Below are 57,671 nucleotides of genomic sequence, written 5' to 3' on the forward strand. Positions count from 1 at the left end.
GCCCCGTGAACGTGACGTGATCATGCAGGCGTTGCGGGCCGGCGTGGTTCCCAAGCTGGGACTCCGTCACATCCAGGTCGGCCGGGCGCGCGAAGTCGAGGAGCTGATCAAGGACGTGGATCGGGTGGCCGATGACGGCGCAACGATCCGGTTTGTCATCGGCGACTATGGGGCGGGCAAGACGTTCTTCCTGAACCTCATCCGACTGATTGCCCTCGAGCGAAGGCTGGTCGTGATGAGCGCTGACCTCGCGCCCTCGCGCCGGCTCCACGCCACCGATGGCCAGGCCCGGTCGCTGTTCAATGAGCTCGCCCGAAACACCTCGACCCGGACCAAGCCCGAAGGCGGCGCGCTGACGAGCATTGTCGAGCGGTTCGTGGGCGATACGCTCGTGCAGGCCAAGAAGGAAGGAACGGATATCGAGGATGCCATCCAGCAGAAGCTCTCGCGGCTGCGCGATCTGGTGTCCGGATTCGATTTTGCAACCGTTCTCACGCGTTACACGAAGGCTTACGATGCGGGCGACGAAGAGCAGAAGACGGCCGCCCTGCGCTGGCTGAGGGCCGAATACAGCACCCGCACCGAGGCCCGGGCCGCGCTTGGCGTCCGGGACATCATCGATGACGAGCGCGTCTACGACTACCTGAAGCTCTACGGGGCATTCGTGCGCCTCGCGGGCTATGGCGGCCTTCTCGTCCTGCTCGACGAGATGGTCAATCTCTACAAGCTCACCAGTGCCCAGGCCCGAAACTCGAACTACGAGCAGCTTCTGCGGATCCTAAATGATGTGCTGCAGGGCGGCGCATCAGGGATAGGCTTTCTCATGGGTGGCACCCCTGAGTTCCTCATGGACACAAGGCGCGGCCTCTACAGCTATTCGGCGCTCCAGTCGCGCCTGGCGGAGAACCGCTTTGCGCAAGGCGGCCTCGTGGATCTGTCGGGGCCGGTCCTGCGGCTCCAGAGCCTCACGCCGGAAGATCTCTACATCCTGCTCACCAACATCCGTAACGTCTTCGCCGGCGGCGATCCGGCGCGCCATCTGGTGCCGGACGATGCGCTGATGGCGTTCATGAAGCATTGCTCCCTCAAGATCGGCGATGCCTACTTCCGTACGCCCCGGAACACGGTGACGGCATTCGTCAACCTTCTTTCGGTGCTGGAACAGAACCCCGGTGCTCAATGGCAGACCCTGCTGGATGGCGTCGAGGTCGCAAGTGCGACAGCGGAAGAGGCGGAAGGGCCGGACGTTCCGGCGGCAGGCTCCGCACAGGGGGTAAAGGGTGGCGACGAACTCACCGCCTTCAAGCTCTGAGCAGGCGTCGAGCGGGTTCGACCGCCTCAGTGAGCCGGTCAGGCGCTGGATATGGCAGAAGGACTGGCGGGAGCTGCGCGACATCCAGGAGCAGGCCATACCCGCCATTCTCGACGGCGAGGCGGATGTCATTGTCGCCGCTGCGACGGCGGGCGGAAAAACCGAGGCCGCCTTTCTGCCCATCATCTCGCGCATTGCCGACGCGCCAGGTCGAGGCTTCAAGGCGCTCTATATCAGTCCGCTGAAGGCCCTCATCAACGACCAGTTCAGGCGCCTAGACGAGCTATGCGAGATGGCCGAGTTGCCGGTTCACAAGTGGCATGGCGACGTCTCGGCCTCGATCAAGGCGCGGGCGCGTAGGCAGCCCTCCGGGGTGGTGCTCATCACCCCTGAGTCGCTCGAGGCGCTGTTCGTCCGTCGCGGAGCTGAGGTGCCGGCGCTCTTCGCGACGCTCGAATTCGCCGTCATCGACGAGTTGCACGCCTTCATCGGGCAGGAGCGCGGCAAGCAGCTCCAATCCCTGCTTCATCGGCTCGACGTGGCGACAGGCCGGCTGGTCCGTCGCGTCGGTCTGTCTGCCACCTTAGGCGACATGGCCCTGGCGGCCGAGTTTCTGCGGCCCGGCAAAGGAGAGGATGTCGTCATTCTCGAGAGCGCATCCGGCGGCGCCACTGTGCATTTGCAAGTGCGCGGCTATGAGCGGAAGAACAGGACGGGGCTAGCCAAGGATGGCGACGTCCCTGATGAAGGCGAGCTGCTCTTCATGCGCCAGATTGCCGGCCATATCTTCGAGACGCTACGAGGCAAGAACGGCCTCGTCTTTGCCGGCTCGCGGGCAAATGTCGAGGCCTATGCAGATTTGCTGCGTCTGGCGTCCGAGAAGATTGGCGTACCCGAGGAGTTCTTCGCCCATCATGCCAATCTCAGCCGCGCCCATCGCGAATTCGTCGAAGGGCGGTTGAAGGATGGAAAGCTACCGACCAGCGCGGTATGCACGTCGACGTTGGAACTCGGCATCGATATCGGCGCGGTCGAGAACGTCGCGCAGATCGGCGCCCCTTGGTCCGTCGCGTCGCTCCGCCAACGGCTCGGGCGCTCGGGACGCCGGGACAAGGCGGCGGTCATCCGGCTCTATGTACCTGAGCGAGAGCTTTCCGATGATCTGCATCCGGCGGACCGGCTTCGCTGTCAGTTGGTTCAAGCCATTGCGATGGTGCGGCTTCTCGCGAAACGATGGTGTGAACCGCCACGGATTGGCGCCCTTCATCTCTCGACCCTGGGTCAGCAGATCATGGCCGTTATCTCACAGCATGGGGGCGTAACGGCGGCCCGGGCCTTCGAGCTTCTCGGCAAGCAGGGCGCCTTTTCGACCGTCTCGCCCGACCTCTTCGTGGGGGTGCTGCGCGCGCTTGGCGACAAGGAGAACCGGCTGATCGAGCAGGCGCCGGACGGCGCCTTGCTGCTGGGCGAGATCGGCGAGCGCATCGTTGACCACTATGACTTCTACGCCGTGTTCCAGAGCCCCGATGAGTTCCGTGTTGTCTGCGAAGGAAAGGAGCTGGGAACGCTTCCGGTCCTGACGCTTCTGGTCCCCGGCATGACGATCATCTTCTCGGGACGCCGCTGGGAGGTCATGGAGGTGAGGGATCGCGAAAAGGTCGTCGTGGTGAGCCCGTCGCGCGCGGGCGTACCGCCCATGTTCGGTGGCGAAGGCGGCGATCTGCATGATGTGGTCGCGGCGGAGATGAAGCAGGTCTACCTCGAGACCGACGTGCCGCCATTCCTCGATGAGATTGCCGCGCACCTGTTCTCGGAGGCCAGAAGCGAGTTCCAGCGCCTTGGCCTCGACAAGACGGGCATCATCGAGATCGACGGTGACACATTTCTGTTTCCTTGGGCGGGCTCAGTGGCACTCGGCACGTTGGCGCTTGCGTTGAAGGGCAGTGGCCTCGATGTCTCGACACGCGGCGTCATTTTGGAGGCAAGCCGCATTACGGCGGACAAAATCGTCTCGGCGCTGAAGAGCTTCGAGGGCGCGCCGGCGCCGGATGCAGTGTATCTGGCGATGACCGTCGGCAATCTCATACGCGAGAAGTATGATCCCTACCTTCCGCGCGAGCTGCTCGCGGTCGGCTATGCGTCCGACCGGATGGAGCCCCACGCAGTGCCTGCCCTGGCCAGGCGGCTGCTCCAGCAACCGGAAACTGAACTGTAGGATGGCTACGCCCCGTCGTCGGATGTCGATCAAAGAAGGCCGGAAGACAAGCCTCGGTCCGGCCGGGCGGCGGCAAGCATAGGCGTTGCGACCGCAGGATCAGATCGGGCTCGCCAGTTCAAGATATCGGCAGAACGCGTTCGCAAGCTGCATTTGCCGGGGCGTCCGGCACTCCGGCTCGAACACCGCCGGAGACGCAACGAGAATGCACAGGCACTTCGCCCGCGACGTCGCGACATTCAGTCGATTGGCGCTGTAGAGGAACTCCATGCCACGCGGTGCGTCGGCATGACTGGAGGTGGTCATCGAGTAGATTACGATCGGGCCCTCTTGCCCTTGGAACTTGTCGACCGTTCCGACCCGCGCACCTGGCAAGCGATCCTGCAACTCGAACACCTGGGCGTTGTAGGGGGCCATGATCAGAATGTCATCGAGCGTGAGCGGTTTCTCCGTTCCGTCTCGATCGATCCATGTTGGACTAGAGTTCATGATCTCGTCGACTAGACCTATGATCGCGTCCGCCTCTTCGGGCGAGGAGCTTTGATTGCCCTCGTGCTCGATGGCGAGGTAGCGCAATCCAGAGCCACTGACTGGGCCGGCCGACTTCACGCACTGTCGATCGAGACTCGGGCGAGCTTGCAGGCGACTATCGTAGAACATCTCGGACGTGAACGAGCAGATGCTTGGTTGTAGCCGCCATGTCTCGGAGAGGAAGAGGCCGCGATCGGATGGAATGGTGGCGTGTTCCCGGAGGATATGGTCGAGAGCTGAGACGTTTGTTCCTTCCGGATGACTTCCCTGCATCGGCTGCTCGAGCTGGCGTGGGTCGCCGAGCAACACGATTGCTCTTGCTGCTTGAGACACCGCGAGGACGTTGGCCAACGACATCTGTGCGGCTTCGTCAATGAACAGGACGTCGACCGACTCGAACGCATCTGCGCGAGCCCACAGCCAAGCGGTGCCTCCGGCAACATCGGACGACCCGCGAATGGCGTTCAGGAGATCCGTATTGCTGGTCGTGAACTCCAGCCCCGGCACGTCCTCTTCTTCGCCCGAGACCTTTTGGATACAGCGCGTCACTTGGCCCGTCTGACGAGCATTCTCCAAGACGGCATTCAGGAGATTGCGGATGACCTTGTGGCTGTTGGCAGTGATTCCGACCTTCTTGCCGGCGGTCACAAGGGCGCTGATCATTTGTGCGCCCGTATAGGTCTTACCAGCACCCGGGGGGCCTTGAATTGGCAAGAAGCCGCCAGCGTGCCGAGCCAGCCGCATGGCAGCTTGCACTGGTGTCTCTGTTTCCATCTGCAGCGCCTGGCCGGCAAGGCGAGGAAGGGCATTTGACAGCAGGTCGCGTGCCGCCTCGTAGGGACCATCGCTCTCGATGCCGTTGGCGGCGACATGCTCACCTATGCGGAGCAGCGCCTGCGCCAAGACCTTTGAATCGATCACTTGATGCGCGAACACGGCGGCGGGATGGCCGTCACGCGAATCCTGGCGCTTCTTGATGTCGACAGTGCGGTCCTCAAGAGAGATATCCGCGACCCTGCCAAACTTCTTGCCCTGGCTATGGAGTTCCTCGTCGCCGCGCAGCTCGGTCTCCTGGGGCGGAAAGCGATAGCGATGAATCGGCGCGCGGGCGGTGCCGCCCACGGGCCCGAGGAAGGTCAGCCCGGAAAGGGCGGCTCTTTCGTCAAGCAACTGCTCGTCCGAAAGATCGCAGAGACGGAAATACTCCCACCACACGGCCTTTTCCTCGCGGCGGTGCCAATCGAGGATGTAAGCCAGCAGCCATCGGGCTTGCTGCTCGGTGGTTCGCTCGCCGGGCTCAAGGGAAACGCCTTCGGTAAGGCGCGCGGTGAGGGCGGCAATCTTCTCCTGCCATTCGCTCAGCGCCTCGCTGACCGCAGTGTCGCCGGGGGCGGGCCGCGGAATCTCCGCGCCAGCTGCTATGGCTTGCGAACGGACACCCTCGAGCCAGTCGCGTAAGGCGTGCGCGGAGAGACAGTCATCTTGATTGTAGGCCCGAACAAGCGAGAGGTCTTCGGCTTGGATGCCGTCTGCGTCGCCGAGTTCCAGACAAGCCTGAAGCTTGGCCATCAATCGGCCCACATCTGCCAAAGGGGCCTTGCGCTCGAAAGCATAGAGCGGCTCCAGGCGCTTGATCGAATAACTTTCGACGCTCGCTCGGATGCTACGGCGGACCACCGAGTACAGATCCACAAATGTGCCCGATCTCAGTAGATGGTCGACTTCGTTCTCGCGCGTGGCATACCGGCTCATCAGGCGCTTGAGCGCCGCCGGTTCGTAAGGAGCGTAGTGGTAGATGTGAAGGCCGGGGTACTGGGCGAGACGGGCCATCACAAGATCGATGAGCCGCTCGAAAGCCGCCTTCTCGTCCGCGCGTGTGAGCGCCCAATCCCCTCGATAGGAGAGGTTCCCGGCCTCGTCGCGAAGCACGTAGCCGAAGAGGTATTCGAGGCCACCGCCGCTGACGAAGGGGTCTCCCTCAAAATCGAGGAACACGTCACCGGGTGAAGGCTCGGGTAGCCTGCCAAGGCCGAATCCTGGCTCGTTTGGCAAGGTCTCATAGAGGAGGTGGCCCTTCGTTCGACCCTCGACCTGGAGCCGTGCCTGCTCGCGCACGCGTACATAGCTGGCAGCGACGCCGCGTTCAGGCTTCCATGCCAGCGGCAAGGTAACGCTGGTCAAGGCGTCGGCCGTCGCGATGGACCGCCGACCGAGTTCACCCATCTGGATCTTGGTGATGCCGGCCACTAGTGAAAGGTGGTCATCCGCCCGGCGTTTGCCGTCACACTCCTGCCGCCATCGGCAAATGTCACAATACGGAGTAGGCTCAGGATATAGACAGCCAGCGTCGCCCTTGGTGAGGGCCTCCTCGAGGCGACGGCGTACCCATCGGTAGTAGGCGGCGAATTCTGCGACCCGGAAGGCCTGGGGTTCGTAAGCGGTCTCCGGGGTAACGACATATACCATTTCAGGTGGGGTGCCTTGAACGGTGGCGAGGAGATCCGCATAGAGGCTGAGCTGCAGCAGCGTGCCGCCCTTCGTCTCCTGCGCGAGCTTGGCATCGACGATCTCATAGGACCACGCACCAAGCTTGCTCGGTCGCTCGACACGTAGCAGGACGTCCGCCCGGCCGCTCCATTGGCCTGATCGCAACGCAGCTTGAGCAATTGCGAAGGCACCGTCGTTCATCGCCGCCAGGGTGGCCGACACCGACCCTGCGTCCACGCCAACTCCCTCAATAGCGACTACCTTGCGTCCCTGCGACCGGAGATGGCCGAGACATCCCTGCTCGTGTCGACGACCGCGCTCGATCAGGACCTCGAGTGTGGGATCGTAATAGATAGGCTTGGGCAGCGATCCACGGGCGACCTTCAGATCGAGCTGAGTGAGATACCGGCAATTGATATGGCCGACGAGGTCGGATGCGCTCAATTGAAGGGTTTGGCCGGAAATCTGCATCGTCCAAGTCTACCAATCAACGGGCGGATTGCGAGAGCAGAGTGGCTGGAGGTGGGGTAGTGATGAGGCCAGGTTCGCACGCTATAAGTGTCACCGTGGTCTGGGAGATCGGAATGGCGAAGAAATCCGAACCGAAGGATTGGGCTGAAGAATGTGCCGACAGCGTAGAACTGGAGGTGCCGGAGTCCGTGCGCGTGACGCTGAAGGATCAGTTGAAGGGTGTCATGCAGGAGCGGTCGCTGAAGCCTGCAGAGCTGTCCAAGCTAGCGACCGCCCTGCTGGAGCCGCCGACGGAAGCCGACGCCGAGGAGGAGGCTGCGTGAGGCTCGACTCCATCGAACTGGCCTGGTTCCGCGGCGCCGCCGATCCGGTCAAACTTGATCTCGGCGGCCGGTCGTGCGTCGTGTTCGGCAAGAACGGCGCCGGGAAATCTTCCTTCGTTGATGGCGTCGAGTTTGTCCTCAAGGATGGCAAGCTGCAGCAGCTGGCCCACGAGTACAGCGGTCGCTACCAGGAAAAGGGCCTGCCCAACACGAAGCGGCCCAAGGGCAAGACGACCCAGATCCAGATTGCGTTCAAGAACGGCGAAGTTCTGACGGCTGGCATCAAGACTAACAATCTGCCCGAGATGTCCGGTGCCAACGGCGTCGACATGCCGAGCTGGGACTACGGTCGCACGGTGCTGCGCCAGACCGACGTGACGGCGTTCATCGAAGAAGCGAAAGGCCGGAAGTATTCGGCGCTCCTGCCGCTCCTCGGATTGCACGAGTTCGAGGTCGCGGCCGAGAATCTTCGTCAGCTTCACCGTGAGCTTGAGAAGCAAGCTAAGGTGCAGTTCAAGAGGGGGCAGCTCGCAACGCTGGCTCAAAAGCGAAGGACGGTTTTCGGCGTGGTGGACGACACGTCAATCGCTAGCGAGATCATGGCGACCTACCAGGCTGAGTGCCCCAAGGACACGGCCAAGGAAATCATGAAGCAGTGCGATGAGGTCATCGCGTCGTTCGACGCCAAGCTCGCGAGCCTGTCCGACAGGCACCGCCGCTATAGCGTCTTCAAGAGCATCGCCGAGGCGGGGGTCACCAACGGCGTGTCCGGCATACGCTCAGCCAACGCCAAGCTGGCCGAAAGCTCGGAAACACTGATCGCTGAGCGCCTGGCCGTGCTCGACGCTGCCGCCGACTTTCGTGAGGGTCTGACGACCGAAAAGGAGGTCGATTGCCCGGCTTGCGGTACGAAAGTGCTAACAGCTGACTTTGCACAGCATATCGTCGCGGAGCAGGGGCGGCTCGCCGTTCTGACAGAAGCCTTCGACGAGAGGAAGTCGGCGATGAGCGACCTCTCCTCGTCCATCCGGAGGGTGAAGGAGGGGCTCGGCTCGCCCTTCCTCAAGGCGTGGATCGAGGAGAGCAACAAGGGCGCTCTCAAGCAGCATCTTGAATGGATCGAAAGCTGCAACCCCGACGACTTCCGCGAAAAGGCGGAAGAGGTGAAGCTGCAAGAAGTCGAGGAGAACTGCCAGCCCTTGGTCGAGGCGGCAAAGACTGAATCCGCTCAAGCGCCCGACGAAGTGACCACGCTGAATACGGCCAAGGAGCGTGCGGAAACGGCCAAGCAAGTCTTCGCTTCGACTGCTGTTCTAGCCGAAGTCGCGAATGCGGAGGCCATCATCGGCTACGTGGAGGCACTCGAGGCGTCTGTCCGGGACCAGATCCGCGCGCGCAGCCAGAGTGCGATCGACGGAATCTCGGGTGACATCAAGGCCATCTGGAACGTGCTTCATCCCGCGAAGGCCATCACCGACGTGAAGCTCTATCTCCCCCAAGGCGATAAGGCCATCGATATCGGCCTGACCTTCTACGGCACCGAGCAGGCGTCGCCGCGCCTCACGCTTTCGGAAGGCTACCGGCATTGCCTGGGGCTATGCATCTTCTTCGCATTGGCGAAGAGCGAAGCCAAGGCAGACCGGCCAATCATCCTCGATGATGTGGTCATCAGCCTCGACAAAGAGCACCGAGGCATGGTCTTCAACGTCTTGAAGGACCTGTTTCCTGACCGCCAGATTATCGTGTTCACGCATGACCGCGACTGGTTCACGGACCTCCGTCAGCAACTCGACAGAAGCCTTTGGTCGTTCAAGGCGCTTCTTCCCTATGAAAAGCCCGAGCTTGGAATCCGGTGGGCGACAGAGCTGCCAGGCAGCTTTGAGGAGGCGGAAGCTAAGCTTTCTTCCGATCCGAGGGGCGCTGCCAATTTCGCCAGGTCGATCATGGACGGGAGCATGCCCATGATCGCCGAGAAGCTTCAGGTTCGGATGCCCTACCTTCGCGGTGAGCACAACGACCGCCGTGGAGGCCATGTTCTCCTGTCGCAAGTCGCCGGGAATGGCAAGAAATGCTTCCAAAAGAAGGTGAGTGGGGCGCCGCAGCCCTTCTCCGAGGGCGTGAAGGCTCTAGAAGACGCCGACAAGCTTCTCGTGACCTGGGCGAACCGCGCCTCGCATGACGACATCGAGCCGGCCGAAGCGAAGCAGCTGATTGACACCTGCCGAAAGGCACTCGCGCAGCTGAGGTGCACGACCTGCGGCAAGGACGTATGGTTCAGCGAAGCGACCTCTCCGGAGTGGGTGCAATGCACTTGCGGCAATCTTCGTTGGCGATATGGAAAGAGCTAAAGCGAAACTGGGCCGCGCCGGGTTGACGGCGTCCCTCAAGTAGCTGCTGCATGCACGCCTGTTGCCAACTCGCCCGATCAGTTCAGATGCGCTCCACGGCACAAGAACGGCACATGAAAAGCCGTCTACATTGTTGAAACATAAGGATTTTTTCCTTCGCGACCGCCCTCATAACCTGAAGGTCGTAGTTCAAATCCTGCCCGCGTATTGAACCTAGGCGGCAGCCTGCAGAAGCAAGTTAAGCTGGTTGCGCTCCCCCGCAACCATAGAAACCGACATTCCCACGGCTCCGGCCGCGGGGATGTCGGTTTTTCTATTTCTGCGCGAAGGGTCAGGCGTCGAGGGCCCGGCGGACGCCGTCGAAGACCTGGTGGAACATCTCGGTCGTGAGGCGGCCGGTGTTCGTGTTGTAGCGCGAGCAATGATAGCTGTCGGCGAGCATGAGACCGGTCGGCAGTGTGTGCAGGCGGGCATGGATAAAGGGGTAGGCACCCGCCGGACGCACGGTCAGCGCCCGCAGGATCTGGTCGTGGGCGCCTTTGCCCAGAGCCACCAGGATGCGCAACTTCGGCATGACGGCGAGTTCGGACTGCAGGAACGGTCGGCAGGCGGTAAACTCGAGGGGCAGGGGCTTGTTCTCGGGCGGCAGGCAGCGCACGGCATTTGCGATGCGGCAGTCGACGAGCCGCAGCCCGTCGTTGGGGTCGGCCCGGTAGGTGCCCTGCGCAAAGCCGAACTTCAGCAGCGTCGAATAGAGGAGATCGCCGGCATAGTCGCCGGTGAAGGGCCGTCCGGTGCGGTTGGCGCCCTTCATGCCCGGCGCCAGCCCGACGATCAGTAGCCGGGCCTCGAGCTTGCCGAACGAACGTACCGGCGCATTCTTCCAGTCCGGGAACTTGCCCTGCAGCTCGTGGCGGAAGGCCACCAGCCTCGGGCAGCGCGGGCAGTCGAGCGGTGGCTCTTCGAAGGCCTGGGTAGACACTGACGCGGGCGGCCTCAGGCCGAACGCATAAGCGATTCAGGCGGGGCGTCGTCCGCTTCGGCGTCGGCACCTTCGCGCGGTGCCACGGCCGGGCGGGGCGCACGTTCGGATGGGTTGCGGGCGATCAGCGGCGCCAGTTCGGACAGCTCGATGAACTCGTCGGCCTGACGGCGCAACTCGTCGGCCACCATCGGCGGCGCGGACTTTATGGTGCTCACGACCGAGACCCGGATTCCGCGGCGCTGTACGGCCTCCACCAGCCGCCGGAAGTCGCCGTCGCCGGAGAACAGGATCACATGGTCGAGATGGTCGGCCATTTCGAGCACGTCGATGGCCAGCTCGATGTCCATGTTGCCCTTGATCTTGCGGCGACCCATGGCATCGGTGAACTCCTTGGCCGGCTTGGTGACCATGGTGTAGCCGTTGTAGTCGAGCCAATCGATCAGCGGCCGGATCGGAGAGTATTCCTGATCGTCGACCAGCGCCGTGTAGTAATAGGCGCGGACCAGATGGCCCTTTTCGCGGAAGACCTTCAGCAGGCGGCGGTAGTCGATGTCGAAGCCCAAGGCGCGGGCGGCCGAGTAGAGGTTTGCGCCGTCGATGAACAGGGCGACGCGCTCGGTTTCGTAAAAATGGCCTTTCATGGCGATCAAGCCCTTATGAATAATATGCGCAGGTCGAGCGAAAAATATGTCGGCGGCTGAGGCTGTTATCCGACGCTCTACCGTAAGTATATTAACAGTAGGTATTTCATCCATAGATCACAAGAGGTTGAGGGCGCTTGCTGGTGGACAACGGAAACCGCCGACCGATTTTCATAGGGGCCGGCGCCAATCTGCCCCATCCAGCCTATGCCTCGCCGCGCGAGACGCTGCAGGCTGCCCTGCTCGAACTGGACCGTCGGCAGGCGCGTGTTCTGCGGTACTCGCGCTGGTACCGTACGGCGCCGGTGCCCGCCTCGGACCAGCCCTGGTACGTCAATGTCGTGGCCGAAATCGCCACGTCGCTGGGGCCGGACGAACTGCTGGCGGCCCTGCACGAGATCGAGGACCTGTTCGGTCGGGTCCGGAGCGTGCCCAATGCAGCCCGACTGATCGACCTCGATCTTCTGGATTATCGGGGAGAAACAGCGCCGCCGGGGCCCTCGGGGGCGACCCTGCCGCATCCGCGGATGACCGGTCGGGCCTTCGTGCTGCGTCCCCTGGCCGACCTCGCGCCGGACTGGCGCCATCCGGTTTCGGGCGCCTCGATCCGCGAGCTGCTGGCGGCCCTGCCGCCTGACCAGGCCGCAGAGCCTTTCGAGCCCGCCGGCTTGCCTTTTGGGCCCGAGCGGGTATAACCCGCCGCTTCCACGAAATTTGAGGTTCCCGACATGGCGCGTGTCACCGTCGAAGACTGCATCGTGCAGGTCCCCAACCGTTTCGAGCTGGTCATGTTTGCCGCCCAGCGCGCTCGCGACATTTCGGCCGGCGCCCAGATCACCCTAGACCGCGATCGCGACAAGAACCCGGTCGTGGCGCTGCGCGAGATCGCGGAAGTGAAGCTCGACCAGGCCGTTCTGAAGGACTCGCTGATCTCGGGCATGCAGAAGCATGCCGACGTCGACAAGCCCGAGGAGGTCAACGAGATGGCCGAACTCGAGCAGGAGCTGGCCGCGGCGCTGGCGCAGGGCGGCGCGGAAGCCGCCCAGCCCAAGGCGCTGCCGATGGCCGAGGAAGACGACGTCGCGGAATAGCCGGGCGGCAGGCTGAGCCCTACCAGGGTTCGGCCTGCTCCCCACGCAATCGCCGTGGAGTGAACGCAATCGTCCCCATATAGTGGGCGACTGCCATGATTCGCCAATTCGAACTCGTCGAGCGCGTACAGTCCTACGATCCGGATGCGGACGAGGACGTTCTCAACCGTGCCTATGTCTACGGCCTGAAGAAACACGGTAACCAGCTCCGTGCTTCGGGCGACCCGTATTTCTCGCATCCCGTCGAGGTCGCGGGTCTCCTGGCGGAGATGCGACTCGACACCGATTCGATCGTCACCGGCCTCTTGCACGACACGCTGGAAGACACGGACGCCACGCGCGACGAGATCGCCAGCCTGTTCGGCGAGGACATCGCCCGCCTGGTCGATGGCGTCACCAAGCTCTCCCGCCTCGAGATCCAGTCGGAGAGCACCAAGGAAGCCGAGAACCTGCGCAAGCTGGTGCTGGCGATGTCGTCGGACATCCGCGTGCTGCTGGTGAAGCTCGCCGACCGCCTGCACAACATGCGCACGCTGCATCACATCAAGGAACCGGCACGTCGCCGACGCATCGCGCGCGAGACCATGGACCTCTATGCGCCGCTCGCCTCGCGCATCGGCATGGAGAACGTGAAACGCGAGCTGGAGGAGCTGGCCTTCGCCGAGCTCAATCCCGATGGCCGGGCCTCGGTGCTGGCCCGTCAGGGCTATCTGCGTGAGCGCGGCGACAAGCTGGTGCCGCAGATCGAGGTCGAGCTGGTCAGGACGCTGAGGGAGGGCGGGCTGGAGGCCCAGGTCTCGGGCCGCGAGAAGACGCCCTATTCGATCTGGCGGAAGATGCAGACGAAGAACGTCTCCTTCGAGCAGCTCTCCGACATCATGGCGTTCCGCATCATCGTCGCCGACGTGGCGGAGTGTTACCAGGCGCTCGGCTTGCTGCACGGTCGCTACCAGGTGCTGCCGCAGCGCTTCAAGGACTACATCTCGGTTCCCAAACCCAACGGCTACCGCTCGCTCCATACCGGTGTCATCGGGCCGCTCGGGCAGCGAATCGAAATCCAGATCCGCACCGCAGAGATGCAGGACCAGGCCGAGCGCGGCGTGGCCGCCCACTGGATCTACAAGCAGGGCGGCCCCTCCACCGATGCGCCGCAATATGCCTGGCTGCGCAGCCTCATGGACATCCTCGACAAGGCCCCCAATGCCGAGGAATTCCTCGAGCACACCAAGCTCGAGATGTTCCAGGACCAGGTCTTCTGCTTCACGCCGAAGGGCAAGCTGATCGCCTTGCCGCGCGGCGCGACGCCGATCGACTTCGCCTATGCCGTGCACAGCCAGGTGGGCGATACCTGCGTCGGCGCCAAGATCAACGGCCGCATGCTGCCGCTGCGCACGCAGCTCTCGAACGGCGACCAGGTCGACATCATCACGTCGAAGGCGCAGACCCCGTCGCCAACCTGGGAACGCTTCGTCGTCACCGGCAAGGCAAAGGCCGCGATCCGCCGTTTCATCCGCACGCGCCAGCGCGAGCAGTACATCCAGCTGGGCAAGTCGCTGCTCGACAAGGCCTTTCACGAGGAAGGCTACGAGGTCACCGAGAAGGGGCTCGAGGGCGTGCGGCTCAACTTCAAGCAGGCCTCGACGGACGATCTCATCGCCACGGTTGGCGCCGGGCTGGTCGGTGCCCGTGAAGTCCTGACCGCGGTCTACCCGGGGCTGAAACAGCCGCGCAAGGGCGGCGCCGACGTGGTGCCGATCTCGCGGGGGCGCAGCAACAAGTCGGGCAAGGCCGGCGAGGGCGGGCGAGCGGGCAAACTGGACGGCGAGCAGATCGCGATCCGCGGGCTGATCCCGGGCATGGCGGTGCACTTCGCGCGCTGCTGCCATCCGCTGCCCGGCGACCGGATCGTGGGCATCATCACCACCGGCAAGGGCGTCACCATCCACACGATCGACTGCGCCACGCTGGAGAGCTTCTCCGAGGCACCGGAGCGCTGGATCGACGTGGGCTGGGACTCGGTGAGCGAGGGCGGGGGCGGCGTCTACACCGGCCGCCTCAAGATCACCGTCGCCAATCAGCCCGGCAGCCTGTCGAGCCTGTCCACGGTGATCGCCCGCCACGAGGGCAACATCTCCAACCTGCGCATCGTCAACCGGTCGATGGATTTCTTCGACATGGTGATCGACGTCGAAGTGTCCGACGTGAAGCACCTGGCCGACATCACCGCGGCGCTGCGCGCCACCCCCGCCATCAACGCCGTCGAACGCGCCCGCAATTGACGGCTTCCCCGACCTCTCTCCGCGAAAGTTGCGTATGACTGCGCCCACTCCCCTGCGTCTCGGCATCAACATCGATCACGTTGCCACCGTGCGCAACGCGCGGGGCGGGCACCTGCCTGACCCGCTGCGGGCGGCGCGGCTGGCCGAGGCCGCCGGCGCCGACGGCATCACCGCCCATCTGCGCGAGGACCGGCGCCACATCGTCGACGCCGACATCGACGGGCTGATGCGGGAACTGAAAGTGCCACTGAATTTCGAGATGGCCGCGACCGAGGAAATGGTCGGCATCGCCCTGCGCCATCGCCCGCACGCCGCCTGCATCGTGCCGGAAAAGCGCGAGGAGCGGACCACCGAGGGCGGGCTCGACGCTGCCGGCCAGCACAACCACTTGAGGCCGATGATTGCCCGCCTACGCGACGCCGGCATCCGTGTCTCGCTGTTCGTCGAGGCCGATCCCCGCCAGCTCGAGGCGGCCGTCGCACTGGGGGCGCCGGTCGTTGAACTGCACACCGGGCGCTATTGCGAGATCGAGGGGCCGCCCAAGCAGGCCGAATTGCAGCGCATCGCCGCGGCGGCGGCGCTGTGCGCGAAGCTTGGGCTCGAATGTCATGCCGGGCACGGGCTCAGCTATGCCGACGTGGCGCCGATCGCCGCCATTCCCGAGGTGCGGGAGCTCAACATCGGGCATTTCCTGATCGGCGAGGCGATCTTCGTCGGCCTCGAACCGGCGATCCGCGAGATGCGCCGGATCATGGACGCCGCCCGGGCCGGTGGGGTGTCCGCGTGATCATCGGCCTCGGCAACGACCTCTGCGACATCCGGCGTATCGAGAAGTCGCTGGAAAGGTTCGGTGAGCGATTCATCCAGCGTGTCTTCACGGAGGTCGAGCAGAAGCGCTCGGAAGGCCGCGCGGCCCGGGCGGCCAGCTATGCCAAACGGTTCGCCGCCAAGGAAGCCTGCGCCAAGGCGCTGGGTACCGGCCTGCGGGCCGGGGTCTTCTGGCGTGACATGGGCGTGATCAATCAGAAGAGCGGGAAGCCGACCATGGCCTTGACCGGCGGCGCGCAGGCGCGGCTGCAGAAGATCACGCCGGATGGCATGACCGCCCAGATAGACTTGAGCATCACGGATGAATACCCGCTGGCTCAAGCAGTCGTAATCATCTCGGCGGTGCCCAATCCATGATGCGCAGGACATTTTCGATGGACGGCGAGGCTCCCATGCCGCGGCCGGAGCGGGAGACAGGGGCGCCGGGCCCTGCTATAGCCGCGGCTCGTTCAAACTGGTACGGCGATGACGGACGTGGCTGAGCGTCGGAAGAGAGCACTGGAAAAGACCGGCGGATGGGGAGAAACCGTCCGGACGGTCGTCTATGCCGTGCTGATTGCACTGGTCGTCCGGACCTTTGCCATCGAACCCTTCAATATTCCCAGCGGCTCGATGATCCCGACCCTGCTGGTCGGCGACTATCTGTTCGTTTCGAAATATTCGTACGGATACAGCAAGCACTCCTTCCCTTTTTCGCTCGGAGTCTTTTCGGGCCGGATCTTCGGTTCGCCGCCGGAGCGTGGTGACGTCGCCGTGTTCAAGTATCCCGGCGACCAGGGCCAGGGCGTGAACCGCACCGACTACATCAAGCGCATCGTCGGCATGCCGGGGGATCGCATCCAGGTGACGAACGGTCTGCTGCACATCAACGGCGTGGCGGTGGATCGCCTGAAGATCGGCGACTACGTGAAGGGCAACAACGGCCACTATCAGAAGGGTACGCTGTACAGCGAAACCCTGCCGAATGGCCGCCGCTACACGGTGCTCGAGTATCGCGACGACGGCATGGCCGACAACACGCCGGAATTCCTGGTGCCGGCCGGCAGCTACTTCGTCATGGGCGACAATCGCGACGATTCGCTCGACAGTCGAACGCGGCTGATGCTGCGCGACTTCTCCGGCTCGACACGCGATCGCGACCAGCTCGGCTGGTACGTGCCCGCCGAGAACCTCGTCGGACGCGCGGAGTTCATCTTCTTCTCGCACGATCCATCGGCCGCCGGCTGGCTGGAACCGTGGAAATGGCCCGAGGCGATACGCTGGAACCGCTTCTTCATGGCAATCCACTGAATTCGACAGACGTCGATTTCGCGGCGTTGTCGAAGGGGGTGGGTCATGTTTTCGTGCATCCCGAATTGGCTTCGGAAGCGCTGACCCATCGCAGCGCGCTCGATCGCAGGCCCGAACTCAAGGCCGCCTTCCCGAACGGCAACGAACGGCTGGAATTCCTCGGCGATCGCGTCCTGTCGCTCGCCATGGCCGATCTGCTGCTGCGCCGCTTCCCGAACGAGCGCGAAGGCGAGCTGGCGCGCCGCCATGCGGCCCTCGTGCGGGCCGAAACGCTGGTGGAGATCGCCACCGAGATCGGCCTCGGCGACCATCTGAGCCTCGGTGATTCGGAGCGCACCCCGGGCACCAATGTGCGGCCCAACATCCTGGCCGATGCGCTGGAAGCGCTGCTCGGAGCCATCTTCCTGGATGCCGGTCTCGAGGCTGCAGCGGCCAGCGTAGCCGTGCTGTGGGGCGCCCGTCTCAGCAGCCGGGTGGCGGTGCCGCGCGATCCCAAGACGGCGCTGCAGGAATGGGCGCAGGCACGGCGTCTGCCGCTGCCGGTCTATCTCGAGGTCGATCGCGAGGGGCCGCCGCACGCGCCGGTCTTCGTGGTCGATGCGATCCTCAAGGGCCACGACCCGGCGCGCGGCCGTGGCGGCAGCAAGCGCGAGGCCGAACGGCTCGCTGCCATGACATTGCTGGAAAGGTTGAACGGGGCATGAGCACAGCTGCAACGCGGGCCGGCTTCGTCGCCGTCGTCGGCGCACCGAACGCGGGCAAATCGACTTTGGTGAACGGCCTGGTCGGCTCCAAGGTCAGCATCGTGTCGCCCAAGGTGCAGACCACGCGCATGCGCGTGATCGGCATCGCGATGACCGACCTTCCCGACTCCGGCGAGGGCCCGTCGCGGGCGCAGGTCGTGCTGGTCGATACGCCCGGTATCTTCCGGGTCGCCAAGCGGCGCCTCGAACGCGCCATGGTGGCGGCCGCCTGGCAGGGCGCCGACGATGCCGACCTGGTGGCGCTGGTCGTCGATGCCGAGCGCGGTATCGGCCAGGAGACCAAGGCCATCGCCGAGCGGCTGAAGGATTCGAAGACGCCGCGCTTCCTGGTCCTGAACAAGATCGACCTGGTGGCGCGCGAGACGCTGCTGGCCCTTACGGCCGAGCTGAACGCCATCGTGCCGTTCGAGCGCACTTTCATGGTGAGCGCGCTCAAGGCCGATGGCGTCGGCGATCTGCTGACGGCCTTCGCACAGGCCGTGCCGCCGGGGCCGTTCCTCTATCCCGAGGATCAGGCCGCCGATCTGCCGCTGCGCCTGCTGGCGGCCGAGGTGACCCGCGAGCAGGTGTTCCTGCAGCTTCACCAGGAGCTGCCCTACGAGGCGGCGGTCGAGACCGAGAAGTGGGAGGATCGCCCCGACGGTAGCGTCCGGGTCGAGCAGATCATTTACGTCCAGCGCGAGGGCCAGCGCGCGATCTTCCTCGGCAAGGGGGGCGCCCGCATCAAGCAGATCGGCGCGCGCGCGCGCCACGAGCTCTCGCAGATGCTGGAGCGCCCGGTGCATCTCTTCCTGCACGTGAAGGTGAGCGAACGCTGGGCCGAGGATCCTTCGCACTACCGCACGATCGGGTTGGATTATCAGTCTTAGGACGAAGCGAACTAATTTTCTCCGTCATCTCGACCGAAGCCGCGCTTAGCGCGGCGTAGTTGAGAGATCTTCTATCCACGATTTGCCGGCTTATGGTGGAGAAAAGGTCTGTCCGCCCCGCACCTTCGGTGCTCCGGTCGAGACGACGGGATCACGTTAGGACGGTACTAAATCGAGCGAGTGAATGACCTTGCCGCCGGCGTCGCGATGGCTGACCGTCATCACAGCCGACTGTCCGTCGATCTTCACGTGGCCGAAGTGGCAGGAGCCTTCGAGCGGCGATAGATCGAAGCGGCCGGCCGGCGGCACCTTCTGAAACACGACCTGCGGGCCGAACGTGCCGTCGAGCGCGTTGGGCCCGAAGCCGCCGGCGCAGAGCGGGCCTGATACGAACTCGTAGAACGGCGTGAAGTCCTGGAAGGCGGCCCGGGTGGGATCGTAGCGGTGTGTGGCCGGATAGTGAACGTCGGCGGTGACCCAGTGCACGTTGCGGATGGCCTCGCGTTTGATGAAGGCGAGCAAGCCGGCGATCTCCAGCTCGCGCCCGAGCGGCGCTCCGTCATCGGCATTGGCCACGGCTTCGAAGCCGGACTTGCGGCGCCAGTCGTCGTACACGACGAGGCCGAGGGGCATGTCGGCCGCGATGATCTTCCAGGTCGCGGTTGAGCCCTTGAGCGCCTGTTTCAGCCAGGCGATCTGTTGGTGGCCGAGAAAGGTGGTTTGCGGGTCGGCCGCTTCCTGCCGGTTCGAGCCGTTGGGCGCGCGGAAGCTGCGCATGTCGAGGCGGAAGAGGTCGAGGCGCGGCCCGAACGAGAACTTGCGGTAGAGGCGCATCGGCCCGTCGAGCCCGTCGGCCAAGGGCACGAACTCGCGGAAGGCGCGCTCGGCATGGCGTGCCAGCACCCCGACCTCCTTCTCCCGATAGCGCGGATCGGCGTCGAGGCGCTTCTCCCGGTACCAGTTGTCGACGACGTCGTGATCGTCCCACAGGGCGATCATAGGGACCTCGGCGTTGAAGCGGCAGAGATTGGCGTCGAGGAAATTGTAGAGATGATTGCCGCGGAACTCGTCGAGCGTCTCGGCGACCTTCGACTTCGCCTCTGTCGTGAGGTTTCTCCAGAGACGGCCGTCCGGCAGTCTCTTCTCGGAGGACAGAGGGTCGTCGGCGTAGATCGTGTCGCCGCAGTGGACGAAGAAGTCGGGTGCCAGCGACCGCATCGTCTCGTAGATCGTCATCCCGCCGATGTCGGGATTGATGCCCCAGCCTTGGCCGACCGTGTCGGCCGACCAGACGAAGCTCACGTCGGCGGCGGCCGAGGAGGGGGTGCGGAAGCGGCCCTGCACCCACTCGCTGGCGACGCCGGCGACGGCAGGATCGGCATAGGCAATGCGATAGAAGATCGTCTGCCCCGGCGGCAGGGCGCCGAGCCTCAGACGCGACGTGAACCCGGTCTCTTCCAGAGCAAGGGGCCCCTCGATGCGGCGCGCGCCCGCGAAGCTCTCGGTCGTGGCATGCTCGACGATCATGCGGGCCGGCCGGTCCGAACGGCTCCACAGCGTGGCGCCGTCGCTCCCGACATCGCCCGACTGAACGCCCTGCATCATGCGGGGGCGTGCGGCAGCGGCGGTCTGCGCGAACACACGGGCGGGCAGGGTGGTGAGCGCGCCCGCGCCCAGCAACGCCCGTCGCCCCAGTGTCGTCCGCGGTCGATTCGCCATGGCGCAGCCTAGCGCGATTTCCGCCGGCGGGGCATACACGGGCATGGACTGGAACGACGAAGGCATCGTGCTGGCGGCGCGTTCTCACGGAGAGACGGGCCTCGTCGTAACGCTGCTGACGCGCGACCACGGTCGCCATTCCGGGTTCGTCCCCGGCGGCATCTCGCGGCGGGCGCGGCCCATCTGGCAGTCCGGCAACCTGGTCGAGGTCGCCTGGCGCGGGAGGCTTCCCGAGCAACTCGGCAACTATTCGGGCGAATTGCGTGAGCCGCACGCGGCGCGCGCCATGGACGATGCCTCGGAGCTGGCCGGGCTGGCGGCGGCCTGCGCCATCATCGACGCCGCCCTGCCCGAGCGCGAACCGCATCCGGCAATGTTCGACGGGTTCCGCGCCTTCCTGGGCTCGCTCGGACATCCGGGCTGGCCCACCGTCTATGTCAGGCTCGAACTGGGCCTGCTGCAGGAGCTGGGATTCGGCCTCGATCTGGAGACGTGCGCGGCGACGGGCTCGACCGAGGACCTGGCCTATGTCTCGCCCCGGACGGGCCGCGCCGTCTCCCGGGCGGCCGCCGGACCCTACAAGGAGAAGCTGCTGCCGTTGCCGGGCTTTCTATCCACCGGTGGGGTGTCGTCGGACGAGGAGGCGCTGCTCCAGGGCCTGGATTTGACGGGATTCTTTCTGGAGCGGCACGTTTTTTGGCCGCACAACAAGCCCTTGCCTCCCGCACGGTCGAGATTTATGGAAACGCTCCAACGCTAGAATAATCACGGCCGTGGCTGGAACTGCGGTCCTTCCCCTCGTCACGCTGGTCCATGGCAAAGCGCAACAACGTCGTCCAACTGGCCGAAGTGAAGCCGGTGCAATTCGGAGATGCGCTCCGCGAGCGCTATCTGTCGTATGCGCTGTCGACGATCATGTCGCGGTCGCTGCCGGACGTGCGCGACGGGCTGAAGCCCGTGCATCGCCGGCTGATGTACGCCATGCGCCAGCTGCGGCTCGATCCGAACAGCGCCTTCAAGAAGAGCGCCCGCGTCGTCGGCGACGTCATCGGCCAGTATCACCCGCACGGCGACCAGTCGATCTACGACGCTCTGGTGCGCCTCGCCCAGGAATTCTCCGCCCGCTATCCGCTGATCGAGGGGCAGGGCAACTTCGGCAACATCGACGGCGATAACCCCGCCGCGATGCGCTACACCGAGGCGCGCCTCACCGAGGTGGCCGAAGCTCTGCTGGGCGGCATCGACGAGAACGCCGTCGACTTCCGGCCGAACTACGACGGGTCGACGGAAGAGCCGATCGTCCTGCCGGGCGGCTTCCCCAACCTGCTGGCCAACGGCGCCGCCGGCATCGCCGTCGGCATGGCGACCTCGATCCCGCCGCACAATGTCGGCGAGCTCTGCGACGCGCTGCTGCATCTCATCAAGACGCCCAACTCGCGCATCGAGACCCTGGTCGACCTGGTGAAGGGGCCGGACTTTCCGACCGGTGGCATCCTGGTCGAGCCGCGCGAGGCCATCGTCGAGGCCTACAGGACCGGACGTGGCGCCTTCCGCCTGCGCGCGAAGTGGGAGGTCGAACAGCTCCCGCGCGGCCAGTACCGCATCGTCGTCACGCAGATTCCCTATCAGGTGCAGAAGGGAAAGCTGATCGAGCGGATCGCCGAGATCATCAACGCGAAGAAGCTGCCGATTCTCGAGGACGTGCGTGACGAGTCGGCCGACGACGTGCGCATCGTGCTGGAGCCGAAGACCGGCAACGTGCCGGCCGAGCTGCTGATGGAACAGCTCTTCAAGCTCAGCGACCTCGAAACGCGCTTTCCCCTGAACCTCAATGTCCTCGACAAGGACAACACGCCGCGCGTCATGGACCTGCGCGAGGCGCTGCAGGCCTTCCTCGACCACCGGCGCGAGGTGCTGGTGCGGCGGTCGACCTTCCGGCTGGCCGCGATCGAGCGACGGCTGGAGATCCTCGACGGCTACCTGATCGCCTATCTGAACCTCGATGAGCTGATCAAGATCATCCGCGAGGAAGACGAACCGAAGCCGAAGATGATGAAGGCGTTCGGGCTGACCGACATGCAGGCCGAGGCGATCCTGAACATGCGCCTGCGCGCCCTGCGCCGGCTCGAGGAGTTCGAGATCCGCGGCGAGCACAAGAAGCTCAGTGCCGAGCGCAAGGATCTCAAGGCCCTGCTCAAGGACGAAGGCCTTCAGTGGGAGGCCATCGCCGACGAGGTGCGTGAGACCAAGAAGAAGTTCGGTGGCAAGACCGAGCTCGGTCGCCGTCGCACCGAGCTTGCCGATGCGCCGGCCGAGCTTGAGCACACGATCGAGGACTTCGTCGAACGCGAACCCGTGACCGTCATCCTCTCCGAGAAGGGCTGGATCCGCGCCGCCAAGGGCCATCTCGACGACAAGGCCGCGGGCGAACTCAAGTACAAGGAAGGCGACACGGCACGCTTCGCCATCCATGCCCAGTCGACCGACAAGATCCTGCTCTTCGGCAGCAACGGCCGCTTCTACACGGTGGGATGTGATCGCCTGCCGAGCGCACGCGGGCACGGCGAGCCGATCCGGCTCATGATCGAACTGGGCAACGATCAGGACATCGTCCAGCTCGACGTGTTCAAGGGCGGCCGCAAGTTCCTGGTCGCATCGGATGCCGGCCGCGGATTCATCGTGCCCGAAGACGATGTCGTGGCGCAGACCAAGAACGGCAAGCAGGTCCTGAACCTGGCCGACAAGGAGAAGGCGCAGGTGCTGGGCGTCGTCCCCGAGGGCGCGAACCAGATCGCCGTGCTGAGCGAGGGGCGCAAGTTGCTGATCTTCCCGCTCGACCAGGTCCCTGAGATGGGCCGGGGCAGGGGCGTGCTGCTGCAGAAGTCGAAGGGCGACCATCTGTCGGATGCGCAGGCTTTCCTCCTCTCGCAAGGCCTGGCCTGGGCCAATCGCGTCATCCCGGCGGCCGAATTGAAGTTCTGGCGGGGCGAACGTGCGCAGGCTGGGCGCATGCCGGAGAAGGGCTGGCCGCGGGCCAAACGCTTCAAGGATTGAGCATGGACCTGACGCTGATCTGGAAGGCGCTGCTGATCGGCGTTGTCGAAGGTCTCACCGAGTTCCTTCCCGTCTCATCGACGGGTCACATCATCCTCGCCGAGGAACTGCTCGATTTCCAGGGACCGCCGGGCAAGGTCTTCGAGATCGTGATCCAACTCGGCGCGATCCTCGCCGTCTGCCTTCTCTATCGCGCGAAGATCTGGGCGACCGCGATGGGCGTTCTAGAGCGGGACAAGCAGGCGACACGGTTCGCGCTGGTCATCCTCGTGGCCTTCCTGCCGGCAGCGGTCATCGGCGTGGCGGCGCATAAATACATCAAGTCGGTGTTGTTCAACCCCTGGGTCGTCGCCATTGCCCTCATCGTCGGCGGGATCGCCATTCTGGTGATCGAGCGGTTCGCGCAGCGGCCGCGCGTCAAGAGCCTCGACGAGATCGATCTGAAGACCGCCCTTTACATCGGCTTCTGTCAGTGCGTGGCGATGATCCCGGGCGTATCTCGCTCGGGCGCCACGATCATGGGCGCGCGAATTTTTCGCGTGGATCGTGCGACTGCGGCCGAGTTCTCGTTCTTCCTTGCGATGCCCACCATGCTCGGCGCGACCGTCTACGACCTCTACAAGAACTGGTCGACGCTGAGCTGGGAGCATGGCGGCGTGATCGTCCTGGGCTTCCTCGCCGCCTTCTTTGCGGCGCTGCTGGTCGTCCGGGCATTCGTGGCATTCATCAGCCGCCACGGCTTTACCGCTTTTGCCTGGTACCGCATTGCAGTGGGCGCATTGGCGCTCACCTTATTGCTCATGCATTGAGCCTTTCATCCGATGCAGCGCACGTGTCATAAGCCGCGCAAATCAGGCGGCATCCGTGTCGTCCTGCAACACGAGCCGGGAGTCCTAGTTTCATGCAACGTCGCAAGTTCATCCGTACGGCCGGTGTCGGCACCGCCGCCGTCGCCGCCAGCAGCGCTCTGGCCGCTCCGGCCATCGCGCAATCCGCGCCCGAGCTGAAGTGGCGCATGGCATCGAGCTTCCCGAAGGCGCTCGACACGATCTTCGGTTCCGGCGAGCTCTTCACCAAGTACGTGTCTGAAGCCACCGACGGCAAGTTCCAGATCCGCCTGTTCGCCGCCGGTGAAATCGTCCCGGGCCTTCAGGTCGCCGACGCCGTCCAGAACGGCACGGTCGAGATGGGCCATACCGCGTCCTACTACTACGTCGGCAAGGACCTGACCTTCGCGCTCGATTGCGCGGTGCCGTTCGGCCTCAACGCGCGCCAGCAGGATGCCTGGTGGAACTGGGGCGGCGGGCGTCAGGCGATGAACGAGTTCTTCAAGGACTACAACATCCATTCGATCCCGTGCGGCAACACCGGCGCCCAGATGGGCGGCTGGTTCCGCAAGGAGATCAAGACCGTCGACGACCTCAAGGGCCTGAAGTTCCGTGTCAGCGGCTTCGCCGGTGAGGTCCTGACAAAGCTCGGCGTGGTGCCCCAGCAGATCGCCGGTGGCGACATCTACCCGGCCTTGGAGAAGGGTACGATCGATGCCGCCGAATGGGTCGGCCCCTATGACGACCAGAAGCTCGGGTTCAACAAGGTCGCGCCTTACTACTACTATCCCGGCTGGTGGGAAGCCGGCCCGCAGCTCTCGGCCTATGTGAACCTGGCCAAGTGGGCGGAACTGCCGAAGTCCTACCAGGCAATCATCGAGGCTGCCGCCGCCAAGGCCCACACCTCGATGCTCTCCAAGTATGACGCCCAGAACCCGAAGGCGGTTCGCGAACTCGTTGCGGCCGGCACCAAGCTGCTGCCGTTCTCGCCGCAGGTCCTCGAGGCCTGCTTCAACGCGACCAACGATCTCTTCGCCCAGCTCAACGAAAAGAACCCGAAGTGGAAGAAGATCTTCGAGACGTGGAAGCCTTTCCGCGCCGAGGAGGTCCTGTGGTTCCGCGTCGCCGAGAACACGATGGACAACTTCATGGCGCGCCAGTCCGCGGCCAACAAGCTCTAGGGCCAGGTCCCTGTGCCACCTGGGAAACCCCGCTTCGGCGGGGTTTTTCTTTGCCTGCAGGCATCGGGCGACTGCTTTTCATCGCCGTTGCGCTGTGCGATAACCGCGCCAACAAAGTTTGTTCGCATGGCAGAAGTCGCGCGTTCGGCAAGCAAAAGACTTAGGGAGATAATCGAGATGCAACGTCGCAAATTCTTGCGCACGGCCGGTGTCGGCGGTGCGACCGTGGCTGCAGCTGGCGCCCTCGCGGCTCCGGCCGTCGCCCAGTCCATGCCCGAGGTGAAGTGGCGCATGGCATCGAGTTTCCCGAAGTCGCTCGACACGATCTATGGCGCTGGTGAGTACTTCGCCAAGCGCGTCGCCGCTCTCACCGACAACAAGTTCCAGATTCGTGTTTTCGCGGCCGGCGAAATCGTCCCCGGCCTGCAGGTCGTGGACGCCGTCCAGAACGAGACCGTCGAGTGCGGCCATACCGCAGCCTATTACTATGTCGGCAAGGACCCGACCTTCGCCTTCGACACGGCGCTGCCGTTCGGTCTCAACACCCGACAGCACAATGCGTGGGTCTACTTCGGTGGCGGCCTCGAGCTGATGCGGGAGTTCTACAAGGAGTACAAGATGGTCTCCTTCCTGATGAGCCATACCGGCGCCCAGATGGGCGGATGGTGGCGCAAGGAGATCAAGACGCCCGAGGACATGAAGGGCGTGAAGATGCGCATCGGCGGTTTCGCCGGCCAGGTCATGGCGAAACTGGGCGTGGTGCCGCAGCAGATCGCGGGTGGCGACATCTACCCGGCGCTGGAGAAGGGCACGATCGACGCCGCCGAATGGGTCGGCCCCTATGACGACCAGAAGCTCGGCTTCAACAAGGTCGCTCCCTATTACTACTATCCCGGCTGGTGGGAAGGCTGCGCGGCTCTCTCGCTCTACTGCGGCGACAAGGCCTTCGCGTCCCTGCCGCCGATGTACAAGGAAGCGATCACGGTCGCGTCGGGCGACACAGTCAGCTGGTCGGTCGCCAAGTACGACGCCCAGAATCCTCGCGCACTGCGCGAACTCGTGGCAGCCGGAACGAAATTCCTGCCCTTCCCACAGGCTGTGATGGAGGCGTGCTTCGGCGCCGCGAACGAACTCTATGCCGAGACCATCTCCAAGAATCCGAAATTCAAGAAGGTCTATGATTCCTGGAAGCCGTTCCGGAACGAAGAAGTTCTCTGGTTCCGTGTGGCCGAGAACACCTTCGACAACTTCATGGCGCGTCAGTCCGCCGCCAATAAGCTCTAGGACCTCCGGCTCATCCGGTCGAAAGCCCCGCCGAAGCGGGGCTTTTTATTGCGCAATCTATCCTTCCCCCCGTTCAGACATTGCAGAGATTTAAGGAAATTCCGGTAGTCGGACGCTTTTCAAATTCAATTCTGCATGCCAGTGTTGCAGTCGCTGAAGGGGGCCATCAAGGCAACCACGGGAGGAAACGAAAAATGCAGCGCAGGAAATTCATCAGGACCGCGGGCATTGGTGCCGCAGGAGTTGCAGCAGCGACCACGGTCGCCGCACCGGCCATTGCCCAGAGCATGCCGGAAGTGAAATGGCGTCTGACCTCGAGCTTCCCCAAGTCGCTCGACACGCTCTACGGCGGATCCGAGGTGTTCGCGAAGATCGTCGGTGAAATGTCGGATGGAAAGTTCCAGATCCGCCCCTTCGCCGCCGGTGAAATCGTACCCGGCCTGCAGGTGGCCGACGCAGTGCAGAACGGCACCGTCGAGGCCGGCCAGACCGCTGCCTACTACTATTTCGGCAAGCATCCGAACTTCGTGTTCGAGACCGGCCTGCCGTTCTCGATGAACCAGCGGCAGTATTATGCCTGGCTTGAGTTCGGCGGCGGCCACGAGCTGATCAACGATTTCTACAAGGAGTACAATTTCCGCTCCTTCACCTTCGGCGGCACGGGCTGCCAGATGGGCGGCTGGTTCCGCAAGGAAATCAAGTCGATGGACGACATGAAGGGCCTGAAGTTCCGCGTCGGCGGCTTCGCCGGCCTGATCCTCACGCGCCTCGGCGTCGTGCCCCAGCAGATCGCGGGCGGCGACATCTATCCGGCGCTCGAGAAGGGCACGATCGACGCCTGCGAATGGGTCGGTCCCTACGACGACGAGAAGCTCGGCTTCAACAAGGTCGCCAAGTACTACTACTATCCGGGCTGGTGGGAAGGCGCCTCGGTCGGCTCGCTCTACATCAACAACGAAGCCTGGGCGAAGCTGCCGAAGCCTTACCAGGCGATGGTCGAGGCTGCGGCTGGCCGCGTCACCTCCTGGATGGTCCCGAAGTATGATGCGGGTAATCCGCCGGCGCTGCGTCGTCTCGTTGCGGCCGGTACCGAACTGCGCCCGTTCCCGCGCGCCGTCCTCGAGCCGTGCTTCCTCGAAGCCTACAAGTTCTACGACGAACTGGCTGCCAAGGACCCGAAGTTCAAGAAGATCTACGACAGCCTGAAGACCTTCCGGTCGGACGAGAACCTGTGGTTCCGCGTGGCCGAGAACACCTTCGACAACTTCAATTTCGCGATGTCGGCACAGGGCCGCTGAGCGACCCGTACCAAGCGAAAGCCCCGCCGGTTGGCGGGGCTTTTTGCGTCTTCGACCTACTACTTGAAGACGGGTGGGGCCGAGTCTTCGACCGGCGGCGGCGGGAGTTCGATCGTGATCGTGCTGGGATCGATGCCGGACGGCTTGTCGAGGAAGTAGGTCACCGACTCCGGCGCCGCGATCACGATCGCCACCATGATGAGCTGCAGCAGCACCCACGGGATCGATCCCCAGTAAATGTCAGAGCTCTTCACTTCCTTGGGCGCCACGCTGCGCAGGTAGAACAGCGCGAATCCGAAGGGCGGGTGCATGAAGGAGGTCTGCATGTTGACGCAGAGCATGACGCCGAACCAGATGAGGGCGGCTTCGGGCCCCACGACCGGCGCCAGAAGCTTCTGCGCGACCGGCGCCAGCATCGGGATGATGATGAAGGCGATCTCGAAGAAGTCGAGGAAGAAGGCCAGGAAGAAGACGAACAGGTTGACGACTATCAGGAAGCCCCAGACGCCGCCGGGCAGGTTCGACATCAGGTGCTCGACCCACTGGTTGCCGTCGACCCCCTGGAAGGTGATCGAAAAGCAGGTCGCGCCGACCAGGATGAAGGCGACCATCGCCGTGATGCGCATCGTCGCCTGGAAGGCCTGCACGATCAGGTTGCGCAGATCCTTCACCTGCCAGGCCCGCCAGCACAGCCAGATGACCGCGGCGAACATGATCGTGAAGGCGATCTGGAAGGCGAGCGACTTGAAGGCGACGGTGCCGATCAGGGCGCCGATGATCGCGGCGGCGCAGCCGCCGAAGAACATGATCCGGTCGAACTTCGTGAGCGGTGCGTTGCGCACCACGGCCAGGACGATCGCGCCGATCGTGCCCATCGCGCCCGCTTCGGTGGGCGTCGCCAGGCCCATCATGATGGTGCCCAGCACCAGGAAGATCAGCACGGCGGCCGGAATGATGCCCCAGGCGCATTTGACCAGCAGCGCCTTGCCGAACAGCGTCCGCGGCACCGGCGGCAGGGCCTCCGGTTTCACCAAGGTCAAGTAGAAGGTGTAGCCGGCAAACAGCGCGATCTGCAGCAGCGATGGGCCCCAGGCGCCGAGGTACATGTCGCCGACGGACTTGCCGAGCTGGTCGGCCAGGACAATCAGCACCAGCGAGGGCGGCACGAGCTGCGTGATCGTACCCGACGCGGCCAGCACGCCGGTCGCGTAGCGCATGTCGTACTTGTAGCGCATCATCACGGGCAGGGTGATCAGCGCCATGGCGATCACCTGCGCGGCCACGGTGCCGGTGATGGCGCCGAGGATGAAGCCCACGATGATGGTCGAGTAGCCCAGCCCGCCCTTGATGGGACCGAAGAGCTGGCCCATCGATTCGAGCATGTCCTCGGCCAGCCCGCATTTCTCCAGGATGGCGCCCATGAAGGTGAAGAAGGGAATGGCGAGCAGCAGCTCGTTTGACAGGATCGAGCCGAAGACGCGGCCCGGAATGGCCTGCATGAAGGCCATCGTGAAGTAGCCCATCTCGATCGACAGAAACCCGAAGAAGAAGCCTACCGCGCAGAGCGAGAAGGCGACCGGGTAACCGATGATCATGAAGACGACGAGGCCGGCGAACATCACCGGCGGCATGTACTCGAGAGGGATCATTGCGTGGGCCTCTCGTAGTGAGCCTCGAGGCTGTCCACGGCATATCCGTTGAGGAAGGCGACCCGCTTGATGAGTTCCGAGAGGCCCTGGAGGGCCACCAGAGCGAAGCCCACGGGGAGCACGAGCTTGATCGGCCAGCGCACCAGGCCGCCGGCATTCGAGGAGTGCTCGTAGACGTTGAACGACTGCATGAAGAACGGCCAGCTCAGCCAGGCCAGGATGGTGCAGGTCGGCAGGAGAAAGACCAGCGTGCCCAGAATGTCGACCCAGAGCTGCCCGCGGCGGCCGAGGTTCATGTAGAGCAGGTCGACGCGGACGTGCTCGTTGCGCTTCATCGTGTAGGAAGCGCCGAACATCACGATCACGGCGAACATGTACCACTGAATCTCGAGCCAGGCGTTCGAACTCGTATCGTAGGCGTACCGTACCATGGCATTCCCGGCGCTGACGACGCAGGCCAGGAGCACGAGCCAGTTGCAGACGGTTCCTATTTTTTCGTTCAACGCGTCGATGAGCGTGCTGAATGACAGCAGTAGGCGCATCCCACTCCCCCTGTTCGCGAGTTCTTTTTGTCGAGATCCGTTCTCGCTGACGGATGCGCCCTCTTAGCGGGCTTTGCTGTGCGGTGCCAGAGCCCGCACAGCGGGCGGGGTGCTATCTCTGCCTATGTAGCAGGCAGCTCGGTCCAGCCCTCGGGGCCGAAGAATTCCAGTGGGCGGAACAGGCGCTTGTAGGCCATCTTGCTCGAATCGGCGATCCAGTAGCCGAGATAGACATAGGGCAGGCCGCGTTTGGCGGCGGCCGCCGCCAGCCACAGGATCATGTGCGTCCCGAGCCCCCGCCGCGGGTCCTGCGGATCGAAGAAGCTGTAGACGGCCGATACGCCGCTCGAAAGCCAGTCGACGAGGCAGGCACCGACCAGCCTTCCATCGGCCGAATCGTCCCGGAACTCGATGATCGCCGTCTCGACCGGGCTCTCTTCGACCATGGCGCGATAGTCGTCGAAGTCCATGTCTGCCATGTCGCCGTCGCGATGGCGCGTCAGCACATAGCGTGAAAACAGCGAAAACTGTTCGCCGGTCGCCAGGGCCTGCGTCTCGATCGCATGGACATGTTCGTTGCGGCGCTGGATACGGCGCTGGGCGCGACTGGGCTCGAAGTCCCGGACGCGAATGCGCACCGGTACGCAGGCTCTGCAACCGTCGCACAGCGGCTTGTAGACGAAGTGGTGTGAGCGCCGGAAACCGGCATCGGTCAGCGTGTCGTGCTGGGAAATCGCGTCCGGCCCGCTCAGTTCGGTGACGAGCTTGGTCTCCAGGCGATGCGGCAGATACGGGCAGCGCATCGCCGGCGTCGTGCGGAAGAACCGAAGGGACTGGATGTTCTGGCGGATGAACATGTGCTTGCCGTTGTGAGTGTACGCCTCGGGCCGACGAAGGAAAGCCTCAGTTGTTCCGCCAAAGGTCGAGGAGGGGGATGGCGATCATGGCCCCTGCCGACCCCGAGCCAGTCGGCGAAACGGCACAAGGGCCAACCGCACGAGTTTGGGCAGAAGCCATATCAGCATCACCACGAAAACCGCCAGCAGGCACAGAAATGTGATCGGATGCGCGATCGCGAGCGCCAGCCCGCCAAGGACCGTGACGTCCTCTCCAAGGGACGCGAACACGTTGGTGAACGGCTCTGGCGAGGTATTGATCAGCGCGCGCGATCCAGTCTTGGCGATGTGGGTCCCAGCCGCGAGCGTCCCGCCCAGCAGGCCGGCGATGATCGAGATTTCCGGGCTGAGGCCGGTTGCGGCTCCGTAGGCGAGGAGCACGCCCGCAGGGATGCGCACGAACGTCTGGAGCACGTCGTTGATGCTGTCGACGTAGGGGATCTTGTCGGTCAGGAAGTTGAGCGCGAACAGGATGGCGGCGACGCCCAGCACCCAGGGCGATTCAAGGACCTGCAGGTCGTGTGGCAGGGCAACCAGGCCGAGCCGCTGAGCCACCCCCAGCACCAGCACGGCCGCGTAGGCGTTCAGTCCGCTGGCCCAGCCGGCCCCCAGGGCGACGGCGATGGCGGCGAGGGTTTCGGCGCTCATGGGACGACGCTACAGGGCGCGGCGCGCCTTGAAGGCGGTCGCGAGCGTGCCGTCGTCGAGCCAGTCGAGTTCGCCGCCCACCGGCACGCCGTGCGCCAGCCGCGTCAGCGGCACGTCGTGCTCGGACAGACGCTCGGCGAGGTAGTGCGCCGTCGTCTGCCCGTCGACGGTTGCATTAGTCGCCATGATCACCTCGCGGATGCCGCCGGCGGAAACGCGCTTCACCAGGCTGCCGATGTTGAGCTCCTCCGGACCGATCCCGTCCAGTGCCGACAGCGACCCGCCCAGCACGTGATAGCGACCCGAGAAGATGCGGCCGCGCTCCATCGCCCACAGGTCGCCGACATCCTCGACGACGCAGATCAGGCCAGGATCGCGGCGGTGATCGGAACAGATGGAGCAGGGGTCGATCGTATCGAGGTTGCCGCAGATGCTGCAGGCCCGGATGGCGCGCGCCGCATCGGCCAGCGCTGTGCTCAGCGGCTGCATCAGCGTCTCGCGCTTCTTCAGGAGATGCAGCGCCACGCGGCGGGCCGAGCGCGGCCCCAGGCCCGGCAGGCGGCCGAGAAGCTGGATGAGCCGCTCGATCTCCGGGCCGTTCATCGGCGCCTTTTCATCTAGAGCTTGAAGCCTGGCGGCAGCGGCAGGCCGCCGGTGATGCCGCGCATCTGCTCCTGCACGGTCTGCTCGACCTTGGCGCGCGCGTCGTTGGCGGCCGCCACGATCAGGTCCTCCACGACGCCCTTGTCCTCGGGCTTGAACAGCGAGGCGTCGATGTCGATCTTGCGGGTCTCGTTCTTGCCGTTGACCGTGACCTTGACCAGTCCGGCGCCCGAGGTGCCTACGATCTCCAGGCGCTCCAGCGCTGCCTGCAGGTCCTGCATCTTCTGCTGCATCTGCTGGGCCTGCTGCATCAGGCCGCCCAGGTCCTTGAGTTTGTCGAACATTCAGAACTCGCTTTCCGGGATGTCGTCGTCTGCCGGGTATTCCTCGGCGGGAGGCGGCTCGTCGCTGACGAACTCGCCCAGCATGGAAGTCTGCTCGCCCTTGCGTTTCACCGCCTCGAGCTTCGCGCCGGGGAATGTCTTGAGTATGGCCATCACCAGTTCGTTGTTCTCGGCCGAACTGCGCAGGTCGTCGGCCTTGGCCGCCTTCTGCTGGATCAGGGTGGGCTTGCCCTCGGCGTTAGAGACCGAGGCGATCCAGCGGCGACCGGTCCATTGGCTCAACAACTCGCTGAGGCGCGGGGCAAGGTCGGGTGGCGCCTTGGGCTCCGGGCGGAACTCGATCAGGCCGGGCTCGCAGCGCACCTCGTGCACGTGATGCATCAGGCTGTGGACCAGCCGCGCCTCGCGACGGCTCTCGAACAAGGCCACGACCTCGGCGAAGGTGCGCGGTGCCGGCATGGCCGGCGCCGGCTGGGGCGCAACCGCCGTGACAGGCTGGGTCGCGAGGCGTGCCACCGCGCCGCCGCCGCCGCCATTGCCTCTCGGCATCGCCGGAGCGGCTGCACCGGGCACGGCAACGCCGCCGCCATTCTGCAGCATCTTGATCGCATCGCCGGGCGAGGGAAGGTCGGCGACGTAGCAGAGCCGGATCAGCGCCATCTCGGCGGCGCGCAGCGGAGAGGGCGCGGCCAGCGTCTCCTGGAGGCCCTTCAACAACAGCGTCCAGGCCCGCGTGAGCGAGGCCATGGAGAGCTTGCCGGCCATCGCCAGTCCCTGGACGCTCTCGCTGTCCGCCGTCGCGGCGGCGGCGTCCGGCGCCACCTTGAGGCGTGTGACCCAGTGGGTGAGTTCAAGCAGGTCCTGCAGCACGACCACGGGATCGGCGCCGGAATCGTGCATCTCGCCGAGCGCCGCGACCATGCCCGGCGCGTCGCCGCGCATCGTCTTTTCGAAGAGGTCGAGGACGCGGCTGCGGTCGGCCAGACCCAGCATGTCGCGGACCTGCCCTGCATCGACCACCCCGCCGCCATGGGCGATCGCCTGGTCGAGCATCGACAGACCGTCGCGTACCGATCCGTCGGCGGCACGTGCGAGCAGGGACAGAGCCTCGGGCGAGATCTCGACCTTCTCGGTCTGGGCGATCCTGCCGAAATGCTCGACCAGCGTTTCCTGCGGCACGCGCTTCAGGTCGAAGCGCTGGCAGCGCGACAGCACCGTCACCGGCACCTTGCGGATCTCGGTGGTGGCGAACAGGAACTTCACGTGTGGCGGCGGCTCTTCGAGTGTCTTCAACAACGCGTTGAAGGCCTTCTCCGACAACATGTGCACTTCGTCGATGATATAGACCTTGTAGCGCGCCGAGACCGGGCGGTAGCGCACGCCCTCGATCAACTCGCGCACGTCGTCGATGCCGGTGCGCGAGGCCGCGTCCATCTCGATCACGTCGACATGGCGGTCCTCGGTAATGGCCTTGCAGTTGTCGCACACGCCGCAGGGATCGACCGTCGGGCCGCCGGTGCCATCGGGCCCGACGCAGTTCAGGGCGCGGGCGATGATGCGGGCCGTCGTGGTCTTGCCGACCCCGCGGACGCCGGTGAGCATGAAGGCATGGGCGATGCGGCCGGTGGCGATAGCATTGCGCAGGGTGCGCACCATCGCTTCCTGGCCGACCAGGGTCGTGAAATCGACCGGACGGTATTTGCGGGCGAGGACGCGATAGGGTGTTGCCGGGTCCGAGCCCGGGTTGGCCTCAGCCATGGCGATCACCCGTCATTCTGCGCCGTGGCCCCTCTTAAAGCCCGGCGGTCGTCGCGCCCGGGCCGCCCGCCCTCCGCGGCGGCGCGCGCAGGGGAACGGGTGAGAGACCGGCATGACCCGAAGCGAATTCGTTACGGCTGCTTCCTTCCGGATCTGACCGGGTTGGCGACTGCTCCGCCCACACCGGCCCCTCGAGGGGGTTATATCAGGAGTCGGGGCGCCCGGCGCAAGGGCCGAGTGAGGTGCTTGTGAACGACTTTGGAAGCGAGCCGCAACTTGTTGTTTTTCAACAATTATCGGGAGGGTCGCTGATCGGACGGCCGCGCCAGGCCGAGATGATCGCGCAGGGTCGTGCCGGTGTAGTCGGCGCGGAACAGGCCACGCTCCTGCAGGATCGGCACCACGCCTTGAGCAAAGGCGTCGAACTGGCCGGGAAAGAAGGGCGGCATCACGTTGAAGCCGTCGGCGCCACCCTGCCTGAACCAGCGCTCCAGCACGTCGGCGATCTGCACGGGCGTCCCGATCGGGAGAAGGTGTCCGCGCGCCGCCGCGACGCGATGAAAGAGCTGACGCAGGGTGAGGTTCTCGCGCCGTGCCATCTGGAGCAGCAGGGCCGCCCGGCTCTTGAGATGCTCGGTTTCGGGCACGTCGGGCACCGGGCCGTCGAGCGGATGGATCGACATGTCGGCGCCCAGCCGCTCCGACAGGACGGTGAAGGCCTGCGCGGTGTCGATGTTGCGGTTGAGTTCGGCGAAGATCTCCCGGGCTTCGCCTTCGGTCCGGCCCACCACGGGCATCACGCCCGGCATGACCAGCACGGCGCCAGCAGGCCGGCCGTTGGCCACCACCTGGGCTTTGACGGCGCGGTAGAAGTCCTGCGCCTCGGCAAGTTCGTTCTGCGCCGTGAAGACCACGTCGGCGATGCGGGCCGCCAGCGCCTGGCCGGGGCCGGAGGAACCGGCCTGGATCAGGACGGGATGGCCCTGCGGCGGGCGCGGCACGTTGAGGGCGCCCTGGATCGAAAGGTACTTCCCCTCGAAGGCCGGCACGTGGAGGCTGCCCGGCCGCACGAAGCGGCCGGCCTGCTTGTCGGCGATGAAGGCGTCGTCGTCCCAACTGTCCCAGAGCAAACGACAGGCCTCGACGAACTCTTCCGCCATGGCATAGCGCTCGGCATGCGGTGGATGCGGACGGCCGAACACGGCGCTCGACTTGGCGTAGGCCGTCGTGACCACGTTCCAGCCCGCGCGCCCGCCCGACAGGTGATCGAGCGAGGCGAAGCCGCGGGCGACATGATAGGGCTCGGCATAAGTGGTCGAGGCGGTCGCCGCCAATCCCAGTCTCCGCGTGCCCATGGCCAGCGCGGAGAGCAGGCCCAGCGGCTCGAACTTGCCGATCGTGGAGGGATGCTCGTCGTAGCCCGTGGCAAATCCGTCGCCCAGGAAGAACATGTCGAACCGGGCCGCCTCCGCGGTTGCCGCGATGTGCTGCATCAGCGCGAGGTTGGGCGTCCGCGCGTCTGCCTCAGGGTGGCGCCAGCCGCCGACATGATGGCCGGGCGTCTGCACGAAGACGCCGAGGCGCATCTGGCGGTCCGACGGCTCCACTACGAGGAGCGGAGGGTGACGTGTCCTACGGCGCCGGGTTCTTCCACAGCAAAGTCCACGGTGACGCTGCCGGCTTTTTCGAAGACCAGCGTGACCGGCACTTTGCTGCCAGCCAACAGTGGCGAGGCGAGGTCGCGCATCAGCAGGTGATAGCCACGCGGCTTGAGGATCTGCTGGTTGGCCGGCGGAATGACGAGCCCTGCGTCCTGTTTCCGCATTTCCAGAGCCGGGCCCTTGACCCGGATGGCGTGGATTTCGACCGACCCGGCGGCAGAACAGCTGGCCGAAACGAGGCGATCCGATTCGCCGTCGTTGACCACGGTCATGTAGCCGCCGCCGACATCCGGCTCGGAGGCGGACGATCGGGCCCAGGGTTTGACGATCTGCAGCGGACCGAGCGTGGCAGCCGGCACTTCCTTCGGTTCAGAACGACGAAGCCACTTCAGCAAAATCCATCCTCCGCCGCGCCGTCAGTGCGCGAAATAGTGCATGCCGCCGTCCACCGGGATGACCGCGCCGGTAATGTAGCGCGCCGCCGGAGAGGCCAGGAAGGCGACGAGATGTGCCACATCCTCTGGCTCGCCGAAATACCCGATGGGGATGTTTCGCTCTATGAAGTTGCGGCGGGCTTCCTCCGTAGGATGCAGTTTTTCGAGGATCTGCTCGCTGTTTATGCGCCCCGGCTGAATCGTATTCACCGTCACGTCATCGGCCGCCACGTCGCACGACAGGCCCTTAGCCCATAGATGCAAGGCGCCTTTGGCGGCGATGGCGGCGTTCAGGCCGCGCGGCTCCATGGAGCCGCTGATATTGACGATCCGGCCCCATTTGCGCGCCCGCATGGCCGGCAGCAGCGCCTTGGCCAGCAGCCGCGCCGCCGTGAAGTTGAGCGCGAAGGCCTCCTCCCAGACATCCTCGCCGGCATCCGGCCCGGTTGGCCGCGAGCCGCCGGCACAGTTCACCAGAACGTCGATCGGTCCCAGGAGCCTCTCGGCCTCGGCGGCGATCCGGGCGAGATCGGCGGGAGCCGTGACGTCGCCCGCGACTGCTGTCACACCGTCGAGCCGCTCGATCTTCTCGGCCCGCCGCGCCGTGGCGACGATCCGCGCCCCTTGTTGGGCGAAGAGCCTGACGACACCCGCGCCGATCCCGGAACTGGCGCCGGATACGAGGCAGGTCCGGCCCTTGAGCTGATAGTCCATCGCCCCTTGATGGCGTAGAACGCTGGGCCTGCCAAGGGACGTGGCGCCCGCGCGAGTGGCTTCAGCCGTTGCGCGCCTTGCGCGTCGCCCCGGCGTCGACGACGCCCTTGGCCGAGACCACGACGCCATAGTCCCTGAGCGCGGTTTCGACCGAGATCACCTCGTCGAGAACGTCGTCCGCGACGTCTGCCGGATCGCGCTCCAGCGGGTTGCCGTAGCCGCCGCCGGCCGGACCGTAGCAGACGAAGCGGCCGTCCTTGCCGACATGCATGTGCGGGACCTTGGAGGGAAGCGCACGGTCGGCCTGGCCGGGGATCATGAGGTCGAGCTTGGCCGGCATGCCCTCGCTTCCACCCAGGAAGCCCCAGGGCCGGTAGCGATGGCCTTCGCCCTCGACCGAGGCGCCGCCATCGCCGAGGAAGGTAAACTCACGGACGGAGCCCAGGCCGCCGCGCCACTTGCCGGCGCCCGCCACGTCCTCGCGCAGCTCGTAGCGCAGCACCCTCAGCGGCAGATGGGTCTCGATGTCCTCGATCGGGTTGTTGCGCGTGTTGGCATAGAGCGTGTCGACGGCGTCCATGCCGTCCTTGCCGAGGCGTCCGCCGTAGGAGCCCTCGAATATCTCCATGTGCACCCAGTGCGTCTCGTCCTTGAGGCCGGAGAAGGCGATGACCTTGAGGTTGCCGATGCCGGCCGAGACGTTGCCCGGCATCGCCTGCGACAGCGCCTTCATCACCGTGTCGGCGAGCTGGTTGCCGGGGCAGAAGCGCGCGATCGTCGGCGCCGGGAAGGTCGGGTTGGCGAGGCAGCCCTTGGGCGCCACGATGGTGATCGGGCGGATCAGGCCGGCATTCACCGGGATATGGCCGTGGACCTCGGTGTCGAGCAGCACCGAGCGGATGGTGAGCCAGATCGCAATGTCGGCCGTTCCCTCGAGCGGCATGTTGATGGGCCGGTCGGGCACCTGCGGCGCCGTACCGGTGAGATCGACCACCAGAGCGTCGTCCTTCTTGGTGATGGTGACGACGATCGGCAGTTCCTTCTTGCTGGGATCGTCGCTGTCGAGATAGCCGTCGATCGCCGTCTCCGCGCGATAGACGCCGTCCGGCAGTTTCGAGATCGCCTGGCGCATCAACCGCTCCGCATGGTCCATCAGCGCCTCGCAGGCCCGCTCGAAGGTTTCGAGCCCGTAGCGTTCGACCAGTTCGACCATGCGCTCCGCGCCGATGCGGGCCGCTGCCACCTGGGCATCCATGTCGCCGACCACGAGGTCGGAGGCCCGGATGTTGTCGCGCACGATCTGCCAGACCGCGTCGTTGCGGACGCCGCGGTCGTAGACCTTGATCGCCTTGAACTGCAGGCCCTCGGCATAGGCGTCGATCGCCTCGACGATGCCGCAGGAGCCGGGCGACAGCGCGCCGATGTCGAGATGATGCGCGGTCGTGGCGGCGAAGGCGATCAGGCGGCCCTGCACGAAGACCGGCACGATGAAGGCCACGTCCGGTCCATGGCTGGCGCCCGAATAGGCATCGTTGTGCATGATGACGTCGCCTGGCCGGATCGTATCGCCGCGGGCGGCCAGGATGCGCTGGATGCCGCGCACATAGCCCGGGATGGGGCCCGACTGCAGCGGCGTCGACTGTGCCGATTCGGCGAGGCCGCGGCCTGCGGCGTCGACGAGTGCCGCCCCGAAATCCTCCGATTCGCGGATGATCGAGGAGTAGCTCATGCGCATCAGCTTGTAGCCCATCTCGACGGCGATGTTCTCCAGCGCCCCCTGGATCACGCTGCTGGTGATCGGGTCGATGCGGTCGGGCTTGGTCGCGGGTTGGCGGGCGGTGGCTGTGCTCATTGCTTGGCCTCCTTGCGGATCACGAGGTTGCCGGCGGCATCGGCCTCGAAGCTGAAGTGCGGCGGCACGACAGTGGTGGTGTCCATCTGCAGGACGATGGCGGGACCGGGGATGCGCTTGCCGATCGGCAGCAGGTCGCGGCGGTAGAAGGTGGTCGGGTAGTCGGCGAGCTTGCCGTCGACCCGGAAGGTGCCATTGCCGGAGCGCACCGTCGCGGCGTCGAGCGAGCGGGCGCCGTCCGGCGCGGGCTTCGCGATGGTGGCGGCGCTGGCCGCGCCCACCAGGCGCAGGTTCACGATCTCGATCGCGGACTGGGCGAAGTGATGGCCGTACTCGCGTTTGTGAACCTCGTGGAATGCCTCGAAGGCCTTGGCGAGGGCAGCCTCGTCGAGAAGGCCGTCGGGGAAGGTGACCCGGAGCTCGTATCCCTGGCCGACATAACGAAGGTCGCCGCGCCGTTCGAAGGTCACCTGGGCGAGATCGATGCCGTCGGCCTCGAAGCGTCCAGCCAGCTCCTTCGCCATGGCGTCGAAGTCGGCATTGATGCGCGCGAGGTCGGCGGCGCCCGAGACCTGGAATGAGGTGCGGATGGCGTCGTAGCGCAGGTCACTGATCAGCAGGCCGACCGCCGAGGTGATGCCGGGATGCGGCGGCACGATGACCTCCGTGACGCCCAGCATGTCGGCCACTTCGGCGCCGTGCAGCGGGCCGGCGCCGCCGAAGGCCACCAGCGCATAGTTGCGGGGATCAATGCCCTTCTGGACGGTGCGCGAGCGGATGGCGTTGGCCATGTTGGCGTTGATGAGCGTGATCACGCCCTCGGCCGCCTCGCGGTCGGAGAGGCCGAGTTCACGCGCCAGCTCGCCGACCACGCGCCGGGCTGCCACCTCGTCGAGCGCCATGCCGCCGCCCAGGAAGTTGCCGCCGTCGAGCCGCCCCAGCACGACGTTGGCGTCGGTCACGGTCGCGCGGGTGCCGCCACGGCCGTAGGCGGCGGGGCCGGGCACGGCGCCGGCCGAGCGCGGCCCGACCTTGAAGGCACCGGCCTGGTCGACATAGGCGATCGAGCCGCCGCCGGCGCCGATCGTGTGCACGTCGATCATCGGCACCAGCACGGGGAAGCCCGCGATCCAGGTGTCGCGGGCCGTGGCCTCGCCGAAGCCACCCTCGGTGACGATGCCGATGTCGGCCGAAGTGCCACCGACGTCGAAGGTGATGAGGTTGCGCTTGTCCGAGAGTGCGCCCGCCCAGTCGCCGCCGATCACGCCGGCGGCTGGCCCGGAGAGCAGGGTGAGCACCGGCCGCTCGGCCACCATGCCGGGAGTCGCGACGCCGCCGTTGGAGGCCATGATACGCAGGTCGGCCTTGAAGCCCGAGGCCTCGATCTCCGATTCGAGGCGGGTCACGTAGTTGCGCACCTTCGGTCCGACGAAGGCGTTCATGGCCGTGGTCGTGAAGCGCTCGAACTCACGGAACTGCGGCGACACAGACGAGGAGGTCGTGGCGAAGCACTCCGGATAATCCTCGCGCACGATTTCCAGCGCACGGGCCTCATGCGACGCGTCGAGATAAGAGAAAAGGAAGCAGATCGCGATGGCCTGCACGCCGGCGTCCTTCAGTTCGCGCACGGCCTGGCGCACGCCGTCCTCGTCGAGCGGCTGCAGTACCTCACCGCGCGGCGGCACCAGCCGCTCCGTCACGGTCTTGCGGTGCCGCCGCTTCACCAGCGGCCGATCCTGCCAGGGAATGTCCTGCATGATCGAGTAGTGCTGCGGCCGCTGGTGGCGGCCGATGTGCAGGATGTCGCGATAGCCGCCGGTGGTGATCATGCCCGTGACGGCGCCGTCGTGCTCGAGGATCGCGTTGGTCGCGATGGTCGTGCCGTGGAACACCGTGTCGATCGTCTCGCGCGGGATCGAATACTTGTCGCAGAGCGCCATCAGCCCCTGCACGACGCCACGGGACGGATCGTCGGGCGTGGTCGAGACCTTGTGCACGGCCGTACGGCCGGCTTCGGTGTCAGCAAAGACCAAGTCCGTGAAAGTGCCGCCCACGTCCACGCCGATCAACCGCATCCTCGCCTCCCTGAGCGTCGCATTGACCCGAAGCGAGCAAGGACCGCGCCAATGGGTTCCCGGTTGAACTTCCGTCCCCAGGCAATTTTACAGTGCTGGCATACGGCTTGCTTCCCCCGTGGCATGGCCAAGCAGCCGGATATCGAACTCGTTTCCCTGACCAAGCGCTACGGCGAGACCGTTGCAGTCGATTCGATCGGCCTGCGCATTCCCGCCGGCTCCTATTGCTGCCTCCTGGGCCCCAGCGGCTGCGGCAAGACCACCACCCTCCGCATGATTGCCGGCCACGAGGAAGCGTCCGAGGGTGACATCATCCTGGGCAACGAGAACATCACAGACCTGCCGCCGGCGGCGCGCGGCACGGCGATGATGTTCCAGAGCTATGCGCTCTTTCCCCATCTCGATTGCACCGACAATGTCGCTTTCAGCCTGAAGATGCGAGGCATCGACAAGGAGACCCGCCGGGCGCGCGCCCTCGATATGCTGAAGCGGGTGCACATGGAGGCCTATGCCGGCCGCCTGCCGGCGCAGCTCTCCGGTGGCCAGCAGCAGCGGGTGGCGCTGGCCCGCGCGCTCATCACCGATCCGCAGGTCCTGCTGCTCGACGAGCCGCTGTCGGCGCTCGACCCGTTCCTGCGCATCCGCATGCGCGAGGAGCTGAAGAGCCTGCAGACGCGGCTGGGCATCAGCTTCATCCATGTAACGCACAGCCAGGACGAGGCGATGGCGCTGGCCGACCTCGTCGTGGTGATGAACGGCGGCCGGATCGAGCAGGCCGCGCCGCCGCGCGAGGTCTTCAACCGGCCCGCCTCTGCCTTCGTCGCGAAGTTCATCGGCGGACACAACGTGCTGCCGGCAGCCGTCGCCCGTGCCGCGACAGGCGAGGGGCCGTTCGTGGCCATTCGTGCCGATCGTATGTCGGTAAAGCCCGGCACGGCGGGCGGGGCCGGCGTCACGGCTCTCCAGGGCGTTGCGCGCTCTGTCGAGTATCTCGGATCGACGGTGCAGGTCGGCATCGACGTGGTCGGCCTCGAGACCTTGTCGGCGACTCTCTCGGAAGAACGCTTCGACGCCGCGCCGGTCCGGCCCGGCGAGCCCGTCACGCTGTCGTGGAAGCCCGAGGACGTACACGTGCTGGGGCGCTGAAGGGACGTTTTAGGGAGGCGGCCCCGCGCCGTCGCTGTTGCAGGAGGGAAGACGAGATGGCTCGGAAATCGAATGGCGGCATCGGCCGTCGCAGGATGCTCAAGGGCGCGGCCGGCATTGCCGGCGCAGCGGTCGGCAGCGGCGCCATCACCGGCTTCCCGGTGATCTGGGCCCAGAACAACAAGAACATCGTGCTGCGCCAGTGCGGCACCGGCGTGTCGGCGATCAACGAAATCGCCGAGAAGTGCAAGGCCGATCTCGGCATCACGCTGCAGATGACGGCGCTGGATTCCGACGCGGTCGTGCAGCGTGTCGTGACGCAGCCCAATTCCTTCGACATCGGCGACATCGAATACTGGATGATCAAGAAGGTCTTCCCGGCGAACACGCTGCAGGCGATGGACGTCAAGAAGATCAAGCTGTTCGACAAGATCGTGCCAATCTTCACCACCGGCAAGCTGAAGGCCGACAGCGTCATCGCCCAGGGCACGGCGCCCAGCACCGTGAGCTTCGTCGAGGGCGCGGGCTCGACCAAGTTCGCCAAGGGCCAGACCCAGTGGTTCACGGCGGTGCCCACGATCTACAACGCCGACACGCTCGGCATCCGGCCCGACCTGGTCGGCCGCAAGATCGATTCGTGGAAGGACATCCTCGACCCTAAGTTCAAGGGCAAGACATCCATCCTGAACATCCCGTCGATCGGTATCATGGACGCCGCGATGATCTGCGAGGCGGCGGGTATCGTGAAGTACGGCGACAAGGGCAACATGACCAAGGCGGAGATCGACAAGACCATCGATTTCCTGATCAAGACCAAGAAGGAGGGCCAGTTCCGTGCCTTCTGGAAGACCTTCGACGAGTCGGTGAACCTCATGACCTCGGGCGAGGTGGTGATCCAGTCGATGTGGTCGCCGGCGGTTTCGGCGGTGCGCGGCAAGGGCGTGCCCTGCACGTACCAGCCGCTCAAGGAAGGCTATCGTGCCTGGGGTGGCGGTCTCGCGCTCGCCAAGCACCTGAAGGGTGCACAGCTCGACGCGGCCTACGACTACATCAACTGGTACCTGTCCGGCTGGGTCGGCGCCTTCCTCAACCGCCAGGGCTACTACTCGGCGGTGCTGGAGACGGCCAAGGCCAACATGACGCCCGACGAATGGGGCTTCTGGATGGAAGGCAAGCCGGCGCAGGGCGACATCAAGAACCCGCAGGGCCAGATCGTCGAGAAGGCGGGCGCGGTGCGCGACGGCGGCTCGTTCTATGACCGCATGGGTGCCGTCGCCTGCTGGAATGCGGTGATGGATGAGGACCGCTACATGGTCCAGAAATGGAACCAGTTCATCGCGGCCTGATCGATTCAGGTGAAGTGCGTAACCCCCTCACCCAGCCTCTCCCCTTAGCGGGGGAGAGGGGCATGGAAAGATGAACCGCGTAAAGTTCTGGGTCACCTACCTGCAGGTCGCGCCGCTCGCGCTGGTGTTCCTGCTGTTCCTCATCGTCCCGATCGCCACGATCGTGGTGGTGAGCTTCTTCGACTACAACACGACCCAGATCATTCCGGCCTTCCTGCTACAGAACTACGAGGAGTTGCTGCTCTCGCCGGTGACGTGGCGGACCTACCAGCAGACGATCCAGTTCGCGTTGATCACCTGGGCGCTCACCCTGGGCATCGGTTTCACGGTTGCCTACTTCGTGGCCTTCCACGTGCGCTCGCCGACGGTGCAGACGGTGCTGTTCCTGCTCTGCACCATTCCGTTCTGGACCTCCAACGTGATCCGCATGATCTCGTGGATCCCGTTCCTTGGGCGCCATGGGCTGGCCAACACGACGCTGATGAACCTCGGCCTCATCAGGGAGCCGCTGGAATTCCTGCTCTATTCCGACTTCTCGGTCGTGCTGGCCTACGTCCACCTCTACACGCTCTTCATGGTGGTGCCGATCTTCAACTCGATGATGCGCATCGACCGCGCCCTGCTCGAAGCGGCGCGCGACGCCGGCGCGACCGGCTGGCAGACCCTCGTCAATGTCATCCTGCCGCTGTGCAAGCCCGGCATCGCCATCGGCTCGATCTTCGTCGTCACCATCGTGATGGGCGACTTCGTCACCGTGCGCATGATGAGCGGTGGCCTCAGCGCCTCGGTCGGCCTGATGATGGCGAACGCCATGTCGCTGCTGCAGTACCCCGCCGCCGCGGCCAATGCCGTGATTCTGCTTCTGCTGGTCCTCTTCATCGTCGCGGCCATGATGCGCCTGGTCGACATCCGCAAGGAGCTGTGACGTGCAGCACGGCAAGCGCGGCCCCGCCTTCTGGCTCCTCGGCGCCTTCTTCTGCCTGTTCGTGCTGTTCCTCTACGGTCCGACCCTGACGATCCTCATCCTGTCGTTCCAGGGGCCGGGGGGAGGGCTCACCTTCCCGATGAACGGCGTCTCTTTGCACTGGTTCGGGAATCTGTTCGAGAAGCAGATGGTCGGCGACTTCGCGGGGTCGCTGCAACGTTCGCTGATCCTGGGCGCCGCGGTCATGCTGGTGACGGTCGTCGCCTCCTTCTCGGCGGGGCTCGCCTTCCGCTCGCGCTTCCGCGGCTCCGGCGTCCTTTTCTATCTCGCCATCGCCAGCCTGATCGTGCCGTCGATCCTGATCAGCCTCGGCATCGGTCTGCTCTATCGCGTGATGGGCTGGGATCCCGCCTGGTACAGCTCCGCCTTCGGCGCGCACCTGACCTGGACCCTGCCGTTCGGCCTGCTGATCATGTTCGCGGTCTTCAATCGTTTCGACCGCCGCTACGAGGAGGCCGCGCGGGATCTCGGCGCGACCTCGTGGCAGACGATCCGGCATGTCGTCGTGCCGATCCTGTTGCCGAGCCTGATTGGCGTCGGCCTGTTCGGCTTCACGCTGTCCTACGACGAGTTCGCCCGCAGCCTCTACACCGCCGGCACCTTCAACACCCTGCCGCTCGAGATCTATGGCATGACGACCAACGTGACGACGCCGGTCCTCTACGCGCTGGGTACCGTCACGACGGGCGTGTCCTTCCTCGTGATCGCGCTGTCGCTGCTGTCGGTCACCTGGCTGCGCCGCCGGCGGGCGCGGCATGGCAGCGATGCCGGAAAGGCCGCCTGAGATGACGCGTCGTGCAAAAGTGCTGCGCCTGCCGACGGCAAGCCCGCAGGATACGGCGCCGCTGGCCGCCGCCATCGCGGCGGGCGAACTCGACCCCGCGACCATCGTGGCCATCGTCGGCAAGACCGAGGGCAATGGCTGCGTGAACGACTTCACCCGCGGCTATGCCACATTGGCCTTGAAGCTGGTGCTGGCAGGTGCGCTTGGCTGTCCGCTGGGGGAGATAGAGAAGCGGGTCGCCATCGTGATGTCCGGTGGCACGGAAGGCGGGCTGTCGCCGCACCTGCTCGTCTTCTGTCGCGAAGCCGCGCCGCCGCCGGCCTCTTCGGGGCCGCGGCTGGCCATCGGGGTCGGCCTGACGCGGACGTTCAAGCCCGAGGAGATCGGCCGGGCGGCGCAGATCGAGGAGACGGCGGCGGCTGTGACGGCGGCCATGAAGGATGCTGGCATCGCCACGCCGCACGACGTCCATTTCGTGCAGATCAAATGCCCGCTGCTGACCAAGGAGCGCATCGAGGAGGCGGCACAGCGCGGTGCCGCGACGGCCACCGGCGACACCTACCATTCGATGGCCCTGTCGCGCGGCGCTTCGGCACTGGGTGTCGCGCTGGCGCTCGGCGAGGTCAGGGACGCGCCGGAAGAGGCGGTCTGTCGCGACTGGTCGCTCTACTCGCGCGTGGCCAGCACTTCGGCAGGTGTCGAACTGCTGCGCAACGAGATCGTGGTGCTGGGCAATGCGCATGGCTGGTCCGGCGACCTGTTGATTGATCACGATGTGATGCGCGACGCGATCGATGCCGGGGCGGCACACCGCATCCTGGGGCGGCTCGGCGTGGCCGGTGAGGACGTCGCGGCGGTGCTCGCCAAGGCGGAAGCCGCGCCGTCGGGCGCGATTCGCGGGCGACGCCACACGATGCTGGACGACAGCGACATCCATTCGACCCGCCACGCCCGTGCGCTGGTGGGCGGCGTGCTGGCCGGCGTTGTCGGCGACACGATGCTCTATGTCTCCGGCGGTGCCGAGCACCAGGGTCCGGCCGGCGGTGGTCCGATCGCGATCATTGGGCGGGTCTGAACGGCCGGGCTAAGCTCGCCGCATGACCGAAACCAACCCTTACGCTCTCCTCGGCGTACGACGCCGCATCAATGCCGCGGGCGCGCTGACCCGGCTCGGAGGCGCGGTGATGGCGCCCGAGGTCGTGGCCGCCATGGCCGCTGCCTCGCGCGCCTCTGTCGACATTGGCGAACTGCAGGACGCCGCCAGCGGCCGGATCGCCGCTGCAACCGGGGCGGAGGCGGGGCTGGTCACGACGGGCGCGGCAGCGGCCCTCACGCTCGCGGCCGCCGCCGCCATCGCGCGTTGGGACATCGCGAAGATGGCGGCGCTGCCGCATGCCGCCGGCTTTCCGCACGACATCCTGATTCCGCGGACCCAGCGCACGGGATATGCCCATGCGCTGGCGGCCTCGGGCGCACGACTGGTCGACATCGGCCACAACGATCGCGGAACGGGCGCGGGCGTGCGCGGGCTCGAAGCCTGGGAGATCGAGTCGGCTCTTTCACCTTCGGTGGTGGCAATGGCCTTCTCGGTCAACGCGACGAGCATCGTCGACCTGCCGACGGCCATCGGGGCCTGTCGCGCCAACGGCATTCCGCTGATCGTGGACGCGGCGGCACAACTTCCCCCCAAGGAGAACCTGCGGCGCTTCATCGAGATGGGCGTCGACCTGGTGGCTTTCTCGGGTGGCAAGGCGCTGGGCGGTCCGCAGGCGTCCGGTATCCTCGCCGGCCGGCGAGACCTCGTGGCCTCGGCGCTGCTGCAGCAGCTCGACATGGACGTGGCCCCCGACACCTGGACGCCGCCGCGTCTCGTCGATCGGGCCAACCTGCGCGGTGTCCCGCATCACGGGATCGGCCGCGGCTTCAAGGCCGGCAAGGAGGAGATCGTGGGTCTGCTCGTAGCGCTGGAGCGCTTCATGGCGGCCGACGATGCGGCGACGAATGCCGCTCTACAGGCGCGTCTCGCAGCGATCGCCACGTCGCTGGAGGGCTTCGACGTGAAGCTCGTGCCGGCGGCGCAGACGGGCCGCGTTCCCGTGCTGGAGATCGCGGTGCCGGACGCGCTCGCCGTCAGCGCCAAGCTGCAGAAAGGCGATCCGCCTGTCCATCTGTCCGAGCGGCACGCCGCGCGCGGCGTGCTCACGCTCGATCCGCAGGTCCTGTTGCCTGAACATGACGCGCCGCTCGCGACGGCGCTTCATGCGGCGCTTCACTCCACCGCTGCCTGACCCTCGTCGCGATAGGCCCAGCAGGTGTCCGGCGGCAGGGTGAGGGCGACCTCGCCCGGCTGATGCCTGGCGGCAGTGCCGAGCTCCAGCACCTCGAGCGTCTGGCCTCCGAACTCGACGTCGTAGACCGTCTGCATGCCCTGGTAGCGGCGGTCGACGACCTTGCCGGTGAAGGCGTTGACCGGGCCGCTTTCGCCGAGGCGGATGTTCTCTGCGCGGAGGGCCACCCGGGCGGTATCCCCGGCGGCCAGCGGCTGCGGCGTCCACGCCTCGATCCGGCCGGGCGCGCCGAGATCGATGATCGCGGTCTCGCCCTTGCGCTCCAGTACCTTGCCCAGCAGGAAGTTGGAGGCACCGGTGAAGTTGGCGACAAACGAATCGGCCGGCCTGTTGTAGATCTCGCCGGGCGGCGCCATCTGCAGCAGCTTGCCGTTGCGCATGACGCCGATCCGGTCGCCCAGCACGACGGCTTCCGCCTGGTCATGCGTGACGTAGAGGCCGGTCATGCCGGTTGCCTTCAGGATGCGGCGCAGCTCGTCGCGCAGCCGGATGCGCAGCTTGGCATCGAGGTTCGAGAGCGGCTCGTCGAGCAGCAGGAGCTGCGGGCGGTAGACGAGGCTGCGGGCCAGCGCCACGCGCTGCATCTGGCCGCCCGACAGCAACGTCGCCGAACGGTCGGCATATTCGCCGAGGCCGACGAGCTCCAGCGTCTCGCGCACCTTGGCATCGATGTCGCCGCCGCCGCTGCGGCGGTGCTTCAGCGGATAGGCCACATTCTGGCGGACCGTCATGTGCGGCCACACCGCGTAGGACTGGAACACCATGCCGATGTCCCGCTCGCGCGGGCTCACCAGCACGCCGCGCTGCGGTTCGGACACGACCCGGCCGCCGATCGAGATGCGGCCGCCGGTCGGATGCTCCAGGCCGGCGACGCAACGCAGCGTCGTCGTCTTGCCGCATCCCGACGGGCCGAGGAGAACGACGATCTCCCCGGCCGGCACCTCGAAATTGACGTCGTCGACGGCGGGCTTGCCCGTGCCGAACTGCTTGACGAGGTGTTCGATGAGTAGGGCAGCGCTCACTGGCGGTAGCCGTAAGTCTTGTTCCACTCCTCGATCCAGGTCGCGCGCAGCTTGTCGAACTGTTCGAAGTTCGGCACCCAGACCTTGATCGTCTTCGGGTCCCAGCCCTTCGGATAGGCCGGCGGTTCCTTCAGAGAGGTGATATTGCCCAGCTTGTTGATCATGAAGGTCTGGCCCTCCTTGGACAGGCGCCAGTTCATGAACAGCTTGGCAGCGTTCGGGCTCTTCGAAGTCTTGGTGACGCCGTCGGCATAGGGAACGATCGGCACACCCTCGGGCGCGAAGATCGCCTCCGCCGGCGCACCCTCGACGATCTTGGTGTAGATGATGTTGTAGAGTAGCGGGGCGATCGAAACCTCGCCGCGCACCAGCGCGTCGGAGCAGGGCGCGCCGGAGGGGAAGAGCGAAATGCCGAGTGCCGCCTGCTTCTTCCAGTAATCCTCGCCGAGCACCTGGCGCTCGAACATGATGCGGGTCCAGGTCGTGCCGCCCGACGGTCCGATCACCTGGCCGATCTGCTTGTCCTTGTATTCCGGCTTCAGCAGATCCATCCAGGTCTTGGGCGGATTCTTCACCAGCTGCGTATTGTAGGCGATCGCCCAGCCGAGCGTCGCTCCAGGCCACAGCTTCGGCGAGACGAGTGCGTCGGGCCGGTAGTCGGCGGCATTCGGCGGCGCATAGTCCTGGAACAGGTCGGCCATTTGCAGCATGAGGCCGCGGTCGGAGTGATTGACCACGTCGGCCGCGAGCTTGCCGGCCGCCGCCTCGGTCTTGATGCGCTGGATGAGCTGGCCGCCCGGGGCGCGAACCATCGCGACCTTGATCTTCGGGAAGCGCTTGTTGAACTCCTTGATGACCTCCTGCTGGGTCTCGGCGAAGTCGGCCGTGTAGAAGGTCATCGAACCTTCCTTCTCGGCTGCTGCGATCAGCTCCTTCGAGCCGAACGGGTCCTGCTGCGCCTGCGACGGCGCGGCCAAGCCCGCGGCGGCGGTGCCGGCGATGCCGGCCAGTACGGTTCTGCGCTTCATGGTCATTTCCTCCGTTTTCCCCAATTTTCCCCGATTTCATCCATCCGGCGTCAGCCGGCGCGGGCGCTGCCCTGGGCCGCGCCGCGCGACAGCCAGTTCGTGATGCCGAGCAGGACCCCGAGGATCACGGTCTGCACCAGGCTGAAGGCTGCGGTCTTGCCGACATTGCCGCCTTCGTAATAGTCGAGCAGCAGCACTGCCATGACGGTGGTATTGCTGGTGTAGAGAAACAGCGACGAGCCGAGCTCACGCACTGCCAGCACGAAGAGCAATGTCATCGAGGCGACGACGCCCGGCTTGGCGAGCGGCAGCATGATGCTCCGGATCGTGCCGAGCAGGCCGCGGCCGCAGATCCACGACGCTTCCTCCAGCTCCTTGTGGATCTGCATGAAGGAGGTCGAGAGCGCCTTCACCGTGTCCGGGATGAAGCGCGCGACGAAGGCCAGCGCGAGAATCGTCAGCGTGCCGTAGAGGCCTCCCGGCAGGCCGATCCACGCCCACAGATAGGCCACGCCGACGACGAGGCCAGGGATCGCGACCGGGATGGTGGACAGTAGGTCGATCAGGCGCCGTCCCGGCACGTGCGTGCGGTTGATCGTGTAGCCGATCGCGAAGGCCAGGGTGCCGCCCACCACCGCCGTGATGACGCCGACCTTCAGCGTGTTCCAGATCGACAGCATGGTGAGCGGATTGTCGAATACCGAGGCGTAGTGCGACCAGCCATAGGCGTTCATGTCGAACACGGCCGCGAAGTCCTTGAAGAACAGGAACTTGCGGGTGGAGGCGATGATCAGCGCGACGGTCGGCAGGATGACGACGATGAAGAGATAGACGAGCGCGAGCCCGAAGGTGAACCAGCGCCACGGTCCGAGATTGAGGCTGCGCGGCCGGAACGCCTTGCCCGCCACGGTGGCGAAGCTCTTGCCTGACAGCACGCGCTGCTGCGCCCATACGAGGATGGCGGTCACGAGCATCAGCAGGATCGCGACCGCGGCCGCGGTATTGTAGAGCGGCGGGCTCCAGGCGGTCAGCTTGAAGATGTAGGTCGTCAGAACGTTGATGTTGGCCGGCGTGCCGAGCGCGGCCGGGATGCCGTAGATGCCCAGCATGACGACGAAGGAAAGCAGGGACCCTGCCAGGATGGCCGGCGCGATCAGCGGGAAGGTGACGGTGAAGAGCGTCGTGAAAGCGCTGGCGCCGGATACCTCCGACGCTTCTTCCAGGCTCGGGTCCATATTGCGCAGCGCCGAGGCGGTGAACATGTACACGTAGGGCGCATAGTAGAAGCCGAACACCAGGATCAGGCCCGACATCGAATAGAAATCGAAGCGGAAATCGATCCCCATCCATTTCAAGGACGTGTTCAAGAGGCCGGTCTTCGGCGAGCCGAGGATGCTCCAGGCGACGCCCGCGACGAGGGGCGGCACGAACAGCGGGATCATGCTGGCGCCGGCAATGAAGCCGCGGAAGGGCGTGTTGGTGCGCACCACGATCCACGAGAAGGCGAGCCCGATCACCACCGCGAGTGCCGCGCCGCCGCCGCAGGCGAGGAGCGCGTTCAAGAAGGCAAGATGCACGTTCTCGTTGGCGAGGACGGTGACGAAATGCTCAAGCGAGGGATTGAACTTGCCGAACCCGTCGATCACCGGATTGGAATCGCTCACCGCGCCCAAGAAAAGCATGAGCAGCGGATAGACCACCAGGAAGGCCAGGATGATCAGCAGCGCGCCGACCCAGAGTGGCGCGCCCCATCGGCGCGGGGCGCGTGCGGCGTCCGTGGTCGCAGGCAAAGCGGCAGCACTCGTCGCCGTCAACGCGTTCTTCCTCCCGGTTCGTCCGCAGCCTCGAGGATGCGGCTTCTTCATTAAGGCTGCGACCGTAGCCCATCCCGTCTGCCGACGCTACGCCTTGGTGATGCGCGGAGTCGTCGCCCGCCGGTGTGCAGTTCCGCTACTGGTCGCCGTTCACGCCGGTGAGGAAACGCTCCGAGTAGGAGTTCATGATCTGCTGCCAGCTCGTCCGCGTGCCGCGGGCCGACCAGTCGAAGATCGGCTTCAGCGTCTTCGTCGTGAAGTCCGTCATCGAACCGAAAGAGCCCGTGATCCCGTTGGTGATGATGTTGGTGTTCCGCCTGCCTTCCGGATCGGCGGGCGAGGCCTTGGCCGCGAAATAGGAGAGATTGTAGTAGCTGTAGCTCGAGCAGCCGAAGAATGCGTAGATCTGATACTGCTCCTTGTTCATCCGGATGGGCGTACCGATCTGCTCGCCCATGTAGGTGAGATCCAGCAGGCCGACACGGGAATGTCCGGCGTAGAGGAAAACGGAACCGCGTTCCGCGGCCTCCTTCGCCATGCAGAAGAAGGCGATGCTATCCTCGCCGATGTTGGTGACGCCCCAGAACAGACGGACCACAAGCCTGCGGCCGCCGTCGGAGCGCACATATTCCTCGACATGGCCGGGGGAGGCCGCCAGCGACTTCGTGTTCCCGCAATCACGCTCGCGCTCGGCTACGGGAACGGTATGTCCCTTGAATCCCTGATTCACCAGGAATTTGCGGATGTCGCGGTAATTGCCAGCGTTGTAGTCGCTGTTCTTGTCAGGCGAAACATTGCCGTTCCTGTCCTCGTCGGCGCCGAAGGTCAGGACGACGCGGATCTCGCCGCTGGCATTGGCCAGCCGCTCGTAGGCCGGCGCGGTGTTGGCTGTGTTTGTCTGCTTGGAGAGGATGGTGGCGTTCGACGTTGTGTAGTCGACGCCATCCACCAGCGGGCATCCCTTGCTCAGCGGTGCCCAGAAGTAGGCCATGCGGTACTTCTCGCCCCAGCTGAAGCACTTGTCGGTCGATCGCTCCCACACCTCGTCGAGGTTGAGCGGGAGGCGGACCTTGACGATGTCCTGGAGCCCGTTGTCGAGAACGAAGGTGCCGGTGTAGCGGTAGCGCACATAGTGCTTGCCGGTCTTGCCGTCGCGTTCCCGGCCCAGAATGTCGACGTTCGCATCGTTCTTGGCCGCGGCCTTCTTCGGCGCGGCCTGCAGCGGGCCGGCAAGATAGAGGAGCTGCCGGTTGATGTAGGAGGGGAGGAGAATGTAGTCGGGCGTATCCTCGGCGATCTCGACCCTGCTCTCGAAGCTGACCTCGGCTTCGTACGAGTCCTTCGAATAGTAGGCGTAGGCCGGGGAGCCGGCGAGCATAAGCAGGCAGCCGGAAACGGCCGCCGACATCAGGCGATTGAACATGGTTCGACCGTAGCCCTTCGTGGCTTGCGACGTTACTTTGTCGGGATGGAACTGAGAACGCATGACCGGTACGACTACGTCCCCCTGCGGGGCCGCGCCGACTACACTTGGCCGGCTGGGCGACGTCTCGCCGTCTATTTCGCCCTCAATCTCGAGCATTTTTCCTACGGCGAGGGGCTGGGGGCCGAGTTGGCGCCGGGTGGTCCACATCCCGACATTCTCAACTATGCATGGCGCGATTATGGCAACCGCGTCGGCGCCTGGTACATGCTCGATGCCTTCGATGCCCTGCGTCTGCCGATGGCGGCCCTCGTCAACAGTGCGATGTACGACTATGCGCCGGAGCTGGTGGCGGCCTGCCGGGCCCGCGGCGACGAGATCGTGGGTCACGGTCGCACCAATGCGGAACGCCAAGGCGTGCTGGGCGAAGCCGACGAGCGCGCACTGATCGCCGAAGCGACGTCGCGCCTCGCGGGTGGGGAGCATCGCGCGCCGGAAGGCTGGCTGGGACCGTGGATTTCCCACAGCCATGTCACGCCCGATCTGCTCGCCGAAGCCGGCTACCGCTACCTGTTGGACTGGTGCATGGACGACCAGCCCGTCTGGTTCCGCTGTCGCGGCGACAAGCGCATCCTGGCCGTGCCCTATCCGCAGGAAGTGAACGATATTCCGCAGATCGCGGGCCGCAAGATTGGCGGCGACGCTTTCGCCGACATCATCGTCGACCAGTTCGACGAGATGCTGGAGCTGTCGCAGGAGCGACCGCTGGTGATGGGCGTGGCCTTGCACGCCTATCTCGTAGGCCAGCCACACCGGCTGCGGCATCTGAAGCGCGCCCTGCGTCACATCGCGAAGCATCGCGACCGCATCTGGCTCACCACGCCGGGCGCCATCGCGCGGCATTGCCAATCCCTCCCCGCCGGCATCGTCCCCTAGGAGTTTCATGCGTCTGTTCACGGCCACGTTGGCGACCGAGACCAACACTTTTTCTCCCCTGCCGACCAGCCTGGAGAACTATCGCGAGTCGGTGTTCTTCGGCCCCGGCCAGCATCCGGCCGATGCGCCGCGCATGTGCACTGCACCGCTGTTCGTCGCGCGTTCGCGCGCCGAGGCGGAAGGCTTCGAGCTGATCGAGGGCAGCTGCTTCGCGGCCAGCCCCGCCGGCACGACCAACCGCGCCGACTACGAGACGATGCGGGACGAGATCCTGGGCCAGCTCGAAGCGGCGCTGCCGGTCGACGGCCTGCTGCTCGGCCTGCACGGCGCGATGGTCGCGCATGGCTACGACGACGTCGAAGGCGACATCGTCGAGCGGTGCCGGGCCCTGGTGGGCCCCAAATGCGTGATCGGCGTCGAACTCGACCCGCACTGCCATCTCACGATGAAGCGCGTCTCCAATGCCGACATCATCGTTCTCTACAAGGAGTTTCCCCACACCGACGTCGTCGAGCGGGCAGGGGACATGCTCGATCTCGTCCTGGCGACCTTGCGGGGGAAGGTGAAACCCGTGACGTCGGTCTATGACTGCCGGCAGATCCAGAGCTATCCGACGACGATCCAGCCGATGCGCGGGCTCGTCGACCGCATCATGGCGATGGAGGGCAAGGACGGGATTCTGTCGGTCTCCATTGCGCACTGCTTCCCCTACGGCGACGTCCCCGAGATCGGCACGCGCGTGCTGGTAATCGCCGACGGCGACAAGAAGAAGGCCGACGCGCTGGCGACGCAACTGGGCGAGGAGCTGGTGGGATTGCGCGGCAAGACGGCACCGCAGGCCCTGGGCGTTGCGGCCGGAATCAGTGAGGGCATCGCCTTCAACGACCTGCCGGTCGTGATCGCCGATCCGTCGGACAATGCCGGCGGCGGTGCGCCATCGGACAATACCGACATCCTGAAGCACCTGATCGAAAAGAACGTCGAAAGCGCCTGCCTCGGCCCGATCTGGGATCCGATCGCGGTCCGCATCTGTTTCGATGCCGGCCTCGGCGCCCGGATCGGTCTGCGGTTCGGCGGCAAGATCGCGCCCAGCTCAGGCCAGCCGGTCGATGCCGAGGTCGAGATCATCGGCCTGAAGCGCGATGCCTGGCAGAAATTCGGGCCGACGCAGGTGCCGGTGGGCGATTGCGCGGCGATCCGCATCGGCGGAGTCGAGGCCGTCCTGATCTCCAAGCGGACGCAGGCGACCGGACTTGAACTGTTCACCAACGTCGGCATCGATCCGACCCAGCGGAAGATCGTGGTCGTCAAGTCGACCAACCACTTCATGGCGGCCTACGGGCCGATCGCCAAGAAGGTGATCTATGTCGAATCGGGCGGCCCGCTGCCGCGCGATCATCGCAAGGTCCCGTACAAAAAGGTCGAGCGCCCGATCTGGCCGCTCGACGAGGATGCCAAGCCGCGAGGCCTGATCTACTAGCCGGGAAGCTGGACAAAGCGGAGCGCTGCTTTGCATACTCTCTGAGGGGAGTAAGGGAGTTCAAAGAATGTTCAAACGCATCTTGGCGGGGGCGCTCGCGTTGGCCGTCCCCTTCGCCGCGGGCCAGGCGATGGCGCAGGAGAAAGTCCTCAAGGCCGTGATGCACGCCGACGTGCGTGTCATCGATCCGGTCTGGACGACCCAGACGATCGCCAACATCCACGGCATGCTGGTGTACGACACCCTGTTCGGCAACGACGCGCAGATGCGTCCGCAGCCTCAGATGGTCGGCAAGTACGAAATCAGCCCGGACAAGCTCACCTACACCTTCACGCTGCGCGACAACCTGAAATTCGGCGACGGCTCCCCCGTCACGACCAAGGACGTCATTGCCTCGCTCAAGCGCTGGGGCGCCAAGGACGGCGTCGGCCAGCGGCTGATGAGCTACGTCGACAAGATGGAAGCGGTCGACGACAAGACCTTCCGCATGGTGCTCACGAAACCCTACGGGATGGTCCTGGAGTCGCTCGGCAAGACGAACTCGTCGGTCGCCGTGATCATGCGCGAGCAGGAGGCCAAGACCGATCCGCAGACGCAGGTGAAGGAAGCCGTCGGTTCCGGCCCGTTCAACTTCGCCAAGGACCAGTGGGTGCCGGGCAGCAAGGCGGTGTACGTCAAGAATCCCCATTACGTGCCACGGCCGGGCAACGAGCCGGCCTCGTCCTTCGCCGGTAGCAAGTATGCCGGTGTCGACCGCATCGAACTGGTCTGGATCTCGGACTCGCAGACCGCCATGTCGGCGCTGATCAACGGCGAGATCGACTTCGTCGAGGCGCCACAGATCGACTTCCTGCCGATGCTCGAAAAGGCGCGCGGCGTGAAGCTGATGAAGACCGGCAACCTCGACAGCACGGTCGGCATGATCCGCCTCAACCATCTCCACCCGCCCTTCAACAATCCCAAGGCGCGGCAGGCACTCTACCATCTGATCAACCAGGAAGATTTCCTGCGCGCCATCGTGGGCAATCCAGAATACTACAAGGTCTGCCACGGCCTGCTGACCTGCGGCTCGCCGCTGGCGAATGATGGCGGCAGCGCCATGCTGAAGGACTACAATCCGAAGAAGGCGCTGCAGCTGCTCAAGGAGGCCGGTTACAACGGCGAGCCGATCGTCGTTCTGCAGGCCACCGACCATAATACCATCACACCGGCGACGCAGGTGCTCGTGCAGGCGATGCGCGAGGCCGGTATCAACGTTGATGCCCAGGCAATGGACTGGGGCACGGTGGTGACCCGGCGTGCCAAGAAGGATCCGCCGGCCCAGGGTGGCTGGAACATCTTCGTGACGACCACGGGCGGTGTCGGTTCTTCCAACCCGGTTCTGCACACCTGGCTCGGCGCGGCGTGCGACAAGGGCCTGTTCGGCTGGCCATGCGACGCCAAGATCGAGGAACTGCGCAACGCCTATGCCTTCGCGCAGACCGACGAAGAAAAGAAGAAGATCGCGACGGAACTGCAGACACGTGCCCTCGAGCAGGTCGTCTACATCCCGTTCGGCCAGTGGACGGTGCCGCTCGCCTACCGGGCCGATCGCCTCGAGGGGATCGTCCCCAACACCGGCCTTGCCGTGCTCTGGAACATCAAGAAAAAATAGATGACCAACCGCGCAACGGGCGACGCGCCGACCGCATGACCGCGTACATCGTGCGTCGCCTGTTCGCCACTCTGCCGGTCATGGCGGTGGTGGCGATCTTCGTATTCTTCCTGATCCGATTCGCACCGGGCGACCCCGCGGCGATCATCGCGGGCGAGGACGCGACGGCCGAGGCCATCGCGCAGGTCAGGATGAAGCTCGGTCTCGACCGGCCGGTGCTGGAGCAGTTCGCGATCTGGAGCCTGCAGCTGCTGCAGGGGGATCTTGGCATCTCGATCTTCTCCAACCTGCCGGTGACGCGGCTGATCGCCCAGCGGCTGGAACCGACGGCCGCGCTCACGCTCTCGACCCTGTTCGTGGCGGTGGCGCTGGCCATTCCCATCGGCGTGGTGGCTGCCTGGAAGGCGCGCAAGCTCGTCGACCGGCTGGTCATGGGCTTTGCGGTGCTGGGTTTCGCCATGCCGGTCTTCGTGCTGGCTTACATCCTGATCTATTTCTTCGCCGTGCAGTGGCGGCTCCTGCCGGTGCAGGGCTACGCCCCGATCCGCGAGGGGGTCTGGCCCTTCGTCGAGAGCCTGATCCTGCCGTCGGTGGCGCTCGGGGTCACCTACATGGCGCTGATCGCCCGCATCACGCGTGCCTCAATGCTTGAGGTGCTGGCACAGGATTACATCAGGACCGCCAATTCCAAGGGGCTCGCGACCGACCGCGTGCTGCTGCTGCATGCGCTGA

The 57,671-nt window shown here is 65.3% G+C and carries 49 protein-coding genes and 1 other RNA gene (3 of these 50 running past the window's edge); 29 read left to right on the forward strand and 21 right to left on the reverse strand.

What is annotated here, in order from left to right:
* Positions 1-9 carry the final stretch of a TerB N-terminal domain-containing protein gene (locus tag ACT6UX_RS18220; RefSeq protein ID WP_444776564.1) on the forward strand. 2,844 nt of this gene lie to the left of the window's left edge, so only the last 9 of its 2,853 coding nucleotides appear in the window; its start codon lies beyond the left edge, outside the window; its stop codon occupies positions 7-9.
* Positions 1-1,312, forward strand: partial view of an ATP-binding protein gene (locus ACT6UX_RS18225; protein ID WP_444776565.1) — the 3' portion only. 23 nt of this gene lie to the left of the window's left edge; only the last 1,312 of its 1,335 coding nucleotides appear in the window; its start codon lies beyond the left edge, outside the window; the stop codon is at positions 1,310-1,312. The genes ACT6UX_RS18220 and ACT6UX_RS18225 overlap by 32 nt, the downstream gene beginning before the upstream one ends.
* Positions 1,281-3,527, forward strand: coding sequence for a DEAD/DEAH box helicase (locus ACT6UX_RS18230; protein ID WP_444776566.1), 2,247 nt, complete (start codon positions 1,281-1,283; stop codon positions 3,525-3,527). Before ACT6UX_RS18225 ends, ACT6UX_RS18230 begins: the two co-directional genes overlap by 32 nt.
* Before the next feature lie 99 nt (positions 3,528-3,626).
* On the opposite strand, the gene ACT6UX_RS18235 is transcribed toward ACT6UX_RS18230, so the two are convergent.
* Entirely contained in the window at positions 3,627-7,016 is a 3,390-nt protein-coding gene (locus ACT6UX_RS18235) for a TM0106 family RecB-like putative nuclease (RefSeq protein WP_444776567.1), read from the reverse strand.
* Between the two features lie 113 nt (positions 7,017-7,129).
* On the opposite strand from ACT6UX_RS18235, the gene ACT6UX_RS18240 reads away from it, so the two are divergent.
* Positions 7,130-7,339, forward strand: a complete 210-nt coding sequence (locus ACT6UX_RS18240) for a hypothetical protein (protein ID WP_444776568.1) — start codon at positions 7,130-7,132, stop codon at positions 7,337-7,339.
* Positions 7,336-9,687, forward strand: coding sequence for a hypothetical protein (locus tag ACT6UX_RS18245; protein ID WP_444776569.1), 2,352 nt, complete (start codon positions 7,336-7,338; stop codon positions 9,685-9,687). Before ACT6UX_RS18240 ends, ACT6UX_RS18245 begins: the two co-directional genes overlap by 4 nt.
* 331 nt (positions 9,688-10,018) lie before the next feature.
* Here ACT6UX_RS18245 and ACT6UX_RS18250 read toward each other — a convergent pair whose 3' ends face one another.
* Entirely contained in the window at positions 10,019-10,687 is a 669-nt protein-coding gene (locus ACT6UX_RS18250; RefSeq protein WP_444776639.1) for a uracil-DNA glycosylase, read from the reverse strand.
* Complete coding sequence (locus ACT6UX_RS18255; protein WP_444776570.1) at positions 10,684-11,313, reverse strand: LabA-like NYN domain-containing protein; 630 nt, start codon at positions 11,311-11,313, stop codon at positions 10,684-10,686. Before ACT6UX_RS18255 ends, ACT6UX_RS18250 begins: the two co-directional genes overlap by 4 nt.
* Before the next feature lie 143 nt (positions 11,314-11,456).
* Between ACT6UX_RS18255 and folK the strand changes: the two genes are divergently transcribed.
* The 8 genes from folK to era all read left to right on the forward strand — a co-directional run bounded on the left by folK (position 11,457) and on the right by era (position 18,434).
* Complete coding sequence (gene folK, locus ACT6UX_RS18260; RefSeq protein WP_444776571.1) at positions 11,457-12,008, forward strand: 2-amino-4-hydroxy-6-hydroxymethyldihydropteridine diphosphokinase; 552 nt, start codon at positions 11,457-11,459, stop codon at positions 12,006-12,008.
* A 33-nt stretch (positions 12,009-12,041) separates the two neighbouring features.
* Positions 12,042-12,404, forward strand: a complete 363-nt coding sequence (gene rpoZ / locus ACT6UX_RS18265) for a DNA-directed RNA polymerase subunit omega (RefSeq protein ID WP_444776572.1) — start codon at positions 12,042-12,044, stop codon at positions 12,402-12,404.
* A 95-nt stretch (positions 12,405-12,499) separates the two neighbouring features.
* The gene (locus tag ACT6UX_RS18270; RefSeq protein ID WP_444776573.1) at positions 12,500-14,683 is read left to right on the forward strand and encodes a RelA/SpoT family protein; all 2,184 of its coding nucleotides are present in this window, start codon (positions 12,500-12,502) and stop codon (positions 14,681-14,683) included.
* Between the two features lie 34 nt (positions 14,684-14,717).
* The gene (locus ACT6UX_RS18275; RefSeq protein ID WP_444776574.1) at positions 14,718-15,470 is read left to right on the forward strand and encodes a pyridoxine 5'-phosphate synthase; all 753 of its coding nucleotides are present in this window, start codon (positions 14,718-14,720) and stop codon (positions 15,468-15,470) included.
* Positions 15,467-15,868: a holo-ACP synthase gene (acpS, locus tag ACT6UX_RS18280; RefSeq protein WP_444776575.1), complete on the forward strand. Its 402-nt coding sequence runs from the start codon at positions 15,467-15,469 to the stop codon at positions 15,866-15,868. Before ACT6UX_RS18275 ends, acpS begins: the two co-directional genes overlap by 4 nt.
* Before the next feature lie 108 nt (positions 15,869-15,976).
* Positions 15,977-16,801 carry a signal peptidase I gene (gene lepB / locus ACT6UX_RS18285; protein ID WP_444776576.1) on the forward strand — a complete coding sequence of 275 codons (825 nt, stop codon included), beginning with the start codon at positions 15,977-15,979 and terminating at the stop codon, positions 16,799-16,801.
* A gap of 53 nt (positions 16,802-16,854) precedes the next feature.
* A complete protein-coding gene (gene rnc / locus ACT6UX_RS18290; protein WP_444776577.1) occupies positions 16,855-17,505 on the forward strand; it encodes a ribonuclease III in 651 nt (216 codons plus the stop codon).
* Complete coding sequence (gene era, locus ACT6UX_RS18295; RefSeq protein WP_444776578.1) at positions 17,502-18,434, forward strand: GTPase Era; 933 nt, start codon at positions 17,502-17,504, stop codon at positions 18,432-18,434. Before rnc ends, era begins: the two co-directional genes overlap by 4 nt.
* A 156-nt stretch (positions 18,435-18,590) precedes the next feature.
* On the opposite strand, the gene ACT6UX_RS18300 is transcribed toward era, so the two are convergent.
* Positions 18,591-20,153, reverse strand: a complete 1,563-nt coding sequence (locus tag ACT6UX_RS18300) for an alkaline phosphatase D family protein (protein WP_444776579.1) — start codon at positions 20,151-20,153, stop codon at positions 18,591-18,593.
* On the opposite strand from ACT6UX_RS18300, the gene recO reads away from it, so the two are divergent.
* The 6 genes from recO (at position 20,152) to ACT6UX_RS18330 (ending at position 27,797) form a co-directional block, all read left to right on the forward strand.
* Positions 20,152-20,913 (forward strand): DNA repair protein RecO, encoded by a 762-nt coding sequence (gene recO / locus ACT6UX_RS18305; protein ID WP_444776580.1) that lies wholly within the window; start codon positions 20,152-20,154, stop codon positions 20,911-20,913. The genes ACT6UX_RS18300 and recO overlap by 2 nt on opposite strands.
* A 53-nt stretch (positions 20,914-20,966) precedes the next feature.
* Positions 20,967-23,207: a DNA topoisomerase IV subunit A gene (parC, locus tag ACT6UX_RS18310; RefSeq protein ID WP_444776581.1), complete on the forward strand. Its 2,241-nt coding sequence runs from the start codon at positions 20,967-20,969 to the stop codon at positions 23,205-23,207.
* 2 nt (positions 23,208-23,209) lie between these two features.
* Positions 23,210-24,016, forward strand: a complete 807-nt coding sequence (locus tag ACT6UX_RS18315; RefSeq protein WP_444776582.1) for an undecaprenyl-diphosphate phosphatase — start codon at positions 23,210-23,212, stop codon at positions 24,014-24,016.
* Positions 24,017-24,108: 92 nt separating this feature from the next.
* Positions 24,109-25,215, forward strand: a complete 1,107-nt coding sequence (locus tag ACT6UX_RS18320) for a TRAP transporter substrate-binding protein (RefSeq protein ID WP_444776583.1) — start codon at positions 24,109-24,111, stop codon at positions 25,213-25,215.
* A 177-nt stretch (positions 25,216-25,392) separates the two neighbouring features.
* Positions 25,393-26,499, forward strand: a complete 1,107-nt coding sequence (locus ACT6UX_RS18325) for a TRAP transporter substrate-binding protein (protein WP_444776584.1) — start codon at positions 25,393-25,395, stop codon at positions 26,497-26,499.
* Positions 26,500-26,693: 194 nt separating this feature from the next.
* Positions 26,694-27,797 (forward strand): TRAP transporter substrate-binding protein, encoded by a 1,104-nt coding sequence (locus ACT6UX_RS18330; RefSeq protein ID WP_444776585.1) that lies wholly within the window; start codon positions 26,694-26,696, stop codon positions 27,795-27,797.
* 59 nt (positions 27,798-27,856) lie between these two features.
* Here the strand turns inward: ACT6UX_RS18330 and ACT6UX_RS18335 are convergent, their stop codons facing one another.
* The 13 genes from ACT6UX_RS18335 to ACT6UX_RS18395 all read right to left on the reverse strand — a co-directional run bounded on the left by ACT6UX_RS18335 (position 27,857) and on the right by ACT6UX_RS18395 (position 40,973).
* Positions 27,857-29,446, reverse strand: a complete 1,590-nt coding sequence (locus ACT6UX_RS18335) for a TRAP transporter large permease (protein WP_444776586.1) — start codon at positions 29,444-29,446, stop codon at positions 27,857-27,859.
* A complete protein-coding gene (locus tag ACT6UX_RS18340; RefSeq protein ID WP_444776587.1) occupies positions 29,443-29,988 on the reverse strand; it encodes a TRAP transporter small permease subunit in 546 nt (181 codons plus the stop codon). The genes ACT6UX_RS18335 and ACT6UX_RS18340 overlap by 4 nt, the downstream gene beginning before the upstream one ends.
* Positions 29,989-30,110: 122 nt before the next feature.
* On the reverse strand, positions 30,111-30,845 hold the full coding sequence (locus tag ACT6UX_RS18345; RefSeq protein WP_444776588.1) for an arginyltransferase: 735 nt from the start codon (positions 30,843-30,845) through the stop codon (positions 30,111-30,113).
* Positions 30,846-30,929: 84 nt separating this feature from the next.
* The gene (locus tag ACT6UX_RS18350; RefSeq protein ID WP_444776589.1) at positions 30,930-31,532 is read right to left on the reverse strand and encodes a DUF4126 domain-containing protein; all 603 of its coding nucleotides are present in this window, start codon (positions 31,530-31,532) and stop codon (positions 30,930-30,932) included.
* 9 nt (positions 31,533-31,541) lie between these two features.
* Positions 31,542-32,135 (reverse strand): recombination mediator RecR, encoded by a 594-nt coding sequence (recR, locus tag ACT6UX_RS18355; protein WP_444776590.1) that lies wholly within the window; start codon positions 32,133-32,135, stop codon positions 31,542-31,544.
* A 14-nt stretch (positions 32,136-32,149) separates the two neighbouring features.
* On the reverse strand, positions 32,150-32,479 hold the full coding sequence (locus ACT6UX_RS18360; RefSeq protein ID WP_298305696.1) for a YbaB/EbfC family nucleoid-associated protein: 330 nt from the start codon (positions 32,477-32,479) through the stop codon (positions 32,150-32,152).
* The gene (locus tag ACT6UX_RS18365) at positions 32,480-34,237 is read right to left on the reverse strand and encodes a DNA polymerase III subunit gamma/tau (protein ID WP_444776591.1); all 1,758 of its coding nucleotides are present in this window, start codon (positions 34,235-34,237) and stop codon (positions 32,480-32,482) included. It abuts the gene before it with no gap.
* 98 nt (positions 34,238-34,335) lie between these two features.
* Positions 34,336-34,430, reverse strand: an RNA gene (gene ffs, locus ACT6UX_RS18370) — signal recognition particle sRNA small type.
* A gap of 100 nt (positions 34,431-34,530) precedes the next feature.
* Positions 34,531-35,823, reverse strand: coding sequence for an LLM class flavin-dependent oxidoreductase (locus ACT6UX_RS18375; protein WP_444776592.1), 1,293 nt, complete (start codon positions 35,821-35,823; stop codon positions 34,531-34,533).
* Between the two features lie 20 nt (positions 35,824-35,843).
* Entirely contained in the window at positions 35,844-36,293 is a 450-nt protein-coding gene (locus ACT6UX_RS18380) for a copper chaperone PCu(A)C (RefSeq protein WP_444776593.1), read from the reverse strand.
* Between the two features lie 21 nt (positions 36,294-36,314).
* Positions 36,315-37,046 (reverse strand): SDR family NAD(P)-dependent oxidoreductase, encoded by a 732-nt coding sequence (locus ACT6UX_RS18385; RefSeq protein WP_444776594.1) that lies wholly within the window; start codon positions 37,044-37,046, stop codon positions 36,315-36,317.
* A 61-nt stretch (positions 37,047-37,107) separates the two neighbouring features.
* Complete coding sequence (locus tag ACT6UX_RS18390) at positions 37,108-38,898, reverse strand: hydantoinase B/oxoprolinase family protein (RefSeq protein WP_444776595.1); 1,791 nt, start codon at positions 38,896-38,898, stop codon at positions 37,108-37,110.
* A complete protein-coding gene (locus ACT6UX_RS18395; RefSeq protein WP_444776596.1) occupies positions 38,895-40,973 on the reverse strand; it encodes a hydantoinase/oxoprolinase family protein in 2,079 nt (692 codons plus the stop codon). The genes ACT6UX_RS18390 and ACT6UX_RS18395 overlap by 4 nt, the downstream gene beginning before the upstream one ends.
* Before the next feature lie 123 nt (positions 40,974-41,096).
* Between ACT6UX_RS18395 and ACT6UX_RS18400 the strand changes: the two genes are divergently transcribed.
* From ACT6UX_RS18400 to ACT6UX_RS18425, 6 genes are all read left to right on the forward strand, one after another.
* The gene (locus tag ACT6UX_RS18400; protein WP_444776597.1) at positions 41,097-42,119 is read left to right on the forward strand and encodes an ABC transporter ATP-binding protein; all 1,023 of its coding nucleotides are present in this window, start codon (positions 41,097-41,099) and stop codon (positions 42,117-42,119) included.
* 56 nt (positions 42,120-42,175) lie between these two features.
* Entirely contained in the window at positions 42,176-43,465 is a 1,290-nt protein-coding gene (locus ACT6UX_RS18405; protein ID WP_444776598.1) for an ABC transporter substrate-binding protein, read from the forward strand.
* Between the two features lie 70 nt (positions 43,466-43,535).
* Positions 43,536-44,390: an ABC transporter permease gene (locus ACT6UX_RS18410; protein WP_444776599.1), complete on the forward strand. Its 855-nt coding sequence runs from the start codon at positions 43,536-43,538 to the stop codon at positions 44,388-44,390.
* 1 nt (position 44,391) lies between these two features.
* Positions 44,392-45,234 (forward strand): ABC transporter permease, encoded by an 843-nt coding sequence (locus tag ACT6UX_RS18415; protein ID WP_444776600.1) that lies wholly within the window; start codon positions 44,392-44,394, stop codon positions 45,232-45,234.
* 1 nt (position 45,235) lies between these two features.
* Positions 45,236-46,309 (forward strand): ring-opening amidohydrolase, encoded by a 1,074-nt coding sequence (locus ACT6UX_RS18420; protein ID WP_444776601.1) that lies wholly within the window; start codon positions 45,236-45,238, stop codon positions 46,307-46,309.
* 22 nt (positions 46,310-46,331) lie between these two features.
* The gene (locus ACT6UX_RS18425; RefSeq protein WP_444776602.1) at positions 46,332-47,522 is read left to right on the forward strand and encodes an aminotransferase class V-fold PLP-dependent enzyme; all 1,191 of its coding nucleotides are present in this window, start codon (positions 46,332-46,334) and stop codon (positions 47,520-47,522) included.
* Here the strand turns inward: ACT6UX_RS18425 and ACT6UX_RS18430 are convergent.
* The 4 genes from ACT6UX_RS18430 to ACT6UX_RS18445 all read right to left on the reverse strand — a co-directional run bounded on the left by ACT6UX_RS18430 (position 47,504) and on the right by ACT6UX_RS18445 (position 52,932).
* Positions 47,504-48,604: an ABC transporter ATP-binding protein gene (locus ACT6UX_RS18430; protein WP_444776603.1), complete on the reverse strand. Its 1,101-nt coding sequence runs from the start codon at positions 48,602-48,604 to the stop codon at positions 47,504-47,506. The two genes, ACT6UX_RS18425 and ACT6UX_RS18430, sit on opposite strands and share 19 nt — an antisense overlap.
* Positions 48,601-49,632, reverse strand: coding sequence for an ABC transporter substrate-binding protein (locus ACT6UX_RS18435; RefSeq protein WP_444776604.1), 1,032 nt, complete (start codon positions 49,630-49,632; stop codon positions 48,601-48,603). Before ACT6UX_RS18435 ends, ACT6UX_RS18430 begins: the two co-directional genes overlap by 4 nt.
* Positions 49,633-49,682: 50 nt before the next feature.
* Positions 49,683-51,446 carry an ABC transporter permease gene (locus ACT6UX_RS18440; RefSeq protein WP_444776605.1) on the reverse strand — a complete coding sequence of 588 codons (1,764 nt, stop codon included), beginning with the start codon at positions 51,444-51,446 and terminating at the stop codon, positions 49,683-49,685.
* Positions 51,447-51,582: 136 nt separating this feature from the next.
* Entirely contained in the window at positions 51,583-52,932 is a 1,350-nt protein-coding gene (locus ACT6UX_RS18445) for a hypothetical protein (RefSeq protein WP_444776606.1), read from the reverse strand.
* On the opposite strand from ACT6UX_RS18445, the gene ACT6UX_RS18450 reads away from it, so the two are divergent.
* The 4 genes from ACT6UX_RS18450 to ACT6UX_RS18465 all read left to right on the forward strand — a co-directional run.
* Positions 52,915-53,805, forward strand: a complete 891-nt coding sequence (locus tag ACT6UX_RS18450) for a polysaccharide deacetylase family protein (RefSeq protein WP_444776607.1) — start codon at positions 52,915-52,917, stop codon at positions 53,803-53,805. The two genes, ACT6UX_RS18445 and ACT6UX_RS18450, sit on opposite strands and share 18 nt — an antisense overlap.
* A 7-nt stretch (positions 53,806-53,812) precedes the next feature.
* Positions 53,813-55,285, forward strand: a complete 1,473-nt coding sequence (locus tag ACT6UX_RS18455) for a M81 family metallopeptidase (RefSeq protein WP_444776608.1) — start codon at positions 53,813-53,815, stop codon at positions 55,283-55,285.
* A gap of 67 nt (positions 55,286-55,352) precedes the next feature.
* Positions 55,353-56,939 carry an ABC transporter substrate-binding protein gene (locus ACT6UX_RS18460; protein ID WP_444776609.1) on the forward strand — a complete coding sequence of 529 codons (1,587 nt, stop codon included), beginning with the start codon at positions 55,353-55,355 and terminating at the stop codon, positions 56,937-56,939.
* Between the two features lie 35 nt (positions 56,940-56,974).
* A protein-coding gene (locus tag ACT6UX_RS18465) for an ABC transporter permease (RefSeq protein ID WP_444776610.1) crosses the window boundary here: on the forward strand, positions 56,975-57,671 show its 5' portion. Its footprint extends 245 nt past the window's final position; the window shows 697 of its 942 coding nt (coding positions 1-697); the start codon lies at positions 56,975-56,977; the stop codon falls past the right edge of the window.

It is taken from the genome of Reyranella sp., from assembly GCF_052439685.1.
Taxonomy (GTDB): domain Bacteria; phylum Pseudomonadota; class Alphaproteobacteria; order Reyranellales; family Reyranellaceae; genus Reyranella.

Bases quoted from the DNA above. Each gene is read 5' to 3' on its own strand.
- ACT6UX_RS18410 (WP_444776599.1), top strand. From the start codon at position 43,536: ATGAACCGCGTAAAGTTCTGGGTCACCTACCTGCAGGTCGCGCCGCTC.
- ACT6UX_RS18360 (WP_298305696.1), bottom strand. From the start codon at position 32,479: ATGTTCGACAAACTCAAGGACCTGGGCGGCCTGATGCAGCAGGCCCAG.
- era (WP_444776578.1), top strand. From the start codon at position 17,502: ATGAGCACAGCTGCAACGCGGGCCGGCTTCGTCGCCGTCGTCGGCGCA.
- ACT6UX_RS18455 (WP_444776608.1), top strand. From the start codon at position 53,813: ATGCGTCTGTTCACGGCCACGTTGGCGACCGAGACCAACACTTTTTCT.
- ACT6UX_RS18375 (WP_444776592.1), bottom strand. From the start codon at position 35,823: ATGCGCCTCGGCGTCTTCGTGCAGACGCCCGGCCATCATGTCGGCGGC.
- parC (WP_444776581.1), top strand. From the start codon at position 20,967: ATGGCAAAGCGCAACAACGTCGTCCAACTGGCCGAAGTGAAGCCGGTG.
- ACT6UX_RS18340 (WP_444776587.1), bottom strand. From the start codon at position 29,988: ATGCGCCTACTGCTGTCATTCAGCACGCTCATCGACGCGTTGAACGAA.
- rpoZ (WP_444776572.1), top strand. From the start codon at position 12,042: ATGGCGCGTGTCACCGTCGAAGACTGCATCGTGCAGGTCCCCAACCGT.
- ACT6UX_RS18315 (WP_444776582.1), top strand. From the start codon at position 23,210: ATGGACCTGACGCTGATCTGGAAGGCGCTGCTGATCGGCGTTGTCGAA.
- ACT6UX_RS18400 (WP_444776597.1), top strand. From the start codon at position 41,097: ATGGCCAAGCAGCCGGATATCGAACTCGTTTCCCTGACCAAGCGCTAC.
- ACT6UX_RS18425 (WP_444776602.1), top strand. From the start codon at position 46,332: ATGACCGAAACCAACCCTTACGCTCTCCTCGGCGTACGACGCCGCATC.
- lepB (WP_444776576.1), top strand. From the start codon at position 15,977: ATGACGGACGTGGCTGAGCGTCGGAAGAGAGCACTGGAAAAGACCGGC.
- ACT6UX_RS18460 (WP_444776609.1), top strand. From the start codon at position 55,353: ATGTTCAAACGCATCTTGGCGGGGGCGCTCGCGTTGGCCGTCCCCTTC.
- ACT6UX_RS18275 (WP_444776574.1), top strand. From the start codon at position 14,718: ATGACTGCGCCCACTCCCCTGCGTCTCGGCATCAACATCGATCACGTT.
- ACT6UX_RS18445 (WP_444776606.1), bottom strand. From the start codon at position 52,932: ATGCGTTCTCAGTTCCATCCCGACAAAGTAACGTCGCAAGCCACGAAG.
- ACT6UX_RS18330 (WP_444776585.1), top strand. From the start codon at position 26,694: ATGCAGCGCAGGAAATTCATCAGGACCGCGGGCATTGGTGCCGCAGGA.
- ACT6UX_RS18420 (WP_444776601.1), top strand. From the start codon at position 45,236: ATGACGCGTCGTGCAAAAGTGCTGCGCCTGCCGACGGCAAGCCCGCAG.
- ACT6UX_RS18335 (WP_444776586.1), bottom strand. From the start codon at position 29,446: ATGATCCCTCTCGAGTACATGCCGCCGGTGATGTTCGCCGGCCTCGTC.
- ACT6UX_RS18395 (WP_444776596.1), bottom strand. From the start codon at position 40,973: ATGCGGTTGATCGGCGTGGACGTGGGCGGCACTTTCACGGACTTGGTC.
- ACT6UX_RS18240 (WP_444776568.1), top strand. From the start codon at position 7,130: ATGGCGAAGAAATCCGAACCGAAGGATTGGGCTGAAGAATGTGCCGAC.
- recO (WP_444776580.1), top strand. From the start codon at position 20,152: ATGGCGCAGCCTAGCGCGATTTCCGCCGGCGGGGCATACACGGGCATG.
- ACT6UX_RS18390 (WP_444776595.1), bottom strand. From the start codon at position 38,898: ATGAGCACAGCCACCGCCCGCCAACCCGCGACCAAGCCCGACCGCATC.
- ACT6UX_RS18255 (WP_444776570.1), bottom strand. From the start codon at position 11,313: ATGAAAGGCCATTTTTACGAAACCGAGCGCGTCGCCCTGTTCATCGAC.
- ACT6UX_RS18385 (WP_444776594.1), bottom strand. From the start codon at position 37,046: ATGGACTATCAGCTCAAGGGCCGGACCTGCCTCGTATCCGGCGCCAGT.
- ACT6UX_RS18300 (WP_444776579.1), bottom strand. From the start codon at position 20,153: ATGGCGAATCGACCGCGGACGACACTGGGGCGACGGGCGTTGCTGGGC.
- ACT6UX_RS18405 (WP_444776598.1), top strand. From the start codon at position 42,176: ATGGCTCGGAAATCGAATGGCGGCATCGGCCGTCGCAGGATGCTCAAG.
- ACT6UX_RS18325 (WP_444776584.1), top strand. From the start codon at position 25,393: ATGCAACGTCGCAAATTCTTGCGCACGGCCGGTGTCGGCGGTGCGACC.
- ACT6UX_RS18435 (WP_444776604.1), bottom strand. From the start codon at position 49,632: ATGAAGCGCAGAACCGTACTGGCCGGCATCGCCGGCACCGCCGCCGCG.
- ACT6UX_RS18345 (WP_444776588.1), bottom strand. From the start codon at position 30,845: ATGTTCATCCGCCAGAACATCCAGTCCCTTCGGTTCTTCCGCACGACG.
- ACT6UX_RS18350 (WP_444776589.1), bottom strand. From the start codon at position 31,532: ATGAGCGCCGAAACCCTCGCCGCCATCGCCGTCGCCCTGGGGGCCGGC.
- recR (WP_444776590.1), bottom strand. From the start codon at position 32,135: ATGAACGGCCCGGAGATCGAGCGGCTCATCCAGCTTCTCGGCCGCCTG.
- ACT6UX_RS18450 (WP_444776607.1), top strand. From the start codon at position 52,915: ATGGAACTGAGAACGCATGACCGGTACGACTACGTCCCCCTGCGGGGC.
- ACT6UX_RS18270 (WP_444776573.1), top strand. From the start codon at position 12,500: ATGATTCGCCAATTCGAACTCGTCGAGCGCGTACAGTCCTACGATCCG.
- ACT6UX_RS18365 (WP_444776591.1), bottom strand. From the start codon at position 34,237: ATGGCTGAGGCCAACCCGGGCTCGGACCCGGCAACACCCTATCGCGTC.
- ACT6UX_RS18235 (WP_444776567.1), bottom strand. From the start codon at position 7,016: ATGCAGATTTCCGGCCAAACCCTTCAATTGAGCGCATCCGACCTCGTC.
- ACT6UX_RS18320 (WP_444776583.1), top strand. From the start codon at position 24,109: ATGCAACGTCGCAAGTTCATCCGTACGGCCGGTGTCGGCACCGCCGCC.